The following is a 57,288-nucleotide window of genomic DNA, read 5'->3' on the forward strand; positions in this document are numbered from 1 at the left end:
ACTACCGCCACCAGCTCCACCTCGTAATCCAGTTGCCTGGTCAGCGGCGAATACCTGATCGGGTCATTGGCCCCGACCAAGGCCGACTCGGGCTTGAGGTAGGCCAGTGGGTGTGCCGGGGCCTGACTGCCCAGGCGTTCGAGGTGGCTCAGGTAGTTCAGGCCCACGCCGAACACGCGGCTGCCCGGTTCCAATGGCGGCAGCAAACGTGCCCGGGCCAACGGCAGGCGTTCGCCAGCCAGGTCCAGAGCGTCCAGGTGCAGCCCCGCGCCCAGCCGCGCCCAGCACGCGAACGGCGCCCGAACCCGCCTGCAGTGCTCGCTGCTGGCGTCTACCAATGCCCAGAACGCCTGCCCGCCCAGCTCGATCCGCGCCAGGCGCATGTCACTGCCGGGCCAGGTAGGTAGGCAGATACTCGGCGTCATGGACCTCTTCGGGAGTCTTGACACTCGGTCCCAGGATGGGCCCCACCATCTCGTGGCCCCACAGGCTCAGTTTTTCGGGGTTCAGCTCGTAGGGGTCGCCTTGCCACGGCTCGATTTCAGCAATGGTTTCGAAGGCAAAACCCGAGGGGTTGTAGTGATAGAAGGACAGGTGCGGGTCTTGCGCATGCTGGCCGAGCGTCATCATCATCGGCAGTTCGCGCTGGCGCACGATATCGTAGGTCTCGCCCACATCACGCACGTTGCGAACGAACAGCCCGACGTGCTGGACGCCCATTCGCCCGGGCCCATGGCCATAGGCGATGTCGTGGCTGGTGTGATGGTTGAGCCGGGAGCGGAAGAAGCCGGTACGCCCCTTGCCCGCTCCCGCGCCATACCAGCTGAAGCCCATGACATTGAGCAGGAAGTCTTCAAGTTCCGGGGTGTACTCCGGAGTGATCAGCACTACGTGCCCTGCACCGCGCTCGTCGGCCAGAAAGCCGCTGTGGGGGCGCCCTGGCTGAAATGAACGCGGCAGCCATTTCTGTCCGTAAAACAACTCATGTTGGTAGCCGACCGGGTCACGAAAACGCACCACCTCACGCACGCCGCGGGTCTCGCACAGCTGCGCGTCACCACGGGTGTAGGCCACGTTGGCGGCCTCGAGCTTCCTGATCCCATCCTCGAACGCCATGCGCCCGATGGCTTCCCAGCCGATATACGCGATGCGGTCCACCTTACCCGGATGGAATGCGAAGCGGTGACGGCGATCATCGATTCTGAAATACAGCGACGCCGGGTCGCCGGGCGGATTTTTGCCGATACCAAAGCCCATCACCTGCGGGCCATACTCGCGCCAGGCGTCAAGATCAGGGGTTTCGAAGCCCATATAACCGATACCAATGATGTCCAATTTGTTCACCTTGTTCTTGTTCGAGATGAAACGATGCCAACTATCGCTCGCGCTGTCGCAGCAGGGCTAGACCGCCAGCAGCCCGCCGTCTATGACAAAGTCCGAACCGGTAATGAAGGAGGCCTCTTCGGAAGCCACGAACACCGCCAGCGCCACCACCTCTTCAGGTTCGCCGGGGCGATCCATCAGCACACCGTCGAGCAGCATGGCGCGGGCCTTGGGGTTTTCCAGAAACGCTTGAGTGCCAGGCGTGGCGACGAAGCCAGGACTCAGGCTGATGGCACGAATACCGACGGCTGCTCCCTCCACGGCCAATTGCCGGGTAAACGACACTACCGCGCCTTTGGCTGCCGCGTGGGCACTGATACCGGCCACCTTCGAACCGCCCCACGCCGCAGTGGAAGAAACGTTGATAATCACTCCGCGCTGCTCGGCCAGGTATGCCCAGGCGTACTTGGTGGTATAGAACAGCAGGTCGATTTCATTACGCAGGGTGTACTGCCAGTCTTCGATCGACAGCTCACTCACCAGGCCGAAGCGCGCTGCTGAAGCGTTGTTGTAGAGAACATCAATGCGCCCGTGCTCGGCGACGGCCGCCTCGATCCACGCCCTGGCCTGCTCGTGATCGCCCAGGTCCACGGGGGCAGTGCCATACAAGGTAAACCCCTCGTCGCTCATCAGGGCACGGGTCTGTTCGTGGCCCTCGGCATTGAAGTCGCACCCGACCACGATCGCCCCTTCACGGGCAAAGCGCAGCGCTGCCGCACGGCCTTGGCCGCCTCCGGTGCCGGTAATCAGGGCCACCTTGTTGTGTAAACGTCCCATCAGCACCTCCTCAACTCGTTGGTAATGACACCCTCTCAAGTGAGTGTGTACTCAAGCGGGGCAGTCTTGGGCGTCGATGGGCTCCAGCCATACTGCTTCGGCCGGGCAAGCAGCAGCGCCCTCGCGGGCATCTTCTTCAAGTTCGGGGGGCACCCGAGCGTCATCGAAGTACACCAGGCCGTCGGCATCGAGCTTGTACACACTGGGGCAAATGGTGGCGCACAGGCCGTAACCACAGCAGCGGCTACGGTCGGCAACAGCTTTGAACTGCGCTTTTTCTGAACTCATTTTTTTCTCCTTATCAGGTTCAGTCTCAGCAAATTATGAACACTTATTTATTTTATGTGCAATTTATTTTTAGCGAGGATATGCTCGGCCTCAGTTGCAGCAGTGAACCACGGTTGCGCCCTGGCAAACGCTCTGCGGTCAGCGCGATGTTGAACATGGCGTGACCGAGGGTGATTCAACTGGGTGCGCAGCGCAGCACATTCGTTTGTCTGTGAGTCATACGGCTGTGCTGGACAAACCGGAAATCACGGTTTTCACACAAAAAATGCAGTGTTTGGCTCAACAAAACCTACAAGGAAGCCAACTCATGAACCCTTCGAAAAACCAGGCGGCCATCGACCTGCACGAGTTCCGGCACAGCTGGAGAATCCTGCTTCTGTCAGTTGCCGGCGTGGCCATCAGCATCAATGCCGCGCTTCTGTACGGTTTTGGCACGCTAGTGGTACCGCTGGGCGATGCCTTTGGCTGGGGCAAAAGCGAATTGCAGGCGTGCATCACCTTCCTGTTTGGCGGCGCGGTGGTGTCGCTGCAACTAGTGGGCTGGTTCAACCTGCGCTTTGGCATGAGGCGCGTCACCGTGGTGTCCCTGTTGCTGCTGTCGGTCGGCTACCTGGCCACCACCCAGGTCAGCTCTTCGATCTGGTCGATGTACCTGGCCTTTGCGCTGCTGCCGATCGTGGGCATGGGCGCACTGGCCGTGACCTGGACCCAACTGATCAGCCTTTGGTACGACCGAAATCGCGGCCTGGCGCTGGCCATTGGCCTGTCAGGTACCGGCGTCACCGCCGCCACCGTTCCCCGGCTGATGACGTGGGGCATAGAGCAGTGGGACTGGCGTGCGGCCTTCGTGATCCTTGCGCTGCTCAACCTGCTGGTGCTGCTGCCGCTGATCCTGCTGTGGTTCAAGCTGCCCAAGGCCGCCGATACCACCCGGCAGGACGCCCTGGAGCAATTGCCGGGCATGAGCTTTCGCGAAGGCATGGGCTCGCTGAAATTCTGGACCTGCAACCTGGCGCTGGGCCTGGTAATTTCGTCGATTGTCGGCATGGTCACCAGCACGGTGCCGATGCTCCAAGCCAAGGGGCTATCGGCGGCAGATGCGGCCACCATTTTCAGCGGCTTCGGTATTTCGCTGATCCTGGGGCGTATGGTCATCGGCTATCTGCTCGACCGCCTGTGGCCGCCGGTGGTCTCAGCGTGCAGCCTGCTGCTGCCCGCTGTCGGCTGCCTGGTATACCTGAGTGGCACCACCGAGTTCATGCCCCTGATGCTGGCAGCCGTGCTGGTCGGGTTCGGCGCCGGGGCAGAGTTTGATATCGCCGCGTTCCTGATTGCGCGCTACTTCGGCCTGCGTGAATACGGCCGGTTATTCGGTGTGCACCAGGGCCTCAATACCGTGGCATCGGCCTTGGCGCCGCTGCTGTTCGCCTTCCTACTCGCACGTACCGGCTCATACACCGCCATGCTGGTGTACAGCGCCGCATGTTGCGTGGTCGGCCCGCTGTTGCTACTGACCCTTGGACGAGTGCCGCGCTTCGACGCGCGGCCCTTGCCCAGCCACTCCTGAGCCCACAAGAAACGGAGCAGAACATGCCCACACTGACCTTTATCGAACATAACGGCACCCACCATCAGGTCAACGGCGAAGTCGGCCAGTCGGTCATGCAGGCCGCCACGTTCGCTAGCGTGCCGGGCCTGCCCGCCGATTGCGGCGGCGCCTGCAGCTGCGCCACATGCCACACCTACGTAGACGAAGCGTGGCTGCACAAGGTGCAGGCACCGGAAAGCATGGAGAGTGACATGCTCGAGTACGCCTTCGAGCGTCGTGACAACAGCCGCCTGAGCTGCCAACTGATTATCAGTGAAGACATGGAAGGCATGGTACTGCACCTGCCCTCTTCGCAATTCTGAATGCGTTGCAAGGAGTACTCATGACCCTCGCCTCAGTCGTTATCGTCGGTGCCGGCCAAGCCGGATTCCAAGTGGCCGCATCGCTGCGCCAGGAAGGCTATGAAGGCCGTATCACCCTGATCGGCAATGAACCCGGCCTGCCCTACCAACGCCCACCACTGTCCAAGGCCTACCTGCTCGGCAAGATCCAGGAAAACAACCTGCTATTCCGCCCGGCCGAGTTCTACGCCACCCAGCGCATCGAGCTGCTGCACGACCCGGCCGCCGCCATCGACCGGCTCAACCGCCGCGTGGTGCTGGCTTCCGGCACCGCCCTGAGCTATGACCACCTGATACTGGCGACCGGCGCGCACAACCGCCCGCTGCCAGTGCCTGGCGCGGAGCTGCCTCAGGTGTTCGGCATCAAGACCAAGGCCGATGCCGACGCCCTGGCGCCGCTGGCCAGGCAGGCGCGAAACGTGGTGGTGGTCGGCGCAGGCTTTATCGGCCTCGAGTTTGCCGCGGTAGCCGCCGCCCAGGGTGCGCAGGTGCATGTGCTGGAGCTGGGCGAGCGCCCCATGGCGCGTGCGGTGTCGCGGGAAATGTCCGAGTTGTTTCGCCAGGCGCATGAGCAGTGGGGCGTGCACTTCGATTTCCGCCAAGGCCTTGCCCGCATTCTCGACGACAACGGCAAGGTGTGCGGCGTGCAAACCGCAGATGGCCGCACCCTGCCGGCTGACCTGGTGGTATTCGGCATCGGCGTTATCCCCAATACGCAACTGGCCACCGAGGCCGGCCTGGACATCGAGAACGGCATCAAGGTGGACGCCCACCTACTCACCTCTGACCCACAGATTTCCGCACTCGGTGATGTGGCCAGCTTTCCATGTGTACAGAACGAAGAGCAGCACACCCGACTCGAGTCGGTGCAGAACGCCATCGACCAGGCGCGTACCGTGGCCGCGCGCCTGATGGGTAAGCCCTCGCCCTATGCCGCCCTACCCTGGTTCTGGACCGATCAAGGCGACCTAAAGCTGCAGATCGCCGGGCTGTCCAGCGGCTACGACAGCACGGTTGTGCTCGGTTCTGCCCATGACCGGCAACTTTCGGTGCTGTGCTTTCGCAATGAGCGCTTGGTGGCTGTGGAGTCTTGCAACCGCCTGGGCGACCACATGGCCGCGCGCAAGATTCTCGCCCGCGCGCCCAGGCTGACGGCGGCTCAAGCAGCAGCCGAAGGTTTCGACCTCAAGACTTGGGAAGCGGCTAACCGCGACTGACAGCTCTCACCCACATCTCGCCGCACTGTACCCCCAAGGGCCCAGCGCGGCGTTTGCGCAACCTGATGGAGCGATGCAATGAACAAGGTCTGGTTTGTTACCGGTGCGGGCCGCGGGTTGGGCGCCGCCATTGCCAGGGCGGCATTGGCGGACGGTGACTGCGTGGTGGTCAGTGGCCGGCGCCTGGCGCACCTGCAAGGCATGTTTGCCGAGTACGGCGACCGGGTGCTGGCGGTGCCCCTCGAAGTCAGCAATCAAGCGCAGGCATTGGCCGCCGTGGAGCAGGCAGTGGCCCGCTTCGGTCGAATCGACGTGCTGGTCAACAACGCCGGGTATGGCCAACTGGCACCCTTCGAGGACAACCTGCCGAGCGATGCCGAAAAGCAGTTCGCCACCAATGTGTTCGGTGTGTTCAACGTGTGCCGCGCCGTGCTGCCGGTGATGCGCGCACAACGTAGCGGCCACCTGTTCAATGTGTCGTCCATGGCCGGCGTGTTAGGCATGGGAGGCGCCGCACTATACTGCGCCTCCAAATTCGCGGTGGAGGGGTTCTCCGAATCCCTGGCCCAGGAGGTAGCGCAGTTCGGCATCAAGGTCACGCTGGTGGAACCCGGGGTATTTCGCACCGACTTTCTCGATGCCAGCTCCGCAATGTTCGGTGAACGCGGGCTGCAGGACTACGCCGCGTTCACGGCCAAGGTCAAGGCTGCGTCGGCTGCCGGCAATCATCAACAGGGCGGCAACCCGGCGAAGCTGGGCGAAGCCCTGGTGCGCCTGGCCAACACCGACCAGCCACCATTGCGCTACCTGGCCGGTTCCGACGCCTACGGCCAGATCAGCGTCAAGCTCACCGGAATGCTCGCTCAGATAGACGCCTGGCGCGAGCTCTCCTGTTCTACCGATGGTTCTACTGGTTGATGAAGTAACGCACGGACAACCGCCCCCCTTCGAACCGGTACAGCTCGATCGTCTCTATGCCACCGTCCTGCTCGCGAAAAGCGTTCAAGTGGTGGCACGCCACTTCATTGCCATTGATGATGCACTGGCGTACCTCGACCCGAACTTTGGGTTGCTGTTGCGCCCACATGCCCTCCAGCACCTGCCAAGCGTCATGCTGCGGCTTGCCAACATACTCGATACTCAAGCCATTGGGTGACACGCTGCGGTAGTGGGCAAAAAAGCCTTCCTTGTCGCCGCGGTTCCAGCAGTCGACCTGGCCGTGCAGAAAGTCTTCGATCACGTGTTTGTCCATTGTCATGTAAGGGTCGTCCCTAGGCAGTTTGTTGTTTGAGCTGACGCTGCAGCGCTTGAAATGCCGGTTCCATTCTCAGCCACAGCAGAATGATCGGGCCGATGATGGCGCAGAAGAAGCAGCTCACCAGTACTGCCGAATAGCTGCCGTACACATCGAACAGGTGGCCGAAAAGCATCGGCACCAGGCCGGACACGATGGTGATCAGGCACAGGTGCAGGCCAAAGATGCGCGCGTAGTCCTTCAGGCCGAAGTAGCGCGCCATCAGAAACGCCGCCAGGTCAAACTCGGCGCCGGCACTGGCACCGATGCACAGGGTCGCCAGCATCAACAGCGGTACGTGCTGCGAGCCGCCAAAAAAGAAGATTGCGCACCCCAGTGCCGGTAACGCAAGGCTCACCGCCGCCACCAGCGACGGCGAGTAGCGGTCCAGCAGGTACCCCACCAGCAGGCGCCCGCCAATGATCGAAATGCCGAACGTACTGAAGATCTGGCTGGCCTGCTGCGCGCTCAGGCCCTTGCTTTGCAGCATCGGCACAATGTTGGTGACCATGCCCACTGTCAATGACACTGATAGGATCAACGCGATATTGAAACCCCAGTACTTGCCCGAGCGCAGCGCCTGTCTGAAGCTCATGCCCGACAACGACGGTTGCGGCTGCGCCGTCAAAGGGTCGGCCGCGGCGACCTCGACCGGCATGCGCAACCACATCAACGCCAGCGGCAGCGTGAACAGCAGCGGCATCGCCCCCAGGGCAATGAAACCGGCCTGCCAGCCATAGGCACCTATCAGCCGGGACAATAACGGAGGCAGGATCATCGCCATCAGACCGGTGCCGCACAGGATCACCGCCAGGGCCAGCCCCCGGTTACGCTCGAACCACAGGTTGACCAGCTGCGTCCAGGTGATGGCGATGGTACCGGCACAGACGATCGGCATGCTGAAGAACGCCAGGTACAACCAGGCGATTGCCCCCTGGATCTGGGTGATGGCGAAGTAGCCGACGATCTGCAGCATGATCGAGACGATGGCGACCCGACGCAGGCCGTAGCGCCGATACAGCCAACCGACCATCTGGGTGGAGATGGCCACCCCGGCGAACAGAAAGGAAATCGAGGCCTGCAAGTCGCCCCGGCTCCAGCCGAAGGCCTGTTCCAGCGGAATCACCAGGGTGCCGAACGCATACAGCAAGGCGGCGGTGATGCTGGTGCAGATGCCGAACAGCCCCAACAGCACCACGCGCCAGCCGCGCCTGAATTCGGAAAAATCGTTGCCAGCGCGTTGGCGCTCACGTGTGTCTGTAGTCATGCACTTTCACTCCCGTAGCAGCGCGGCGCGTTACTGGCCCTTGAGGATTTCTTCGACCTTGGGCAACGCCACCATGGTGGCGCCCCCGTCCACCAGCAACGAGGTGCCTGTGATATACGACGCCTCGTTGGAGGTCAGGAACAGCACCGCATTGGCAATGTCGGCAGACTCGCCCAGACGCCCGACCGGAAAATGCGCCGCCAGCTTGTGGGGCAGCTCCTCGCCCAGGGTTTCGAGCATGTGATCAGTGCCAATAAGGCCGGGCTCGACCACGTTAACCAGAATGTTCATGGCGCCGAATTCCACCGCCAGCCCACGGGCGAAGGCATTCATGAAAGCTTTGCTGGAACCATAGGCGATCAGCCGCGGGGTGTATTTGCGGTTGGCTTCACCGGAGGAGATAAAGATCAGCCGGCCCTTGTCGGGGGCCTTGGACAGGTACGGCGCGCTGTCCTTGGCCAGCCAGAACAGCGACTGGATATTGCTGCGCACGATGTGATCGAACGCGTCGTCCGGCATCTCGGCGATCAACCCGTGACGGGTGTCGGCGGCACAGTGCACCACGATATCCAGGCCGCCGAACTGCGCCACGCCGCCCTCGACCATCGACCTGATGGCATCGCGGTCGGCAATGTCGCCGCCCACCAGGCATGCCTGGGCGCCCAGTGCGCGGATCTGCTCGACGGTGTCTTCACCGTAGCGCGCAGTACGTGCCGAGACCACCACCCGCGCCCCTTCGCGCGCGTAGGCCAGTGCAATCGCCCGACCCATGCCACGACCCGCACCGGTTACCAGTACTACTTTGTCGCGAAACTTCATCGCGGTTCCCCGTTGTTGTTATTGGTTGAGGGTTTTGCTTTATGCATACGCCTGCCCACCGAGGCAGGCGCACAGTGCAGCGTTACAGATCCTTGCCAGGCACATTACGCGCCGAACCGTTGCGCCGGTCAGATTCACCCCAGCCCAGCCAGTGCGACGGCTCACGGGTATCGCCTACCCGACGCCAGCGCCCTTCCTGCTGGGCAGTGATCGGGAAGCCGCCGACAAAATCGATCATCTCGCCCCGCTCGTCCGGCAGGAACTCCCATTCTTCCTTGCCTTCCAACACGATCCGCGCCGACTTCAGGAAGTAGCTACCGTCCTTGTGCTCGGTCTGGCCTTCGATGTCGGTGGTCACCCGCACTTCGCCTTTTTCATTGTTGAAGAAGGCATAGCCGAGATGGTCGTGGCCGACCATGAACGAGCCGGTATCCCAGGTGCCGTCCTTGTACACGGTGACGAACGACCACCAGATCACGTGCTTGTTGTTGTTCACCACCAGGTCTTTCTTGAAATGGATGGCGCCGCCTTCAGCCATGTAGAACTGGTCCAGCGCCAGCGCACCTTTGACCGGCCGACCCTCGCATACGCCCGCCACATCCCACAACTGCGAAACATAGAACGTACCCCACTCCACGCCCGGCAAGTACCATTGCAAACCCGGCCCGAGCAGGCGACCCTCGATAGCGAACAGGCCCTCCTCCTTCCAGGTCAGGCGTTCGCTGCTGGCAGTGATTTCCCAGGCATTGCCCGGTTCCCCCGGTTGGCTGGCCCAGCGCGCGGTATCACCGTCGAGGCTGTGCACGGGCATGGGCGTTAGCGCCTGTTTGGCCATCTTCTCGTGGTCCATGCGCAAGTTGACCTTGTCGACATGGTTGTTCAGGTAAAAGAACTTGGTCGGGTTCGGCGTGCCGTTGGGGGCCATCAGCGAGCGAACGAAGGAATAGATGTTGCCTTGCTCATCGCGCACCGATCCGAAGGGTGAGCTCTTGCTCAGGTGCAGGCCGAAAAAGCCGCGCTCGGCCGACATCGAGGCGCCGCTTACCTTGTGCGGGCCCACCAGTTGCTGGAAGCCGAAGTCGCCGCGCTCTGGAATGGTCTTGAACGTTCTCATAGTGCCCTCTGTTGTTTTTGTAAGGCCGTAAAGCTAAATGTGGTATCCGAGGTAGGCTCAGTCCCAGATCACTGGCAACCTGGATACGCCGCGCAGCTGCGCGCCGCTAATCATCGGCAGCGGTTGGCTGGGGTCCAGGCGCAGGTTGGGCAACAGGTCGAGGATGGCGTTGACCGCGCAACTGATCTCGACCTTGGCGACAAACTGGCCGATACACATGTGCGGACCGAAACCGAAGCCGAAGGAAGGCTTGGGCTTGCGGTCGATGTCGAACACGTCAGGGTTTTCGAAGGCGTCTTCGTCGCGGTTGGCCGATACCACCATGCACTGCACGAACGAACCCTTGGGGATTTTTACGCCATGGAATTCGACGTCCTTGGCCGTCTCGCGCACCTTGAAGGTGGCCACCGGCTCGAAGCGCGTGGTTTCGTCCATCAGCTTGGCAATCAGGCTGCGGTCGGCCTTGACCCGCTCCAGCAGGCCCGGCGTGGTCAGCAGCAGGGTCATGACCGAGCCGAACATGCGCGTGGTGGTTTCACCTGCCGCCGGCAGCAACGAGCGAGTAAAGGTGATGACCTCATGGTCGTTCAGCGTGCGCCCCTCGTATTCGGCGCGCAGTAGGCGGCCCACCACGTCGTCGCCCTGGCTGCCCGCCTGACGGCGTTGCACCACCACTTCGGCCAGCGCGTCGTATAGCCCTTTAACCGCGATCCCGGCCTGGCGGCGCGCCTCGACCATCTTGCTCGGGTCGATCTGGTTGCCCCCCACGATGGCCAGTGCCCAGGCCGCGTACTGCTTGTATTTGGACGGGTCGTCGGAGGGAAACCCCATCAGTGCGTACATGATGCGAATCGGCAGCTCCAGGCCGAACTTCATCAGGTCGGCCTTTTTCGCCGGCAGCATCGGATGGATATATTCCTCGCGGATCACCTGGTCGATCTGCGGACGCCACTTGTTGACCGTTTCGGGCATGAACGCCGGTTGCAACAAGGCGCGCACCTTGCGGTGCTCGTCACCGTCCATAGCCAGGATGATCAGTCCATCAAAAAACGCACCAAGGCCCTCAGCGATGAAACCGTTGGTGTAGGTGGCGCCGTCGCGCAGCACGCTCATCACGTCCTGGTACTTGAACAACGCGAAGGTCGGGCGCGTGCCCTGCTGAGTGCCCGCATTGGTCGGCACGCCGAACTGGGTGATGAAATCGCCTTCGTAGATGGGTGATTTCAATCGTTGCTCGCGGCACACCGCGTGAATGTCCAGATCGGTACCGCGGTACATTTCCGACACGGCGTTGTACGCCGTTGCCAGGTCCAGGGCTGCACTTTCGTTGCTCATCAGGATCTCCTGTGTTGTTTTTATTCTTGCCTGCGCACCGATATTTCTGCGCTTTACGTAGGATGTATCGCCTGCCAACCTATGGTATGCCCTTGTCTGTAAGGGGCGGCTCCGATTCGTTTGACTCGGGGTCAAACGAAGGCAGCCGGGTAAATGCTTCAAGGTGTGAACAACAAGGGCCAACACCGGCATGAGGAGTCCAGGGTGGTAGTCAAAGCAACAGACGGTGTCGAACAGGGCAAGCGCAGCACGATGAAACGGCTGCTCGCGGCTGCACGTGTCGAGTTCGCCAAGAAAGGCCTGGCTGGGGCACGGGTGGAAGAAATAGCTCGGGAGGCCGGCGTCACCAAACAGCTGGTCTACCACTACTACGGTTCCAAGGAAGGCCTGTTCGTAGCGGTACTGGACGAGTCGTCGAGCCACATCATGTCCGAGCTGGTGAACCTGGAGGTCGAGCAACTGCCACCGCCTGTGGCGCTGCGTGCCGTCCTCAATCACTTCTTCGACCAGTACCGGCTCGACCCCTTCCTCGGCAGCCTGGCGCTGGAGGGCATTCGCTATCACGACGCCCACGAAACACCTCGTAATCATTTCCAAGAAATGGCGCCGGCACTGATTGCCAAGCTCGACGCCATCCTACGCAGGGGCGCCGCCAGCGGGGATTTTCGCGCCGACATCAACCCACGCCTGCTACTGGCCTGTGCCTCGCTGGTGACCACGGGCTGGTTCACCAACCGCTATTCGATGTCGACCCTCGCTGGCCTGGATACCGACTCTGCCGAAGGCATGATTACCTGGCGCCAATACTCGGCCGACTTCGTCATTGCGAGCCTGTCTCTGAACGCAGAAAAGAAAAACGGCAGCCTCTGACGGCTGCCGGTTTCGTCTGTCTGCGGCCCCTGTAGACGGGGCGCTTTTCAGCGCCGCGACTTGCTCAGGTAGCGGCTGACCCGCCTGGCCGCCAGCCGGCCTGCCATGCCATTGACTCCACCCCCAGGATGGATGCCCGCACTGCCCAAGTACAACCCCGCCACCGGCAGCGTATCGCCACCCAGGCCGTGCGCCGGGCGCATGGTGCTGGAGCGCATCGAAGTGGTATCGATATGCACCACGCAACCATTCACGGTATTCAGGCGCGCGGTGAAGTCCGGGGCAGCCTCGATGCGTCGGCCGATGATTTGCCCCTCGATACCGTCGACATAGGCGTACAACTGCTCGATCACCTGATCAGCCACTCGCTCACGCAGGGCATCCCACCCTTCATTCGGGTTGACCGGCATCACCGGTGGGTAGATGTACAGCACATCCTGGCCCTCAGGCGCCTGTGACGGGTCGGCGGCGCTGGGTACGGCCATGGTGATGTAGGGCAAGGTCGGCACTTCGGCCCGCGCACAGGCGGCAAAGTTCTCCAGCACGGCCTCTTCGGTGCCGATCAGCAGACAGGTGTTGCGCAAGTCGACACCATCGCCGCGCACCGCCTCGAAGCGTGGCAGCGAAATCTGCCCGCGTAGGGCCACATCCACCTTCAACGGGCCCGAGCCCTTGGCGTTGGCCGGGGCCATGGCGATGCGGGTCAGCAGATGCTTGGGAAGCTGACCGGCAGTGACCATCTCCAGCGCCGGCCGGGGGTGGCAGCCGGCAATCACGGCGCGGGCAGAGAAGGTACGGCCATCGGCCAATTTCACGCCTTTGACCACGCCGTCACTGGCCACGATTTCACTGACGCTGGCCGACACCAGCACCTGGCCGCCCAACGCCTCCAGGCGGGCCCGCATGGCATTGCTCAACTGCTGCATGCCGCCCATCACCCGCCCCACACCGAAGCGGTGCAGGAACCCTAGCAGGGCGTAGTAGATGCCACCGCCGTCGGCTGTGATGTCGCCCGCAAGCCCGGTAAGCGCGCACATCGCCGAGCGGGTGATCGGATGCTCGAATCGTTCGCGCGCCGCCTGCAGAGCCGACCCAGTCATCAGCGCCATCAGTTCGGGCTTCAGGGCCCTATGCCTGATTGCTGTGGCGACCATCCGCAGCTTGACCCCCAGGTTGGCCTTGGCCGGATCGACCCGCATCATCGGCAGCGCGATCTCCAGGAACAGGTCGATGACCTTCATGAATTCAAGAAACGCGTCGGCGTCGCGGGTGCTGAAGCGGCGGATCTCGGCAGCGGTACGCTCGCGGTCACGCCAGAAGATCAGCGATTGGCCGTCCGGGTGCAGATACACATACCCCGGCGCCAGTTCCACCGATTTGAAGCCGTGTTGCTCCAGGCCAAGCTCCGCCGGCACGTGGGCGTGCACGCGCATCGACATCATGTCCAGCGCGCAGGGGTGAACCAAGTGCTGCGGCGCCTCAGGTATCAGGTAGCCCGAGGAGGCCATGCCACCCACCTTGTCCAGGGCTTCGAGCACCAGCACTTTCTTGCCCTCCATGCCCAGGTAGCAGCCAGCAGATAGGCCATTGGTGCCCCCGCCGACCACGATCACATCAAAATCAGGGTTTACTGCGGATTGCGTCTGGTTCATCACATGCTTCCAAGTCGAAGGTCAGCTGCGGCGACGCAGGTACGCGTCGCCGCGGGGGTCACATGCCAGTTCTGCCCATCTGCGCGAATAGCGAGCGCATGGCCACCAATGAAGGGGTGTGGGTACTGAACCCGCCATCGGCCACCAGTGTGCTGCCGGTAACGAAGGACGACTCGTCGCTCGCCAGGAACGCCACGACATCGGCGATCTGGCGCGGGGTGCCTAGTTCGGCGGTACAGTGGTTGTCGCGCAGGATGTCTAGCAACGCCGGCGGCATGGCGTGCTCGGAGGGCGCCAAACCGATCTGTACGGCATTGCCGCGAATGCCCTGCTTGCCGTACTGCGAGGCCACCATGCGCGGTAACATCATCAGGCCGGCCTTGGAGGTAGCGTATCCGGTCAGGGACATGTCACCCTGCATACCGAGCCCCGAGGTGGCGAAAATGATCGAGCCCTTGCCCAGTTCCAGCATGGCCGGTATCACGTGCTTGGTGCACAACACCGCGCCGCGCAGGTTAACGGCGATGGCGCGGTCCCAGGCCGCCATGTCGAGATTGACGAAATCGCGGTCTGCCTGGCGCTGCTCAGCATTGAGGATTGCCGCATTGTTGTGCAGTACGTCGATACGACCAAACCGCTGCCTGACCTGGGCAACCATCGCCTGGACGTCGGCCTCCGACGACACGTCGGTGCGAATCGCCAACGCCTGGTGCCCTTCGTCGAGCAACGATTGGGCAACCGTCGTGGCCCCGTCCAGGTTGATGTCGACCACGGCGATGCTCGCACCATGGGAGGCGAGCACGCGGGCGCATTCTGCCCCCAACCCGCCACCGGCGCCCGTGATGATGGCCACCCGTCCTGCCAGCTTGCCTGTACTCATGTGGATTTCCTTGTTGTAAGTGAGCCCGTCACTCGCCGGTGAAACGCGGCTCACGCCGTTCGCTAAAGGCCTGGGCAGCCTCGCGCGCGTCGTGGGTAGGTGCCAGCAGCGCGAACAAGTCGAGCTCCAGGTTCAGTCCGCTCTTGAGGTCCAACTCCAGCGCGGCACGGGCCGCCTGCTTGACGAAGGCCGATGCGGTGGGCGGCTTGGCGGCGATACGCCGGGCAAAGGTCGTGACCTCCTCCAGCAGGCCGTGGTTGTCGCTGGCCACCCGACTTACCAGCCCGATGCGCTGCGCTTGTGCTGCATTCATGCGATCACCAGAAAGCAGCATGTCCAGTGCCTGGCCCGGTGCGACCACACGCGACAGACGTTGCGTGCCGCCGCCACCGGGGATCAGCCCCAGGCCGGTTTCCGGCAGCGCAAACACCGCATTGGGCGCCGCGAAGCGAATGTCGCAGGCCAACGCCAGCTCCAGCCCGCCGCCCATGCAGTAGCCGTGGATGGCCGCGATCACCGGCTTGGCGATACCGTCCAGAGCTTCGATCCAGCGCACCTTTTCCATGCGCTGGCGAACCTGAAGGCTGGATTCAGGGCCACGGCGTTCCTTGATGTCGGCGCCGGCGCAGAAGCCGCGCTCGCCTTCACCACGAATCACGATCACGCGAATCTCGGGATCTTGCTGCAGCAGGGTCAGCGCCTGCGGTACCCCCTGACGAATCGCGTCATTGATGGCGTTGATCTGGTTGGGGCGAGTCAGTACCACCCAGCCGACCCGTGCGTCACACTCCACGCGCACCGCCTCGTTGATCACCTGCTCGCTCAGCGCTGTGCTCATGCAGGGCACTCCTCAAACTCGAACACCTGACCATTGAGCTCTTGCGGGTCGACCTTGATCAGCGCCCGGCCGTCCACCGCCTGCGATGACTCAACCCACTCAAAACGGGTGCCGCGGGCGCGCAGGTCCTCGGCCTTGGCGGCCAAGTCGTTGACGCCGATGCGGATGTAGTAAGGGCCCGGCCCCCAGTTGTTGAGGTAATGGCCGGCATCAGTGTTCCAATAAGTGGCCTCCAGTACATCGAGGGTGGCGCTGTTGGGCACGCTGAACCCCATGCGTGCACGGCGATATCCTTCACCGCCGATATGCTCTACCGGCCCGCTCGGTTCCCAGTCCAGGTTGGTGGAAATCTTGCGCAGAGTTTCATCCAGGTCTCGCACCAGGAACCCACGGGCGGTCACGCGCACCATGTCGCCGGGCTTGAGATCTCGCGGCTTGACCGGCGGCAGTTGGTAGGTTTCGGCCGGCATCTGCAATGGCTCGGTCGGCATGATCTCGATGCACAGGCCCCCATCCACGGACGGCTGGTAACAGGGCTTCTCGGGGGTCGCACCGAGCCATAGACGATCGAATGGCATTTCCGGGGTACGCTGCGCCATGCGAAAAGGCAGGCGACGGCGCATCAGCTTGTCCACCAGCGCATCGAACTTGTCACCATGCAGCGCCAGCACGATGGAGTGGGTCAGCATGGGCCGATGGCGGCCCTGGTAGTCCTTTAGACTCTCCAGGAACTCATGGAACAGCGGGTCGCCCGGATTGGGGCGATCCAGGTGCCACTGCGGCTCAATGCGCGTGGGAGACACTGCCAGAGACTTGTGCACCCGCAGAAAGTGCGCAATGTACGGGTGATTGTCGAACGCCTGGCGCCAGCGTTCATGCTTGTAGATACCGAGCTTGTCGACCAGTATTTCCGTCATGGCGTCCGGGTCCGGCACCATCATGTCGGCACTCATCAGTAATTCGAACATTTCTCTCTCCTCAAAGGGGTTGGCAAGGCCTATACCCGGCCTTTTCAGTCAGCGGGCACGCCGCGTACGGTGGGCGCGGGCAATGCATGGCGTTTGGCCACGCTTGCAGGCTTGTCGGGGCGCTGCTGCACGCGGGCCTCGTCAAGATCCAGGGTGGTCCCGGCCTTGGCGTTGCGTCTGGGGTTGAGCAGGTAATGTGACAGTGCCGGGATCAGGACCAGCGCCCCGAGCATGTTCCACAGGAACATGAAGGTCAGCAGGATGCCCATGTCGGCTTGGAACTTGATGGGTGACCAGGCCCAGGTAATCACCCCGGCCGCCATGGTCAGGCCGACCAGCGCGACCACGCGGCCGGTGAAGTCCAGCGAACGACGGTAGGCGACTGCCAGGCTGGCGCCGCGCTCTTGCACCGCCAGCTGTACGCTGAGTAGGTACAGCGCATAGTCCACGCCGACACCGACGCCCACCGCAATGACCGGCAACGTCGCGACCTTCAGGCCGATGCCCAACCACACCATCAGCGCCTTGCAGATGATCGTGGTCATCAGCAGAGGGATCAGCGCAACCACCGTCGCGCGCCAGCTGCGGAACGTCAGCAGGCACAGCAGCGCCGTTGCGCCGTACACCGCCAGGTACATGGTGATGATGCCCTTCTCGACCTCGATGTTGGTTGCGGCCTCGATGCCGGCATTGCCCGCTGCCAGCAGGAACTCCACTGGGTTATCGGCGTCCGCACTGGTGTTGTTTTCCTTGGCGAACGCTTCCGATACTTTCAGAACCCGGCTCAAGGTGTCTGCCTTGTGATCGGCCAGGTAGGCGATCATTGGGGTAACCGAACACTGCTGATTGGTGATTCCAGGGGCGGAAATCATTGCCGCATCCACCGCCGCGTTGGTAATGGCCTGGTCGCGACTGATACTGAGCCATTTCGGGCTGCCCTCGGCCATGCCCGAACTGATCATGCGCACGGTTTCGGCCAGAGACTGGGTGGTCTGCACCCCCGGAGTCCGGTTAAGCTGCCAGGCCAACTTGTCCATGCGTTGCAAAGCCTGGTAAAGCCTGCAACTGTCTTCGTCGGTTTTCATGATGACCACGAACTGGTCACTGGAGAGCCCGTAATTCTGGGTAATGAAGGCATTGTCGCGGTTGTAGCGCGAGTCCGGGCGCAGCTCGGGAGCCCCTGGATCCAGGTCGCCCACCTTCAGGTGCATCATCACCATGCTGCCCAGCAGTGTCACCACCAGCGACAAAGCAATGATCGCGGTGGCCATCGGGCGCTCCGTAAAACGGTCCAGGCCACGCCAAACACGCCCCAAAATACCTTGTCCGGCCTCCCCCGCCTGGTCCTTGGCGATTGCGATGCGCGCGGCTTTGGCACTCACGCCCAGGTACGACAACGCCACCGGAATCAACAGCAACTTGGTGAAGATGAGTACCGCCACACCGATGCTCGTGGTCAGGGCCAGATCGCGGATCACTGGGATGTCGATGATGACCAGCACTGCAAAACCGACGATATTGGTCAACAGTGCGGTGAGCCCGGTCAGGAACAGGCGACGGAACGTGTAACGCGCCGCCACGTACTTGTGTGTACCGCGGCCGATGTCCTGGAGAATGCCGTTCATTTTCTGGGTGCCATGGGAGATGCCAATGGCGAAGATCAGGAACGGCACCAGAATCGAGTAAGGGTCCAGATCGTAACCCAGCAGTTGCATCAGCCCCAGCAGCCAGACCACGCCAGCCACCGCTACGCCTACCAGCAGCAGCGTACTGCGCAGGCAACGGGTGTAGAAGTACACGAACACCCCTGCAATCACTACCGAGGCACCAAAGAACAGCATGACCGAATACAGACCATCGATCAGGTCGCCCACCAGCTTGCTGAAGCCAACGATGTGGATGCCGATCTTGTCGCTCTCTAACGCGCGAATCTTCTCTTCGAGCTGTTTGGAGAACACGCCGTAGTCCAGCGGCTCGCCGGTTTGCGGGTTGGTATCGAGCAGCGGTGCCACTAGCATGCTCGACTTGCTGTCGTTGGCCACCAGATTGCCGATGATGCCGGCGCGTGTGATGTTACGAAGCAAGGCCTGGATGGATTGTTCGCTGCCGTCGTAGTCCGATGGCATCACCGCCCCGCCATCGATGCCCTCCTCCGTGACCTCCTTCCAGCGTACGATGGGCATCCACAACGACTTCATCCATGAGCGGTCTACGCCAGGAATCAGGTACAACATGTCGTTGACCTTCTGCAGGGCCAGCAGATAGTCGGCGTCGTAGATATCGCCCGTCTTGTTCTCGACCACCACACGAACGCTGTTCCCCAGGCCCGGCAACTGGTTCTTGTAAGCCAGGTAGTTCTTGATGTACGGGCTGGAGCTTGGAATCATCTTTTCAAAGCTGGCGTTCACCTGCAGCTGTGCAGCGAAGAAGCCCAGCACCACGGTGGCGAGCAGGCAGGCAACGATGACCAACATGCGGTTACGGAAGATCACCCGCTCAAACCAGCCGCCGGAGCTTTTATCGAAGTCCTCCAGGTGGGTGATCACTGGCATCCCGCTGTTGAATTTTTGCTCGACCATGTTTTCTTTCTCGTTAGGGAATCGTGCCGACGGCGTCAGTTAGCCCGGGCGATATCGATGACCTTGGCACCGGCAAAGCGTGCCACCACTAGCCGCCCGGCCTGCTTCGTGTCGCTTGCTGCATACACCTCGCCCACGCGCGTTTGTACCAGCGGAGTGACCTTGAGACTGTGGAGATCCAGACTGACCAGTTGCCCGCCCTGGCTCACCATCACTAGCGCCGGTCCTTGCTCCACAATGCTGACCAGGCTGGTGTCGATCCCGGTTTCTATCTGCTGCCACTGCTGGCCATCATCAACACTTGCGAACAAATTGCCGCGCAGCCCGTAGGCCAGCAGCAGGTTTTCAAAGGCGGCGATGCCAAAATAGGTGCCGGTGTAGGGCGTCTCGATTTTTTCAAAGCGCTGTTGGCCAGGCTCAAGGCGCAGCAATACACCCTGTTCTCCGCTGATGTAGAACGTGCCATTGCGCTCCGCCAGTCCATACAAATGCATTCTGCGTGGGTTGTCTGCGCGCTCGAGCCAGGGTTGCCAGGTGCTGCCGGCATCCTCACTTCGAAGGATCATGCCAAAGGCACCTACGACGAAGCCGCGACCGCTGGCGTCGAATAACACGTCCAGCAAGGGCGCCGGTATCACAGCGGGTGCCGCGGACGTAGCCACCGCGCGGTTTACCTCCTGGACCAGATCGCCGGCTTCCTGGTCGCCCTGTTCGGCCCGCCGGCCATAGACACTGCCAAGCAGGCTGAACAACTTGCGCCCATCCATCTGCACGACCCATGTGGCGCCGCCGTCACTGCTGTGCAACACCACTGAGTCGTGGCCGACAATCCAGCCGTTTCGCGCATCGCTGAAGCGCACTTGAACGAAGTCACTGGACACCGGACTGGGGACTTGCTCCCAGCTGGTGCCATTGTCGTGGGAGCGTTGAATCAGGCCGTGCAGGCCGACACCGACCAGCACGTCGCCGGCGCGGGCCACGCTGATCAACGGTGCGGCCAGCGGCTGTGCGAGTGTCGGCGCCTGCATTTCAAGCGGATCAATGGTGGGCGTGCCAGCCTGGGTTGTCCCCATCATGGCCAGCCACAAAGGAATCAGAGCCGCACTCAACAAGTGCACACTCAAAGAATTAGGTCTTGCTAGGCCTTGGCTAATCATTGTTTTATCCTCACCATGCCAGAGTCGCCCTGCTACCCGACAACAAGCGCCACTCATTGCCGGGCTCAGGAACAACGTTTTCAACTGCGAACCACTTTGCACGCGCGCAGCTCACAACCAGCCCGGAGGGCTTAGCGCTGGGTCTCCCGAGCGACAATTGCCTCGGGGTTCATGTCCCGTTCGGTTCGTGGTGTATCGACGAACTTGTAGCCGCCCTTCAACCCGTCGTTGAGCAGCGCCCACATGCCTTTGTTGAAGTCATACACGACGTTTTTCACGTTGTACGGCAAGTTTTTGTCGTACAACTGCACACCACTGAGGAAGATCGCGCGATACAAGGCACCGCTTTGGTCCCAGGCGTCGTACAGCCCAATCCCAAAGGTGTCCTCGTCTAGGTAATAAGTTCGCTTGCTGTAGACGTGTCGCTTGCCCGGCTTGAGCGTGGCCTCGACAACCCATACACGGTGCAACTCCCAACGCTCGCACGCCGGATTGGCATGGTGCTTAAGGAATTGCTCGTCCTGGTTGCACTCGAAGTAGAACTTGTAGGCGTTGTAAGGAATGAACATCTCCTTTCGGCCCACCAGCTTGTAATCGAAACGGTCCTGACTGCCCGAGAACATTTGCAGCTCATCGAACAGCGTAACCCCGCCTTGGCTAGCGACTGGCGTATCGAAAGCAAACTCCGGCGCCAGCTTCACCCGCCGCTGGCCAGGCGAATAACTGAAGGCTCGACGCGCTTTGGCCGCAGGGTCCAGATAATCGTTGAGTACGGTGACTTCACCCGAACGGCGTGCCGGATAGTTGTTCAGTGAATACACACGGGCATACATCATTGGATCGCGGTCGGCCTGCGTAGGCTGATAGTAGGGCTGCTCTTCGAACGTGGCTTGCTCGGCAGCCTTGGTCCGCTGACCATTCGCATCCATCACCCAGCTATTAGAGGAGCTGGTGGTGGAGTACCCGGGGCCGATCTTGTATCGCAGTTGCTGGTTCCAGATAACCTCGTTGCCAGTCTTCGGAATCGGGAATGGCAACCCTCCACGGCAGGCCGGGTCGACTGCCAGCCCGTCTCTCTGTGTGTTACAAGTGGTGGCGTTGCGTACCGTGGCATCCAACACCTCCTTTGGATATGCCGTGGTGCGGTGGCTCGGATAGATATCGAAGTAGTACTCCGGGTATTTCTTGAGGATTTCCTTTTGTCCTTCACTGAGCTTGTCAGCGTATTGGGCCATATTCTGCGAAGTGATGCGGAACAAGGGTTTCTCATTGCGGAATGGATCGGCCCAGAACCCGCTGTCTGGTTTGAAATCTGGCGGTGCAGTACGCAACCCGCCATCGTAGGCAGGGATCGTGCCCTCTGCATTTCCCTCTTTGATCGCACCGAAAAGGGTCAGGGTTTTACCTAGCTGCGCCGCTTCCTCCGGGCTGACCGCGGCCACGCTGCAGGTAGCGATGCCGAACAGCGCCAGGGACAAGGCCAATTGTCTTTTCATTCGGGCAGTCTCCGTTTTTATTGGATTTGTTCAGAAGGAGGTTTTGAATGTGAATGCCAACCAGCCCCGGTCTGTGTTACCAACGCCGCCATTGCCGCCGACGGTGCCATTTGCCAGGTTCTTGGGTTGGGCGCGGGTATCGGCGTAACGTAGGCCGAATTCATACTGTTGCTGATAGGTGAACTTCACACCAGCCGACCAGGACATCGCACCTTCACTGCCGCCACCAGCCGAGGCAGCGTTACCATGAATGCCATAGTTGATGGTCAGAGGTACGTCCATGTCCCAAGATGGGAAGATGCTCAGGTATTGCGGCGTGTAGTTGACTGCCACCGCGTAGTAGTCGCGCGTCGAGCAACCATCGGACGCGTCGCCGGAGCCGGCGACACCGGGTGTACGGGCGTCCGTACAGGCGGCATTGCCCTTGTACTTGAACAACTCGTCATGCTCGGTCACCTTGACCAGGTGACTGTAGGCAAACTCGCCAACCAAGGTCGCGTTATTGGCAATGAAGTTGCGTGGCATGCCATACACGGCGTTAGCGATAAAGTGGATGGTGTCACCACGCGGCCCCTCGTCATCCAGCGTGCTGACTCCAGTGGCGTTCAATGCGCCGTTCTTGCGGTATGACAGCTCCGTGCCCACGGCCACCGAATCGAACACACGAGCAAAACTGATACCGGCAAGCTTGACCCCGCGGGGGTACACGACGCGGTACTCACCCAGGTTCGCCTTGACCTGCGGTGCGAGCCAAGGCTGATAGTCGTCGAACTGGCGGTAGTAGAAGCCGAAGGTCGATTCGATCGCCTCAACGTTGTATTTGGCCATCACGCCCCAGTTGGCATTACTGTCGCGACCATACTTGGAGGAGGCGCGCTTGAGTGCCCCAGCACCGGCTGGCATCTGATCCGGACCTTCGAACAGGAAGTCTGCACCGCCGAAGTAGGTCCCGCCGTAGGGAATACGGGTGTAGTCCCACTCATAGAAGTACTGGCCGGCGATGGAAAGATGATCAGTGACCTGGGCCTTGGCAGATATCTGGCCGATGGGCAGAAATACTTCTTTTGTCTCGATACCCGGGCTGGTAGCGGCTTTTACACCGTCGCTCGGGGCCTGAGAGTAGGAAACTGAGTGTGCACCGAACAGCAGGCCCTCGCCCCAGTAGTTGGTATGGCGACCGATCTTGACGTTAAGCGGTGTATCGCCTACCTGAAAGTTTTTCCACACGAACGCATCGAGGATTTCACCAGAAGGTCCTCTGACATAGCGCTTGACCTCATCGCTGTAGTGACCATTTTCGTAGCTGGTCTGGCCACCCACCTGGCTGTGGACCTTGGTGTCACGGTAGGCATTGTCGTACCAGCCAGCAGCACTCAGGCGTGCCCCCCATTCGTTCAGGTAGGAGAAATCCACTTCGCTCAACACATCGAGTCGATTTGTAACGATATCGCCTTTGTCGAATTTGCTGTCGGACTCGTCGTAGGTCGGGGTCCGCATGATGCGGTGGTCTTGGTCTTCCATGCGCACGCCCAAGTTGTAGCGGACGGTATTGTCCCAACGCAGGCGGTAGTCAGGGTTGCTCAGGTCAAACGAAACAGCGTGCGCTCCACTCATCCCGCCGAGCACTGCCAGCGCTATCGCGCTGCGGCTAAACACATGCCTTCCCTGCTTGGTCATGTCTTTCATACGGCACCTTTTATTTTTATTTTCAGTCGTTTGTATAAGGCCAAGTACTGGCTACAGCCGTGCTGACGTACTGCTACCTCACCTGCCTAAGCAGCTCGGGTGAGCTTGTCGGCAGGTTTCACCGGTGAAGCGCGCCCATGGCTTGATTTCAAATTAACCGAGAAAAACAAATAATTCCATATAAAGATTTCAATTCTGTATTTAGAATCTCAGTCGATTTTTTCGTTGCCACTGATCGCCCCCGGTGTCAGAGGCATGGAGAAAAGCATGATCAATACTGCACACAAAAATGCTAACTGTTCAATTATGTTTTGCTCAACCGGCTTTTTTCCGGTAAACAAGCCACTGAAGACACCCGCAACGTGCCTGCGTCAATCCAACAAGAATCACAAGGAGCTTGCCCCGCATGAACATCGATCTGAGCGGAAAACGCGTGATTGTCACTGGTGCTTCACGCGGTATAGGCCTTGCGATAGCCCGTGCCTTCGCACTGGAAGGTGCCCGTGTGGCCATCTGCGCACGTAGCTTGGCGGCCGTCCGCGAAGCGGAAGCACAACTGCAGGAACATGCGCAGGCGGTACTGGCCCGAGCCGTGGATGTCACGGACACTCAGGGTGTTCAACATTTCGTCGGTGAGGTGGTGCAGACCTGGGGAGGCGTGGACATTTTGGTAAATAACGCGGGCCAGGGGCGTGGGGGCAACCTAGAGACCCTCACGCCGGAAGCCATCCTTGAACACGCCAATGTGTTGCAGATGGGGCATTTTCGCTTCGTCCAGGCTGTGGTGCCGTTCATGCGGCAACAGCGCTGGGGGCGGATCATCGAGATCAATGCCCTGGCCGGCACCGTGCCGACCCCCGACGGGATCCCTTCGGTGATCAACCGTGCATCATGTGTAGCGCTTTCGCGCTCGCTGGGCATGTCGCTGGCCAAGGACAATATTCTCGTCAATAGCCTGAACATGGGCTGGATCGACACTGGCCAGTGGGACCGCCACTACAAGGAGATGGGCCCCGGGGTCAGCCGTGAGGAGTTCGATGCGATGGTTATGAAGGTGGTGCCGATCGGCCGTTATGGCAAACCGGAAGATGTTGCAGGCATGGTGTTGTTCCTTTCCAGCGAATACGCCAGTTTCATCAGCGCGGCTTCGATAGACATTGCCGGGGGCATGGGTGGCCAGATTGCCTACTTCCCGACACTCAAGCGTGATTTTGCCGCGGCACTGGCCGCTCGAAACACCGACAGCCACTAGAGCGCCCGTAATGAAGCTGCTGTTTCCAGTGCTTGCCACACTGATCTGGGCTGCCAGTACCGTGGTCAATCGCCTGTCGGTGGGGGTGATAGATCCCGCGGCCATTTCGTTCTATCGCTGGTTGACCGCATTGCTGGTGTTGTCACCAGTCATGCTGCCCAGGGTCTGGAGAATGCGCCAGAGGATACGGCCATACCTGCCCAAACTATGGCTACTGGGATTGCTCGGCATGTCGCTGTATCAGTCTCTGGCCTACTTTGCTGCACATACGGTCAGTGCCACCTCAATGGGATTGATCCTGGCGACCATGCCCTTGCTGACGGTACTGGTAGCCTTCCCGCTGCTGAACACACGCCCCCCCCTGCCGTTACTGACAGGCACGGCAGTTTCATTCGCAGGGTTGGCATGGTTGCTGACCGCGGGCCACCTGCCATCGCTCTGGCAGCGCGGGGTGGGTCTGGGTGAATGGCTGATGCTGCTGGCGTCACTGTCCTACGCCCTGTATTGCGTGCTGGTGAAGCGCTGGCAAATCCCCCTGCCCACCTGGGAAAGCCTTTATGTACAGATACTCTGCGGCACGTTAATGCTGGTACCGCCATTTTTGCTTACATCATCGATGGCCCTGAGCGCTCAGAGCCTGCCGCTGGTTCTGTTTGCTGGTCTATTCGCTTCGGCGTTGGCACCGGGCCTGTGGATGCAAGGCCTGCAACGCCTGGGCCCGGAAAAAACCGCGGCACTGATGAATCTGGTCCCTCTCTTCACCGCAGCCTTGGCGATTGGGCTGCTCGGTGAGCCATTGCACCTGTATCACGCGGTAGGCGGCGGACTGATTCTGCTGGGAATTGCATTGGCCCAATGGCAACCCGTACGGGTCACCGCAAGTACCCTGTCCTAAGCCACTAGGAGTCGATTACGGAGCGCGTCCAAGCCGTAACGATCTATACCGCTCAAGCGCGCCAGGTAGTACTCCAGTCCGCCATACTCAGCCTCGCTTACCTCCATGCACGTGCGTTTTGACCATGTTCAATCCTTCAAGAGGTGTGCATAGGCTGGCGTCAGCGGACGAGCGCCCTCGCCCAGCACCGGAGTACGCCGTGGCTTGCGTCCTCGTGTCAGCAGGCGAAGCGTGTCGAAGTCTTCGGCGGCGGTAAAAAATCGCTCCACCATCGGCAATCCTGACTGCCCCCAGTCATCCATGTTCGACATCCATGTCTGCATGCCCCACACCGGCCAACGCCGCAGTTGCTCCCAGGCGGCGTGCTGGTCGAGTACACCAGCCGCTCCCAGACTGATCAACTTTTCGCGGTACACCTGCAGAAGCCGTTGCCCCTCGGCGCGGCGTTCTTCTATCGTCAACGCGCCGAGCATGAAGTACGCCACATCGCGCCATGGCCGCCCGCGTCTTGCCAACTGCCAGTCGAGCCAGATGCGTTCTCCATTGTCACGCTGAAAACTGTTCCCTTGGTGCGAATCGCCATGGATCAAGCAAGAGGGCGAAACCTGTGCCCGTTCGAAGGCAGCCAACTCATCGAAAGCATGGCTGAAGAGCTCTGGCGTCTCATAGATCCAACGAGGTAGACGCTGCCGGTAGTCATCCTTGCCCAGGTTGACCTTGATGTAGTTGTACATACGCAGCAGGCCGTCGTTGTCTACCGGGTTGGCCATCGACACCGGAAGCCAGACCTGACGGTGCAGCCGTGGGTGGGCCCAGGTCACGGCATGCAACGCGGCTAAAGACTCCAGCCCCTGCGCGACTCCATCCACGCCCAGGTGATCAGTGCTGTGGCCGAACTTCCCGGCTGCCAGCCCAAGATCCTCCATTACCACTACGCCGCGCCCACCACCATCGGCGTCCCAATCAGTGAAATACGTGGCAGGCAATGGCGCGCCGGACCACGCGCGGGTCAGATGATAGAAACGCGACTCCAATTCGCAGATATCGCCGCTCTCGAAGCCTTCTGACCAGTTCGATTTCAGGCAGACATGGGACGGTATCCCTGCGCGCTGACCGACCTCGTTCAGCTCGAGCCTGGCGCGCAGCTTGGTAGTGTGCCCATTGCGGACCTCCACCACCGCCAACGCCTGCACTTCGATGCCGGGGTAACGCGGCTGCAGCAGCTCCGTCAGCCAAGCGGCGCTGAGGTCGCCGAGTTGTCGCGGCAGCCGCCCGACACGTTGAGGATACGGCCGCCCAGCACTCATCGCCAGCAAACTGCCCGTCACGGCGTCACAGCACGCGCAGCGTGAGCTGGCACTTTCAGTTTGAGCAGTTCAATTGCGTTACCACTGCGGATCCGCTCACGATCCGCAACCGATAGTCCTAGCCCGGCCGTCAGGTCACCGTGGTCATAGGCACCACCGAAGTTTGTACCGTACAGCAAGCGTTCAGAACCCACCACTTCAGCGACACCACGACGCAAACCAGGTGCGTGTACGTCAAGATCGAAGTAGAAGTTCTGCAGATAGTCCAGCAGCGGCCGCTGGTTGCGCGTATCGGGCGCCATAGCTTGGTTGAGTTCGCTGAGTCGGCCCAGTTGGAAGATCGCCATGCCCCCCGCATGGGTGATGTAGGTTTTCAGGGTTGGAAAGACATCCAGGGCACCTCCACAGATTAGGTACCAGAAAAACAGGGTCTCATCGACGCAATCGCCCACAATGGACGTGGTTTCGAACTTGTCGTCGGTATGTTTTTCGCCCCAGTAGATCGACTGATTGAAGCCATGCACCATGATTGGTACATCCAGCTGTGTGAGCTTCTCCCACACTGGGAACAACTGCTCGTCATGAGCTTGCAATCCGTTGAAGTTGGCACCGCCTACGCATACACCCTTGGCCCCCAATTGGGTTACCGCTCGCTCGATTTCCTTGGCTGCGTTGCGCGGATCGGCCAGATTGGCATGGCACCAGAAGTCGAAATGGTCCGGGTCGGCGCGACAGAACTCTGACATCTCGTCGTTGCAAATACGCGCGTATTCGTTGGCAAAATCACCAGCCCAATACATGAAGCAATGCGAAGGCGTGGAGACCACCAGCTTGTCGACACCCCGCTCGGCCATCAACTTGCGACGACTGGCGTGGGTCATGCGTGCCAATAGGTTGACTTGCGCCTCAGCGTCGCTAGTGGCTTTGGCCGGCTGCTTGGTGCCTAGGGAAAAATGGCCGACAGTCAACCCCTGCACCTTCATGAACGGGCCCCAAAATTCGTGGCGGTTCAGCATACCCTCTGTCAGCAGGTGGGCGTGTACATCGATCAGCATGGCGTTCTCCTTGTTGTAATCGGCCAGCAGGCCGAACGGTCACCGTTCGGCAATTTCGGAACCAATTAAAATATAGACATTTATTTTATTTTTGTTCATTTTTATCTGTGTTGCGCATAGCACCCTGAGGAACAACGCAAGGCCAGCAAGGTTTCACGACGTACACGCCATGATCAGGAACTGTCGAAACGCTTGGGCCGATATCGATAACTGCTTGTCGGGTCGCCAAATCAGTCCCAATTCCATGGGCGGAATGACATCCGTCAATGGCCGAGCCTCGATCCTCTTACCCTCCAGGGACCAAGGTCGGTAAAGCATGTCGGAAAGAATGGCGACGCCAAAGCCATGGCCGACCATGCCGCGCAGCGCCTCCATGGAAGAAGTACGAAAAGCCACGTTGGGAGCCAACCCACGAGACGCCCAGTAGCGAAACGTCGAGCTGTCACCTTCATCCACGGTGGCAAGGATGTAGGCGTGCTGCGCCACGTCTTCGAGGTTGATTGAGGAGGCAGTCATTAAGGGGTGCTGGATGGCCAACCAGAGTTGCCGGCGGGACCGAATCAACACCTGATGGGAGAACACATTCAGGCTGGGGGTGTTGGACACTATCACCAAGCCTAGGTCGAGATCGCCATTGTTAACGGCCTGCTCGATGCTGTGGCGATCTATGTCGACGAGTTCGATCTCCACCTGCGGATAGTTGCGCTTGAATCGTGCAAGCAGCGCTGGCAGGAAGTAGCCCAGCAGCGTGTAGGAAGCCCCCACACGCACGCTTCCCCGTGTCGAGTGGCTGAGGAACAGCGGCTCGCTCAGGGCGTCCTGCAACGTTTCGAGGATATGCCGCGCATGCTGGGCAAACTTATTGCCTTCGGCTGTCAGTGTCACGCCATAGGGCAAACGGTCGAAAAGGCTAACACCCATAGTCTCTTCCAGGTGCTGCACCGCGGCGGTGATGGCCGACTGCGACACGTGCACCTTCAGAGCCGCCTGGGAGAACTGACCCGCATCAGCCGCCGCCACGAAGTACCGAAGCTGGCGCATGGAAACGTCTTTGCCCTTGATCATCTGCTATGCCGAGCCCGCCGCCAGAACCAATGAAACCGCTTGCCGCTGCGGCCTTCAGCGGCGGATCGTGGCCGTGATCTTGGCGTGCGGTCCATCTATCTGAGCAGCCCAAGCCTCTGCGGCCTGGTCAAGGGTGAAATCCAAGTAGTCCACGTGTATCTGCTGTTCCCTGGCGATCTTCAACAGTCGCAGCCAGATCTGTTCACGGTCCGCAGGGGGACGCTGGCCGGTCCCGATGCACGACAAGCTGCGAAACAGCAGGTCGGCGATATCCAGATTGAGCTGGCGGCCAGCACCAGTGCCAATGGTCATAATGCGTGCCCCCCAATTGGTGGCCTTCAGAGACGTCAGCAAGGGTTGTCCGCACACCAGGTCGAGTACCACATCGAAGCCACCGGCCGCTGCCTCCTTAAGTGCGTCAACATCATCGCTGCCACCCAGGGTAACGACCTCGTCGGCGATTCCGCGCGACTTCAGACGGCCAAGCGCTTCCTGTGAACGCGCAGCACCAACGACCTTGCCAGCACCCATGCCACGCGCAAGCTGCAAGGCAATCTGTCCCAGGGTGCCGGTGGCGCCGAGGACCAAGACCTTTTCGCCCTTCTGAATCTCAGCCTTTTCCAGCGGCACGATGGCCCCGGTAGCGGCAATACCCATGCTGATCGCGGTTTTGTCGTCCACATCATCCGGCACATTCCACACTTCGGCTTGCGGCACCAAAGTGCGCTCGGCCCAGGCACCGTAGGGCAGCACCGAACGCTCACCGAAATATACCCGCCGCCCATCCGGCGCTCGTCCCACGCCCTCACCACGGATGACGCAAGGGTATTCGACACCCAGACGGTAGGCCCCGAGCACATCCCACCCCCCAAGGCCGGCCGTGTCCACGTCGATCAGCACCGCACCGTCTTGCGCTTGCGGCTCATTGAACTCACGTACCTGTGGCAACGCATTGCGTTCGGAAATGATGGCTGCACGCATGGCTTTCTCCCTTGTCTGTTTTGTTCTCAAGCGTCTTCAAGACCAATAATTGAACATTTTTTGATTATTTGTCCATATTTAATTAGCATCTAGGCCCGACAGTCCCGGTTTGAGCTGCAACACCGCCAATGCCGACGCATGCAGGTATTTGAAACACCAATACCTCACGGCTGTTTTTGTGATTTTACGATCGCGCCCCTGCTTTCTAGAGTCGGCCTCTACAAGGCATCGCCCTTACCGGTGCAGCCATACAAGAACAACGCCTGGAGGATGAACATGAGTACCCCGGTTTCCCTGGAAGATAAGTACGTACAACACAGTGGACATGTACTGCTCACGGGGATTCAGGCGCTAGTGCGCCTGCCCCTGATGCAACGGCTACGCGATCAGGCCAACGGTCTGAATACCGCCGGGTTCATTTCCGGATATCGCGGCTCGCCGCTAGGGGGACTCGATCAGGCCCTGTGGAAAGCACGTGACTACCTCAAAGCACACCACACAGTGTTCCACCCTGGTATGAACGAAGACCTTGCCGCAACCTCGATCTGGGGTACGCAGCAGGTCAATTTGTTCGAAGGTGCCATGTATGATGGCGTATTCGGCATGTGGTACGGCAAGGGCCCCGGCGTAGACCGTTGCGGTGATGTTTTCCGCCACGCGAACGCAGCTGGCACATCAAAATTTGGGGGTGTATTGGCCATTGCAGGCGATGACCATGGCGCCCGCTCCTCTTCCCTTCCCCACCAGACCGAGCACATTTTCAAGGCAGTGATGATGCCGGTGTTGGCGCCCTCCGGCGTACAGGAGTACCTCGACTATGGCATGCATGGTTGGGCCATGTCGCGCTACTCAGGCTGCTGGGTCGCCCTCAAGGCTGTGGCGGACACTGTTGAAAGCGCGGCCGTCGTCGATATCGACATTCATCGCGTACAGCCTGTAATCCCGACCATTGCGTTGCCTGAAGGGGGTCTGAACATCCGCTGGCCCGACCCACCACTGGCCCAGGAACAGCGCCTGCTGGAGCATAAGCTGTATGCCGCCCTGGCGTATGCCCGAGCCAACCGCCTCGATCGCATTGTCATGGATTCGCCGAATGCACGAATTGGCATTGTCACTTCGGGAAAGTCCTATCTCGACGTATGCCAGGCCCTGCGTATCCTTGGGATCGACGAAACACAAGCGCAAAAAATCGGTCTGCGCCTTTACAAGGTCGGCATGGTCTGGCCGCTGGAAGCTGAAGGTGTGCGACAGTTCGCCGAAGGTCTGGAAGAGATTGTGGTGGTGGAAGAAAAGCGCCACATGATCGAGTACCAACTCAAGGAAGAGCTCTACAACTGGCGTGAGGACGTACGTCCGCGTATCGTTGGCAAGTTCGACGACAAGGGTGAATGGAGCCTGCCGCACACCGATTGGCTGCTGCCGGCTATAAATGACCTGACGCCGGCGATGATCGCACGAGCCCTGGCCAAGCGAATCCTGCGCCTGCACCCAGGCGGTTCGCTTCAAATGCGCCTAGCCCTTTTGGAAGCGCAGCTGGCGTGCAAAGGCCAGTTCAGCAACCTGATGGAACGCGTGCCGCACTACTGCTCTGGCTGTCCGCACAACACCTCGACCAAGGTGCCGCAAGGTAGCCGCGCGCTGGCCGGTATCGGCTGCCATTACATGGCCGCCTGGATCTACCCGCAAACCCAAACTTTCAGCCAAATGGGTGGCGAAGGTGTGGCCTGGATCGGCCAAGCGCCGTTTACCACCACCCAACACGTCTTCGCCAACTTGGGTGACGGTACTTACTTCCACTCCGGTATTCTCGCTATTCGTGCCGCCATCGCGGCAAAGGCGCAAATTACCTACAAGATTCTCTACAACGATGCCGTTGCCATGACAGGCGGGCAGCCAGTGGACGGCAGCCTCAGCGTGGCACAAATCAGCCGCCAACTGGCTGCAGAGGGCGTTCAGCGCTTAGTGGTGGTCAGTGACGATGTTGAGAAGTACAAGGGCACTGATGATCTGGCCCAAAGTGTCCCGGTAGTACGCCGCGACAAGATGGACGAGGTCCAGGAGCAATTGCGCCAGTTCCAGGGAGTGTCGGCAATCATCTATGACCAGACCTGCGCAGCGGAGAAGCGCAGGCGTCGAAAGCGCGGCAAGTTCCCCGACCCGGCACGTCGAGTGGTGATCAACGAAGCGGTATGTGAAGGCTGTGGCGACTGCAGCAGCAAGTCCAACTGCATGTCGGTGGTGGCGGTGGACACAGAGTACGGCCGCAAGCGCGAGATCGACCAATCTTCGTGCAACAAGGACTTCACTTGCCTGAACGGCTTTTGCCCAAGCTTTGTCACCGTCGAAGGCGGAACGCTGCGCAAGCCACAGGCCCTGGCAGCCAAGGCCGACGATGACTGGGACTTGCCCGCTCCGTCGGTCGTCGCCCTCGAAGAGCCATACAGCATTCTGGTGACCGGTGTGGGCGGCACTGGTGTAGTAACCATAGGTGCCTTACTGGGCATGGCGGCATTTATCGAAGGTAAGGGAACGCTTAACCTCGACATGGCTGGCATGGCACAAAAAGGCGGCGCCGTCTGGTCCCACATTCGCATCGCTGCCCGCCAGGATCAGTTGTTCGCCCCGCGGATCGCCGAAGGTGAAGCAGCCTTGTTGTTGGGTTGCGATCTGGTTGTCAGTGCCAACACCGAAACGTTATCCAAGTTGCGCCAAGGTGTGACGCACGCTCTGGTCAACAGCGAGCAAAGCATTACCAGTGCGTTCGTGCGTACCTTTGCTCTGCAGGCGCAAAGCGGTGATCTGGCCAGCCACCCTGACCCGCAATTCCATACGCAAGGCATGTCAGCGCAAATAGCCGAAACCGTTGGCGCAGCGCGGGCGGACTTTGTCGACGCAAGCAAAATTGCCACGACTCTGATGGGCGATTCAATCGCTACAAATACCTTCATGCTGGGCTATGCCTATCAGAAAGGCTGGTTGCCGGTCGGCGAAGAGGCGCTGGAACAGGCCATCGAGTTGAATGGCACCGCGGTAGCCTTCAACCTGGCAGCCTTCGCCTGGGGCCGACGCAGTGCCCACGATTTGCCACGGGTACTTAGCATTGTGGAAGCCGGCAAAAAGCAAAGCGCCGACCGCATACTTTCGCAAAACCTGGAAGAAATGGTTAAGCGGCGTATGAGCGTCCTGACGCAATATCAGAATAAAGCCTATGCCCAGCGTTACCGGCAACGCGTAGAGCAGTTTATGGAGGCCGAAACTCGGCTGCTGGGCCAGCCGGACGAGCTGTCCAAAAGCGTTGCCCGCCACTACTTCAAGGTCCTGGCAATCAAAGATGAATACGAAGTAGCCCGACTGTTCAGCAACGGCGACTTTCTGACAAAGATCCAGTCAACGTTCGAAGGCAACTACCGCCTGCGTTTCCACCTGGCACCGCCGCTGCTCAACGATAACAGCATTAGCAAAGAACCCAAAAAACGCTGCTACGGGCCTTGGATGCTGCAAGGCTTCAAGCTGCTGGCCAAACTCAAGATACTGCGCAACAGCTGGCTCGATCCGTTCGGCCATACCCATGAGCGCAGGGTCGAGCGTAACTGGTTGCGTAACTATGAAAGCATTCTGGATGAAGTGTTCGCAGGCCTGCGCAGCGACAACCTGCAACTAGCCCGCGAGCTGCTGGAGCTGCCAAACAGCGTGCGCGGTTACGGGCCAGTGAAAGAGCGCTTTCTACATCATGCCCACCAGCGTCAAGCGCTGTTACTGGAGCAATGGCGTAATGGCTCGACTGCACAGTTTCACGACGCCAGCCAAGCCACCGACAAAATTTCTATAATTCAACTCTAAACAGGGACAACAATGAACGAGGAACTGACCCGAAACTATCGCGAAATTCTGCAGGGCATTGGCGAAAACCCGCAGCGCGAGGGCTTGTTGGACACTCCAAGACGCGCCGCTAAAGCCATGCAGTACCTGTGCCATGGCTATCAGCAAAGCCTTGAGCAGATCGTCAACGGCGCACTGTTCGACTCGGACAACGACGAGATGGTCATCGTCCGTGATATCGAATTGTATTCGCTGTGCGAGCACCACCTGTTGCCGTTCATTGGCAAGGCGCACGTTGCCTATATCCCCACAGGCAAAGTGCTGGGGCTGTCGAAAGTGGCGCGTATAGTCGATATGTTTGCTCGCAGACTGCAGATTCAGGAAAACCTGACCCGCCAGGTTGCCGAAGCGATTGCCCAAGTTACCCATGCCGCCGGTGTGGCGGTAGTGATCGAGGCGAAACATATGTGCATGATGATGCGCGGTGTGGAAAAGCAAAACTCGGTAATGAGCACCTCGGTCATGCTCGGATGCATGCGCGACTCGTATAACACTCGCCAAGAGTTCCTACAACTGATTCGTAACCGTTAGCTCTCACTGATTTTGTGGGGAGCGGCGCATGCGCCGCTCCCCACAAAAACAGATTTAGAAGCGGAAGCGACTCACCGCCAGGCTCAGTTCCTCCGAAAACTCACGCAGTGATACCACCGCTCCAGAAACTTGACGTGTAATCGCATCTCCTTCCCCAGCCATACGGGCAATGTGCTCGATGTGCTCCGCGATCCCTCGCCCGCCCTCGCTTTGCACACTCACCGCATCAGCGATCTGGTCTACACCTTTAGTCGAGTTCCCAACTAGGTCCGCAGCTTGCTGCAAAGTGCTCTCCAGTTCGCTCAATAGCCTGCCACTGTCATCCAGTGCCACAGTGCCTGCATGCAGAGCGTCGCCAACCGCCTCGGACTGGCCTTCAAGGTTAACTGTCAAATCATTGATTGAATTGGCCGCTTGGGCCGAGCGTTGCGCTAACTGACGCACTTCATCTGCTACCACACTGAAGCCGCGCCCACTTTCACCTGCCCGCGCCGCCTCGATCGCCGCATTGAGCGCCAGCAAGTTGGTTTGTGCAGAGAGATCCTTGACCTGGGTGATACTGGCGGTAATCGCCGAGGTGCTTTCGACAAAAGCACCTACCGAGCCGCGAATCGCTAAGAATGCCAGCCGTACGCTGTCGATGTTTTCGAGTAGACGCGACAGCGCCAAGTGTCCGTCCTGCGTGCCTCGCAAGCTAGCCTCGGCCGAACCTCGCAGGCTCTGGGCATGGTTGGAGATGGCGGCAATACTGGCGCTCATCTGCTCGATGGTCATCGATACTACCCCAACCGCACCGGTCTGTGCTGAGGAGCTCTCGGCCACCTGCGCCGAGGCGCCTACCAGCGTCTCAGCCGATGCACTGACCGAGGCGGCTACCACGGCAACCTGACGCATCGCCTGCTGGAAACTGTCAATTAGTTCATTGAACGCCTGCGCAGTGTGAGCGATCTCGTCGCCACCGATCAAGCGCACTCGGTACGTCAGATCACCGTCTCGCAACCTGATCGATGCCTGCTCGATTTCCCGGATGGGGCGCAAGATCTGCCCTCGTAACAAAAGACTGACCAGCAATGCCAGAACACTGGCGGCCAGTGACACCACTATTAGCATCTTTGACACCTGACGCTGCGAAGCATCGGCCGCGGCAAACGCATTAGAAGTCAGTTGCGCTTGCATCGCTAATAGGCGGTTGAACTTCGCTTGCAAGCCGTCGCTGTCGGCGCGTATCCGTCCTAACAACGAAGTAGCCTGAGTCTGATCTTTTAAGGCTGTACGCTGAAATTCATCCAGACCCTGGGTAACAACAGCAGCCTGTTCCTGCACCGCTTGATAGAGTGCTTTTTCGTCGTCACCCAAGCGTGTCTCACGAGCCCCATTGGCAAGGCCGGCACGCATATCGTCGACACTAGATCGTATGTCCTCGAAGTAGGACTCCAGTTCCTCCTGTGCCGTACTCCCACCTGATTCAAGTATGCGTGAGCCCGTGGCATAGGCACCTACAATCGCCGCCTGCAAGGCAGTCGTAGTGTCCAAAACCTGTCGATATTGCTGAAAGCGCAACTGTTGAATTTCTTTGATCACTGCCTGCTGCCTAGCCAGCCCGTAATAGGCCATAGTGGAGACAAACAGTAAGCCAAGCACGAACAAGATGGGCAACACTAGAAGCTTAGCGCCTATGGAGCATTTCTGTGCAAAGAGCATGAGCAATGACCGTTCTTCTTGTAATGATGAGGCCTATAGCTTGGCAATTTATAGGAAAAAATTCTATATCGAATACCAGATTCTCCATTTAGAATTACAATGACCATCGTCTCTGTACAGGTGGTTGCCTGGCTCTTCACCAGCTCAGCAGCATCCATATAGACTCCACTAGCCTCGGACCAAAGGTACAGGCTGTGATCCGACTTTTCTTGCAAGACTGAACTGAACCGGTTTCTTTAGACATTCGCCAAGTTCAATCATCACTTGCTGAATTGGCTTGCGGTCCCATTCGACCAGTGGCGTGTTTAACATCTGTGCTTTGAGGTTTCGCGATCGACATAACCTTAGTCCTACCTCCTGCTGGCGCCAAACCCTCGCTGACGCCCTCCGTAGGACTTCGTAGCCATCTTGCACAGGTAGCTAGCTCTATAGAACAGCCCTGGCAATTCATCGACCTTGCCACGACGGATTTCTCGGTCGACTCGATATTCAGCATTCTCGGGGATGTGCACCCGCCCTCTCACCTGCTCGATCGATACCCCCAAAGCACCAGCCCAAGACTCTTCCATACGGCTGATCATGTTCACCCTCTCGGAACCCAGACGCCCTACCGTGTAATAAGCATCACGGTTCAACAAAATCAGCACGTGGTAATGGGGCCTACCGCGTTGTGGAACCTCTCTACACCAGACGTATCGCACTTTGCAGTCGCGAACGTAGCCACGCTCACCCACCTTCCTCTGGTGATAGTGGATCTTCTTCGTGAAGGACTCGAAAAACCGACTGATCACCTGATTCGTATAGGCGTAGTCAGGTAGATCAATGCCCTGAGGTAACCGGAGATCCACTCTGAATGCCAACAGCCTCGGATATTCAGCCAAGGCTAGCTCGATGGTGCGTTTGAGGTCCGACAGATATTCCCGGATGAAAGGCCCCTTGTCGACCATCAGGGGTAGGCCTTCGAAGGTCTCGTCGTAATGCAGACGGAGGTTGGAATTGTCGGGATGGCGGAGTGGGTAACGCTGGGCGGTATGGTTATAGGTGCGGTTATCATCGAACATGGTTATGAGCTCTCAGGATTGGAGTGTCATAACCACTGCCTAGTGTGTGATTTTTTAACCGTTATATCGCCTGGCCTGGACACTCTCAACTGGACGCTCGGTCACGTAGCGTATCCGTGATGGTAGGAACCTGGCCTGTCGTGGCGAACTGATTTAGTTGAACGGCTGGTTGAGGAGCCGTCACAGATAATCGCTCCCCATCCGTATGCTGGGTCTCAGTGATGCCCATCCACTAAGGGGTTAGGCGAAAGCCTTCGGGTAGTGATAGCTAGTAAAAGCATACTACCCGCACCGCAGCTGAAAGCTCCGACTGGCTCGGGAAAATCCAACCAGCTCTCCAAGCCACAGCGACGTTTTCTCCAAAAATGTATTCCGGACAAAAACCAGAGCCAGTGCCATGGTGGCCAGTGCCTAACCAGCGCCTGCCGGAACGATGGGAGCAACATCGCTCCGGCTTTCTGAAGATCGTCGACCCGCCCAGAATCAGACTGCTGGCATAAGCGCCATGACCAGCCGTAGCCAGTCATGGCGCAGATGATCATTTCTAGCTAGCCACACTCAGATGGCCGGTGGCACGCAATCGTGCTCCCTCAGCCAGGTCACGATCCTCGATCCGTGCCAAGATCCAGTCGTGCACCTCGCTTTCGACCCAGCCAACACAGCGGTCGCCCAGCGAGACCGGCTTCGGGAAGGTGCCTTCCGAAATGTACTTGTAGATGGTCGACCGGGCCAGGCCAGTCGAGTCGATTACTTCTTTCAGGCGGATGATCCTCATGAACGGGCTCCTCGTATTCGTTCAGAGGATTGGCGGGGGTAGTAAAATTTGAACTACTTCATCAGCAACCGCTTGGCCGGGTAAGATGCAAGCCCGTAGTGAATCCGCGTAACCAAGTCCATATCAGCCTCTCCACTGTACGACTCGGGGTTAACGACACCGGGCCTTTCCTCCAGCAACACCGTGCACTCGGATAGCCACTCCGGAGGTGGCCGCAATAGCACCGTAATGATCGAATATCCTGTGCCGTGTAAAACCGGCAGTATGCTCAAGCCTCCCGAATCGAACTCAATCCAATCTGCCTGCCCGAATCTTGACCTGTAATCCCGAGCAATCTTGAGCACTTCGCCGTGAAAATAGCTGATGACAGCTTTCCACTCCTTGTCGACATCGTCCTGGCCACCTTCGGGCATGGATGACTTTCGCAAGGCTCCCTCGATCCTTTCTCGAACCCAGCCACCGTCGACAAAACCTGTAGCTCCGAGCTCACGCCAGTGACGAGCAAGCAATTCGGATGCATATTGCAGGAGCATGAATTGAAGAAGCCTGAACACCACTCCCCTCTGTCCAACAAGAAAGCGGATCACAGCCGAGGGTGTTTCAGTTCGAACTTCGCTGCCATGTTTGCTTACGCGAAGAACATCTCTCCATAGGCTTTCCTCATGTGAGACACGCCTCTCATCTTCCCAGCCCAGTCGGTGCACCACGACCGCACAGTTTCGCTTCAATCCAAAAGCTGGATGGTTCAGGTTGAGAAAATAGGAACTCGAGATCTTCCCAGCCCTGAAAACCGAGCTTGATGCTCCCGGCACGTAGGTACGAATCAGCCCCACTGCCAGCAACCGCTTGAGCCGATGTTTCAAACTCTCGGCATCGAGCCCCGTGAGTCGGATTAACTCCAGATTGCTTACCCCGGTCACCTGCCCGAAGCTATCAGCACGCACCAATAACGTTCCCAGCAGCAATCGGTTGGATGCACTCAAGCGACCGCGGGCGCCTGGGGGCGCCGGCCTTCCAACCTTGCTCAGCGCTGCACTATTCGATTCAGTCTTGGACACTGCCCCCAGCATCTCTACTGTCAGATCGTCTCCAGAGAACAGTCGCTCAAGGAGTTTGGCGTGTGCCCCATATGAGCTTTTCTTTTCCGCCAGCAGCGCAACCTCTGCGGCAGCGATCCGGTAAGTGACTGCTGGTCGCCCCCGGCCCACCCCTCTCGACAGTCGGCATATCGCACCGCAAGAAACGAGCTCGACGAGGGCGCCGCTCACCATCCGCTCCGAGACATGGAGCCATTTGGCCATTGCCTTAGCATTGCCGGGAATCGTGTCAGCACCATCGCGCAAAGCACGGCAAGCCATTGCTTCCAGCAGAAACCTTGCCTCTACCCCACAACCCGTCAGACTCACGCTCATGCAGTCGATAATCAGCAAAGCTTAAATCCTTCGACAAATAAAGAACAGTTTATACACCCTGTAAAAAATTACATAAATAAATATACGACAAACGCATAACGTTACCGTAACGCGACAAAAACCATTGCAGGATGCCCATGACAGGATTACAAAGAAGACATCCAGACAGAGGGTGGAATGGTGACTGAGGACAACACGAATTGGCTGCGCCAAAACGAGTGGGAGTGGGCGGAAGCCTATTTGCGCAAGCGCGCCCCCAGAGACATCTTCCTGGGTCGATTCGACAACCCGGGCTACGCCAGGACGACACAGATCATCAAGGATATCGAACAGACCACGGAAGGAATAAAACTGATCGAGCGCTTGAAGAACGCTCTACGACAGCGTAGATACCGCTCGCCGATCAACGGCAGGAAGGCATGCACCTTCTCCCTCCCGACCAAGACCGTGACGAGGCTCCGCCACCTGGCCAACAAGCACGATCAACCGGAAACCTCGATAGTCGCTGCCCTCATCGATGGCCTGTACGCCATGACCAAGACGCAGCAGGCGCGGGAAGAGCAGTTGAAGAAAACTGCCCAAATCGAGCGACAAATAGCCAACCAAGCGAAGTCCCTCCTCAAGGCCCAGCTGGAAGAGGCTATGAAGCACCTGGAACGCCAAGTCGAGCTTGTCGTCATGTGGGAACTGTCTTTGGAGGCAGCTCAACCTCCTTTCGAAGGTGATGAAACGCAAGCGCGACTCGAGGTAGAGAAAAGGATGAAGGGCGTTCAAAGAGAACTTCGCATCATTGCAACCAAGCACGCGCTTACTAGTGAAAGGCTGATCTGACCTTTTGCACCGCCCACCCGATCACAAATGGGTAGATATAGCCTATTAAGCTGTGCTGAACCCAGCGATGGCTTTTATAGATGACCGCCTGCTTGCAGCTAATGAGAGAGGCTTTCAACCAACCATCCAGGAATGTCCCTCACCCCATGTAAAACACGCCATTCATCGACATGGTCGACGCGCTCAACGTAGAACATCAGATAGGGATAGCGCCTCCGCGGCCAGTAGAGCAACCTTGATAAATTCAGCTCATTAACGTACAGAGGCATGCCCGAGGCCGGGTGGCGGCTGATGTGGATATAGGCATTTTCCAGGGCATCGATAAAACCGAGTGCAACCTGCTCCGCCTGCTCACCAAGGTAATAGCTGATAACGTCTTCTACGTCTTGGTTGGCAAGAGCCCAAAGAAATGACGGGCTTGGCCCTCACCCTTGAGTCTTAACAACCTTGGCGCGTAGAGATTCGAAATAGTCACCATCCGCAGGAGCAATTGGGCCTGATTCAGCGCCAGCCAGTAGCAAGCCTCGCAGATGCTGCCGATCCTGGTCCTTGCGAATCAGCTCTCGCAAATATTCACTACCGGTGCTGTAGCCTCGCTGACTGATCTGATCATCGAAAAAGGGCTTGAGAGCATCTGGCAGAGTCCGTGCTTGACAAAATTTGCCAAATCATAACCCTCCAGCCGTGCCTCGCCAGGCACTCGACTCGATAAATTATACAAAACCGCCATCACAGGCATTTTCTTCAAGTGGGTACAAACATGGGTAGAAAAATCATCACACACAAAAAAGCCCCGTTTTCAGGGGCTTTAATGAGAAATTTGGCGGAAGCGTAGAGATTCGAACTCTAGGATAGTTGCCCATCGACGGTTTTCAAGACCGTTGCCTTAAACCACTCGGCCACGCTTCCAGGATCAATTTTGCGGCCGCAATCATACCGTAATGAAACAAGCTGTCAAACTCTCTGTGTCGCGGCTTGCAGCTGCTCTGGTATCCTCATTGCAACCATTCGTTTCGAAACCACAGATTCACACCACAGGAGTGTCGCCATGCGCGAACAGGATTATGCCGTCCACCACGGCCAGCAGGCCGAGCAGCAGGAAGTCAGCCGCGTCCTGCGCAACACATACAGTCTGCTGGCGCTCACCCTCGCCTTCAGCGGCGTCATGGCATTCGTGGCCCAACAGATGCGAGTCGGTTACCCGAACGTGTTCGTGGTACTGATCGGTTTCTACGGTCTGTTCTTCCTCACCGCCAAGCTGCGTGATTCGGTCTGGGGTCTGGTCTCCACCTTCGCACTCACCGGCTTCATGGGTTTCATCCTCGGCCCGATCCTCAACCGTTATCTGGGCATGAGTGGCGGCGCCGAAGTGGTGAGCTCGGCCTTCGCGATGACCGCCCTCGTATTCGGTGGTCTGTCGGCCTACGTGCTGGTCACCCGTAAGGACATGAGCTTCCTCAGCGGCTTCATCACCGCTGGCTTCTTCGTGCTGCTGGGCGCTGTCGTGGCCAGCTTCTTCTTCCAGATCAGCGGTCTGCAACTGGCGATCAGCGCGGGCTTCGTGCTGTTCTCGTCGGTCTGCATCCTGTTCCAGACGAGTGCGATCATCCACGGTGGTGAGCGCAACTACATCATGGCGACCATCAGCCTGTATGTATCGATCTACAACCTGTTCGTCAGCCTGTTGCAGCTGTTCGGCATCATGGGCCGTGACGACTGATAGCCCTGCTACTAGAAAGAGCCCGCTTCGGCGGGCTTTTTCATGGGTGACTTTCGAGTTCCTGCACACCCCACCGCGGGGCCAGCCAGCCTAGTGCCCTGCGAATACATGGACAACGCGTTATCCTGCTAAAACCTGTCAGGCCTCAGGTACGGCCGCCTTCACGCATTTCCCCCTACCCCAATCCAGTCTTGCCCCGTAGAATGCGCTCCTTTTTTCATCCTGGGCAGCTTCCCATGAGTTCCATCGAACACGGGCCGGGCGCGACGGCGCCTGCCAATGAACTGGTCCTCGGTCTAGAGGACAAGCCAAGGCCGTTGATCGGCCTGCTGGCTGCACTTCAGCACCTGCTGGCGATCATCGTCCCGATCGTCACTCCTGGCCTGCTGATCTGCCAGGCTTTGGGGGTTTCCCCGCGTGATACCAACCTGATCGTCTCCATGTCGCTGGTGATTTCCGGTATCGCGACCTTCGTCCAGTGCAAGCGCTTCGGGCCGTTCGGCGCTGGGCTGTTGATCGTGCAGGGCACCAGCTTCAACTTCGTCGGACCGCTGATCGCAGGCGGTGCGCTGATGGTCAAGCAGGGCACCCCGGTAGAGAGCGTGATGGCTGCAATTTTCGGTGTGGTGATCGCCGGCTCTTTCGTGGAGATGGGCGTGTCACGCATCCTCCCGTTCGTCAAACGCCTGATCACCCCTCTGGTGACCGGCATCGTGGTGCTGATGATCGGTCTTACGCTGATCAAGGTGGGCCTGATCAGCATGGGAGGCGGCTTCACCGCCATGGGTAACGGCACTTTCGCCAACGGCGAGAACCTGCTGCTGTCGGGCGTTGTGCTGGCGATCATCGTGATCCTCAACCGCATTCCGGTGGTGTGGATGCGCAGCTGCGCCATCGTCATCGCCCTCGCCGTGGGCTATGCCCTGGCCGGCTACCTCGGCCGCCTGGACTTCACCGGCATGCATGAAGCCGCGCTGTTTCAAGTGCCGATGCCGCTGCACTTTGGCCTGAGCTTCTCGTGGGCCCTGTTCATACCGATGCTGGTGATCTATCTGGTGACTTCGCTGGAAGCCATCGGTGACGTCACGGCCACCAGCAAAGTCTCGCGCCAGCCGGTCGAAGGCCCGCTGTGGATGCAGCGCATCAAGGGTGGCGTGCTGGTCAACGGTGCCAACTCGCTGTTAGCTGGCGTGTTCAATACCTTCCCCAGCTCAATCTTTGCGCAGAACAACGGCGTCATTCAGCTGACCGGCATCGCCAGTCGCCATATCGGTGTGTGGATTGCCCTTATGCTGGTGCTGCTGGGCCTGTTCCCCAGCGTTGCCGGTGTGATCCAGGCAGTGCCTGAACCAGTGCTCGGTGGCGCAGCCATGGTGATGTTCGGCGCAGTAGCAGCGTCGGGTATCAACATCCTGGCCAGCACCCGCCTGGACCGTCGGGCACTGCTCATCATCTCGGTATCCCTGGCCCTAGGCCTGGGCGTGGCACAAGTGCCGGAGTTCCTCGCGCACATGCCGGCGGCGCTGCGTAACGTGCTGGAGTCGGGCGTGGCCACCGGCGGCATCTGCGCCCTGGTGCTGAATTGGTTCCTGCCAGAGAGCAAGGGCCAGGCCTGACGCATGCTTGCGTTGACCCAAAAAGCCCGCGCCGACAGGTGCGGGCTTTTTGCTTTATCATGGCCCCATCCCCTTGCACGAGCTTTCCATGAAATTCGCCATCGCGGTTTTTTCCCCGGCCCATGCGCCCTCCTCGCGTCGCGCCCTGCGTTTCGCCGAGGCAGCGCTGGCCGCTGGGCACGAGATTGCCCGGCTGTTCTTCTACCAGGACGGGGTACACAGCGCCTCGGCCAATATCGTTGCCCCCCAAGATGAACTGGACGTTACCGCCCAATGGCGCGACTTCATCGATAGCCATCGGCTGGATGCCGTGGTCTGCATCGCCGCAGCCCTGCGTCGAGGCGTGCTGGATGAGAGCGAAGCCAACCGCTACCAGCGCCCGGCCGTGAACCTGCCGGCCCCTTGGGAGCTGTCGGGCCTCGGCCAGTTGCATGAGGCAGCACAAGTGGCCGACCGCCTGGTCTGCTTCGGAGGTGATTGAGATGGCCAAATCCCTGTTGATCATCAGCCGCCAGGCGCCCTGGAACGGCCCCAGCGCCCGTGAGGCCCTGGATATCGCCCTGGCCGGCGGCGCCTTCGATTTGCCCCTGGGCATGCTCTTTCTCGATGATGGCGTATTCCAACTCGCTCCCGGCCAGCAGCCTGGCGCACTGCAACAGAAAAATCTCGCTGCCAATCTCCAGGCGCTGCCGATGTTCGGTGTCGAGGAACTGTTCGCCTGCGGCCACAGCCTGGCCGAGCGCGGCCTGGCGGGTGACGCGCTGGAGCTGGCGGTCGAGGTGCTGGATGATGCAGGCCTGACCGCCCTGATTGCCCGTTTCGACCAGGTGGTGACACTCTGATGACGACCTTGCATGTAATCAGCCATTCGCCCTTCGGCGACAATCGTCTGGACAGCTGCCTACGCCTGCTGGGCACGGATGATGCTCTGCTGCTGTGCGGCGACGCTGTCTATGCTCTGCGCGCCGGCAGTGAGCCATGGCGCAAGCTCGAAGCCGCCGCCTTAGGTAACCGCCTTTACGCCCTCGCCGAGGATCTGCAGGCCCGCGCCATCGAAAGCGCATTAGCCGAGCCTGTGGACTATCCGGCCTTCGTCGAACTGTCACTGCATTACCACAAGGTCAACAGCTGGCTATGAGCAACCTCACTGTCGGCGATCAGCAGGTCGCCCTGGACAAGGACGGCTTTCTGGCCGACTTGCAAGCGTGGTCCCCTGAAGTCGCCCAAGCGCTGGCCGCACGCGAGAATATTGCGCTGACGCCTGAGCACTGGGAGGTACTGGAAGTGCTGCGCCAGTTCTACGACGAGTTCCAGCTGTCACCGGCCACCCGCCCGCTGATCAAGTACACCGCCCTCAAGCTAGGCCCGGAAAAAGGCAACAGTCCGCACCTCAATCGTCTGTTCAATGGCACTCCCGCCAAACTCGCTGCCAAGCTGGCGGGCCTGCCCAAGCCAACCAACTGCATATGACCATCGCTCGTCCACTCACTTTGCAACCCCCCGCCGAACATCCCTTCGCTGAATTCGTGCGCATTCTCGGCAAAGGCAAGCGCGGCGCCCGTGGCCTGACCCGTGAGGAGGCCCGCACGGCCATGACTCTGCTGCTCGAGGGCAAGGTCGAAGACACCCAACTGGGCGCCTTCCTCATGCTGCTGCGGCACAAGGAGGAAAGCGCCGAGGAGCTCGCCGGCTTCACCGAGGCCTTACGCGCTCACCTGCAGCCCCCTACCATCAACGTGGACCTGGACTGGCCCACGTACGCCGGCAAGAAGCGCCATCTGCCTTGGTACCTGCTTGCGGTCAAATGCCTGGCGGGTAACGGTGTGCGCATTATCCTGCATGGCGGCGGTGCGCACACCGCCGGGCGCCTGTATACCGAGCAATTGCTGGACTTGCTGGACATCCCCCTGTGCCGCGACTGGCCCGCTGTAGCCCAGGCCCTGGAAGAGCGCTGCCTGGCCTTCGCACCGCTGCAGGACTGGGCCCCGCAACTGCAGCGCATGATCGATCTGCGCAACACCTTGGGGCTGCGCTCGCCGATTCACTCGCTGGCCCGGGTGCTCAATCCGCTGGGCGCACGCTGCGGCCTGCAAAGCATCTTCCATCCCGGCTACCAGGCTGTGCATCGCGAGGCGAGCCGTCTACTGGGCGACCATGCCGTGGTGATCAAGGGCGACGGCGGGGAGATCGAGGTCAACCCCGATGTGATCAGCCATCTCCATGGCACCACCGCCGGCGCAGCCTGGGACGAAGAATGGCCGGCGCTGAGTGCCCAGCGCCACGTCAAACCAGCCACCCTGCAACCTGAGCACCTGTTGAAGGTATGGCGCGGCGAAGCCGAGGACAGCTATGGCGAACTGGCAGTGCTGGCGACCATGGCGATGGCCCTGCGTGGGCTTGGGCAAAGCCGTGAGCAGGCCTTCGAAACCGCACGCAACTACTGGACGCAACGTAAAAACATCGAATAAATCGATCCGATCGCCGCAGTCTTTGCGCTATTTATTCGAACAGAGTTGCCTAGACTGAGCTCCAACGACAAACGACTATGTTCCGAGGAGCTCACCATGGGCCTTTTAATCGACGGCCGCTGGCATGACCAGTGGTACCAGAACAGCAAGGACGGCGCATTCCAGCGCGAGAACGCCCAACGCCGTAATCAACTACCTGCCGCCGAAGCCGGGCGCTACCACTTGTACGTCTCCCTGGCCTGTCCCTGGGCTCACCGCACCTTGATCTTCCGTGCCCTCAAGGGCCTGGAACCGCTGATCGATGTCTCTGTAGTGGGTTGGCTGATGGGCGAGCATGGCTGGACCTTCGATCGTCAGCACGGCTCCACCGGCGACCACCTGGACGACCTGCAGTACCTTCACCAGCGCTATACCCAGGATGACCCACACTACACCGGCCGCGTGACGGTACCGGTGCTGTGGGACAAACAGCAAAAGCGCATCGTCAACAACGAGTCGGCAGAGATCATCCGCATTTTCAACAGCGCCTTCGATGAGCTGACAGGCAACCGGCTGGACCTCTACCCCGAGCCGCTTCGCCCGACCATCGATGCACTCAACGAACGCATCTACCCGGCGGTGAACAACGGCGTGTACCGTGCAGGCTTCGCCACCACCCAAGAGGCCTACGAGGCGGCGTTCGATCAGGTGTTCGCTGAACTGGATCACCTCGAGACCCTGTTGGGCCGTCAACGCTACCTGGCGGGGGAATATCTCACCGAGGCCGACGTACGTCTGTTCACTACCCTGGTGCGCTTCGACGCCGTGTACCACGGCCACTTCAAGTGCAACCTGCGTCGCCTGGCCGACTACCCGAACCTGTCCAACTGGCTGCGCGAGCTGTACCAGTGGCCGGGCGTGGCCGGGACCGTGAACATGGAGCACATCCAGAAGCACTATTACATGAGCCACAAGACCATCAACCCGAATGGCATCGTGCCCAAAGGACCGCTGCAGGATTTCAACCAGCCGCATGACCGCGAGCGGCTGGCGGGCAAAGGCATCTGGCAGGCTTGAAACAGCTGGGGCCGCTTAGCGGCCCCAATCATGTCACCCTTGTTGTGATCCTTCGAACCACGCCAGCTTCTCGCGTAGCCGCACCACCTCCCCGACAATCACCAGAGTCGGCGCATGCACTTCATGACGCGCCACCAGCGCCGGAAGATCCGCCAGGGTCCCAGTGAACACCCGCTGGTTACGTGTGGTCCCCTGTTGCACCAACGCCGCCGGGGTACTGGCCGCGCGGCCATGGCGAATCAGTTCGGCGCAGATGGTCGGCAGGCCGACCAGACCCATGTAGAACACCAGGGTCTGGGCAGGCGCCACCAGATCATCCCAAGGCAAGTTGCTGGTGCCATCCTTCAGATGCCCGGTGACGAAGCGCACCGACTGGGCATAATCCCGATGGGTCAGCGGAATTCCGCCATAAGCTGAGCAACCACTGGCCGCGGTGATGCCCGGTACCACCTGAAACGGGATACCCTCCTCGGCCAGCTCTTCGATCTCCTCACCACCACGACCGAAGATGAACGGGTCGCCGCCCTTCAGGCGCAACACTCGCTTGCCCTGGCGCGCCAGGTCCACCAGCAGGCGATTGATCTGCTCCTGCGGCACCGCATGATCGGCGCGGCGCTTGCCAACGTAGATCCGCTCGGCATCACGTCGGCACATCTCGATGATCGCCGGCGCCACCAATCGGTCATACAGCACCACATCGGCCTGCTGCATCAGGCGCAAGGCACGGAAGGTCAGCAGGTCCGGGTCACCCGGGCCGGCACCGACCAGATACACCTCGCCCCCTTGCTGCACCGGCGCACCATCGACCTTCGCCTGCAACAGGCGCTCGGCCTCGCTGCCCTGCCCGGCCAACTGGCGTTCGGCGATCGGCCCCTGAAAGACATCCTCCCAGAAACCGCGACGCTGGTTGACGTCCGGATACAACGCCTTGACCTTGTCGCGAAAACGCGCGGCCAAACCGGCCAACTCGCCATAGGCGGCTGGAATCCAGGCCTCCAGGCGCGCGCGGATCAGCCGCGCCAGCACTGGCGCGTCGCCGCCACTGGACACGGCCACCACCAAAGGCGAACGATCGACGATCGCGGGGAAAATCACCGTGCACAGGGCCGGCGCATCCACTACGTTGACCGGCAGGCTACGCGCCTGGGCATCGGCAGAGACCTGGGCATTGAGCACGGAGTCGTCGGTGGCGGCGATCACCAACCGGCAACCGTCAAGGTCGCCTGGCTGGTAACCGCGCACCAAGACCTCACCGCCACCCTCGCGGGCCAGCGCGGCCAGCTGGCCGTCGACCTCCGGTGCCACTACCCGCAGCGCGGCGCCGGCGTCGGCCAGCAGACGCGCCTTGCGCAGGGCGATCTCACCGCCACCGACGACCAGTACCCGACCACCCTGCAGCTTGTGGAACAGCGGCAGGTAATCCATTTAGCGGATGACCTCGACACCACCCATGTAGGGCTTGAGCACTTCCGGCACGCGAATCGAGCCATCGGCCTGCTGATAGTTCTCCAGCACCGCCACCAGGGTGCGGCCGACCGCCAGGCCTGAGCCGTTGAGGGTATGCACCAGCTCAGGCTTGCCGGTCTCCGGATTGCGCCAGCGGGCCTGCATGCGGCGGGCCTGGAAGTCGCCGCAGTTCGAGCAGGAGCTGATCTCGCGGTACTTGCCCTGGCTCGGCACCCAGACTTCCAGATCGTAGGTCTTCACGGCGCTAAAGCCCATGTCGCCGGTGCACAGGGCCAGGACACGGTAGGGCAGCTCCAAGGCCTGCAGCACGCGCTCGGCGTTGGCGGTCAGGCCTTCGAGCGCTTCCATCGACTTGGACGGCTCGACGATCTGCACCATCTCGACCTTGTCGAACTGGTGCTGGCGGATCATGCCGCGGGTATCGCGACCCGAAGCACCGGCTTCGCTGCGGAAGCACGGAGTGTGGGCGACGAACTTGATCGGCAGTTGCTTGGCATCGATGATCTCGCCGGCGACGATGTTGGTCAGCGACACTTCGGCGGTCGGAATCAGGTAGAAGTCCGCCTCGCCTTCACGGGCGATCTTGAACAGGTCTTCCTCGAACTTCGGCAACTGGCCGGTGCCCTGCAGGGCCGGCGCTTGCACCAGATACGGGGTATAGGCCTCCTCGTAGCCGTGCTCGCTGGTGTGCAGATTGATCATGAACTGGGCCAGGGCGCGGTGCATGCGGGCGATCGGGCCACGCAGCAGGGCAAAGCGTGCGCCGGAGAGCTTGGCCGCGGTCTCGAAGTCCAGGCCGCCGCTGATCTCGCCCAGTGCCACGTGGTCCTTGATCTCGAAATCGAAGTCACGCGGCGTTCCCCAACGGCGCACCTCGACGTTGGCCTCCTCGTCCGGGCCGACTGGAACGCTGGCGTCCGGCAGGTTGGGGATGGTCAGCACGATAGCGTCAAGTTCGGCCTGGATGGCATCCAGCTCTGCCTTGCCCTCGGCCAGCTCGCCAGCCATGCGCTCGACATCCGCCATCAGCGGCGCGATGTCTTCACCCTTGGCCTTGGCCTGGCCGATCGACTTGGAACGGGCGTTACGCTCGGCCTGCAGTTGCTCGGTGCGGGTCTGCACGGCCTTACGGCGCTCTTCCAGGGATTCGATGCGCGCGACATCCAGGCTGAAGCCACGGGAGGCCAGGCGATCCGCCACTTCCTGAAGTTGGCCGCGTAACAGTTTGGAATCGAGCATATCGTTCTCTCGTTATGTGAGTGTTGGTTCAGAATTTGGTCAGCGACAGGCCGGCCCAAGTGGCAAGCAGCCCGCCGATTACGCTAATACCGGTATAGCCCAAGGCCAGCGGAACTTGCCCACTTTCCATCAGGCGCACGGTATCGAGCGAGAAAGAAGAAAAAGTCGTCAGGCCACCCAGAAAGCCGACGATCAGCCCGGCGCGCAGCTCGACCGGCGCCAGCGGCTTGTGCAGGAACAAGCCATAGAGCAGGCCGATCAGCAGGCAGCCGATCAGGTTGACCGCCAGCGTACCGAGATAGAAGTGGCGTGGCCAGTGTGCCGCCACCCAATTGCTCGTGGCAAAGCGCAACAGGGTTCCGGCGATACCGCCCGCGCTGACCGCGGCGATGAGGCCGATCATGGCTTTCTCCGTTGCCGGGGGCTGGTGCGGTCCAACTCGGCCAGGTGGCGCAGTTTCTCACCTATCTTGAGCTCCAGGCCCCGGGGTACCGGCTGGTAGTACTGGCGTGGCTCGAGCTGTTCGGGGAAGTAGTCTTCACCTGCGGCGTACGCATCAGGCTCGTCGTGGGCGTAGCGGTATTCCTCGCCATACCCCAGCTGCTTCATCAGCTTGGTCGGAGCGTTGCGCAAGTGCAACGGCACCTCCAGGGAACCGTGCTCGGCGGCTTCGCGCATGGCGGCCTTGAAGCCCATGTACACGGCATTGCTCTTCGGCGCGCAGGCGATGTAGGTAATGGCCTGAGCCACCGCCAGCTCCCCCTCGGGGCTGCCCAGACGCTCCTGCACATCCCAGGCAGCCAGGCACAGGCTCAAGGCGCGAGGATCGGCGTTGCCGATGTCCTCGCTGGCCATGCGCACCACTCGACGAGCGATGTACAGCGGATCGCAGCCGCCGTCGAGCATACGCGCATACCAGTACAACGCCGCATCGGGATTGGAGCCCCGCACAGACTTGTGCAACGCCGAGATCTGGTCGTAGAAGGCCTCGCCCCCCTTGTCGAAGCGACGCCGGCTGTCGCCGAGCAAGCTCTGCAACAGATCGACGCCGATCTCGCCGCCGTCCTCAGCGAGATCCGAAGCGTTCTCCAGCAAGTTGAGCATCCGCCGGCCATCGCCGTCAGCTGCCGCCATTAGCATTTTGAAAGCGTCGTCACCGACACTCAGCTGGCGTGCACCAAGGCCGCGTTCCTCGGTCAGGGCGCGGTTGACCAACTTGCGCAAGGCCGCTTCGTCCAGGCTCTTGAGCACATACACCCGAGCCCGAGACAGCAAGGCGTTGTTCAATTCGAACGAGGGGTTCTCGGTGGTGGCACCGATGAAGATCAGCGTGCCGTCTTCCACATAAGGCAGAAAGGCATCCTGCTGGGACTTGTTGAAGCGGTGCACCTCATCGACGAACAGGATGGTCCGGCGACCATACTGGCCCGCCTGCTGCTTGGCCACCTCTACCGCCTGGCGGATCTCCTTGACCCCGGCCAGCACCGCCGACACCGTCTCGAAGTGAGCGTCGCAGAACTGCGCCAACAACCGCGCCAGGGTGGTCTTGCCCACTCCAGGCGGCCCCCAGAAGATCATCGAGTGCAGCGCGCCCTGTTCCAGCGCCTCACGCAGCGGCTTGCCACGCGCCAGCAGGTGCTCCTGGCCGACGTACTCGTCCAGGTTGGACGGACGCAGCCGGGCGGCCAGGGGCTGGGCGACAGGTTCGCTTCGAAACAGGTCCATGATGCGCTCTCATTACTCCTGGATGACGTCGGCGCCTTCCGGGATCTTGAACTGGAACTTGCTCGCCGGGATCGCCTCGTTGGCCTTGACCCCGTTGAACAGGATATTGGTGCGCTGACCCACGCTGTCGACCAGTTGCATGTCGTTGATCAGACCGCGGCGGAACGACACACGCAGAGAGTCGAACAAGGTGTCCTTGGTCTTGGGTTTCAAGGTGAAGTCCATGACTTCGCCCTGTTCCTTGGAGGTGATATCGAAGCTCTGGCTGATCTTGGACACATCACCGGACAGCAACAGCGCCGGGGTCTGGTTCAGTCGCACGTCGAGCTTCTTGATGGTGGCCTGCTCCAGGTCCGGGTCCCACAGGGTGACCTTCTGCCCGTCGGACACCACCACCTGCTCCTGAGGCGCATCAGTGTGCCAGTAGAACAGGCCTGGGCGCTTGACGGACATCTCGCCACTGGTTTCCTGCAAGCTCGTGCCGCTGGCATCGAGGGTAAGTTGTGAGAAACGAGCCGAGATGGTCTGCGACTTCTCCAGCAACTGGGTCAGGCGTGCAACGTCCTTCTCATCGGCCTGGGCCGACACAGCGCCCAGGGCCAGGGCAGAAACCAACAGCATGCGAATCGCGCGCATGGGAATCCTCGTTGAACAGTGAATGGGCCGGGCGCCGCCTTCGACGTCCGGCAAGGTGATCATCAATCGCGTGGGCCGCCCGGGGCAATCACTTCCCGCGAGCCGTTGCTGTTCATGGGGGTGACCACACCGGCCATCTCCATCGCCTCGATCATCCGAGCGGCGCGGTTATAGCCGATCTTCAACTTGCGCTGCACCGCGGAAATGGACGCCCGACGACTTTCCAGTACGAACTGCACGGCTTCGTCGTACAACGCATCGGCTTCCGGATCGTCGCCATCGCCGCCGCCACCACCGCCGCCCTCGAAGCCGCTACCGGCTTCCTCGACGCCGTTGAGGATGTCGTCGTTGTAGTCCGGCGCGCCGCGCAGCTTCCAGGCTTCGACGACCCGGTGCACCTCGTCGTCGGAGACGAACGCACCATGCACACGGATCGGCAGGCTGGTGCCCGGCGGCATGTAGAGCATGTCACCGTGACCGAGCAACTGCTCGGCGCCACCCTGGTCGATGATGGTCCGAGAGTCGATCTTGCTGGACACCTGGAACGCCATGCGGGTCGGAATGTTGGCCTTGATCAGGCCGGTGATCACATCCACCGACGGACGCTGGGTGGCAAGAATCAGGTGAATACCGGCGGCCCGTGCCTTCTGGGCGATACGGGCAATCAGCTCTTCGACCTTCTTGCCGACGATCATCATCATGTCGGCGAACTCGTCGACGATCACCACGATGGTCGGCAGCGTCTTCAGCGCAGGCGGCTCGTCGTCCATGCTCTCGCGGCGGTACAGCGGGTCGTGGATGACCTCGCCGGCCTCCTGGGCATCCTTGATCTTGCGGTTGAAGCCCGCCAGGTTCCGCACGCCCATGGCGGCCATCAGCTTGTAGCGCCGCTCCATCTCGGCCACGCTCCAGCGCAGTGCATTGGCGGCGTCCTTCATGTCAGTGACCACCGGGCAGAGCAGATGCGGAATACCCTCGTAGATCGACAGCTCGAGCATCTTCGGGTCGATCATGATCAACCGCGCATCTTCAGGACTGGATTTGAACAGGATCGACAGGATCATGGCGTTGACACCCACCGACTTACCGGAACCGGTGGTACCGGCCACCAGCAGGTGCGGCATCTTGGCAAGGTCAGTGATCACCGGCTTGCCGCCGATGTCATGGCCCAGGGCCAGGGTGACCGGCGACTTTTGCTCGTCGTACTGCGGCGTGGACAGCACCTCGGAGAAGCGCACCATCTGCCGGTTTTCATTGGGAATCTCGATACCCACGGTGGTCTTGCCCGGGATGACTTCAACCACGCGCACGCTGGTCACTGCCAGCGAACGCGCCAGGTCCTTGGCCAGGTTGGCGATGCGGCTGACCTTCACGCCGGCGGCCGGCTGGATCTCGTAACGCGTGATCACCGGACCCGGATGGATCGAGTCCACCGCAACTTCGACGCCGAACTCCTTGAGCTTGATTTCCAGCAATTGGCCTACACCGGCCAGGGATTCTGGCGAGTACTCGATCTTCTTCTGCTCGGCCGGGTCGAGAATGGAGATTGACGGCAAGGTACCTTCCACGGCGCTATCGACGAACAGCGGTGCCTGCTTCTCCTTCATCACCCGCTTGCTCGGTTCAGGCGCCTTGACCGGGGTTGGCGGCATGATCACCGGCGCGACCGGTTGCTCGCGTGGCACCACAGGTTCGCGTGGTAGCACAGGCCGGGCGGGCGCTTCGTCACGTTCGCTGATGCGTTCGCGCGGCTGAGGCTTGATCGGCTCGCGCTTCTCGGCGGCCATCGGCGCCACATCGAGGATCGGCTCATCCACCTCGCGCAGTTGCGCCACCAGGCGCTTGCGCTCGTTGCGCGCTTCCCACCAACGGTTGGCCGCGCTCTGCACCAGTTCGAACAGATCGAGCGTGATCTTGCCGGTGATGTCCATCACCTTGAACCAGGACAGGTCGGTGAAGACCGTCAGGCCGAACAGGAACAGGGCGATGAACATCAAGGTGCTGCCCTGCACGTTCAACAGGTTGCGCGCCAGATCGCCCAGGCTTTCGCCCAAGGCACCACCGGCAGAGAACGGCATGCTCGCCGGTGGATGGAAATGGATATGCGCCAGCGCCGCGCCCGACAGCACCAGGAATACCAACCCGATCAACCGCCAGGAAAACAGCCAGCCGCTCCACTGCCAGGGCTGGTGACGCTCGCGGAAGATCTGCCAGGTCTTGATCGCCAGCAGCAACGGGAAGATATAGGCGAAGTAGCCCAGCACCATGAACAGGATATCGGCAAAGTAGGCACCGGCGCGGCCAGCGGCGTTCTGCACCTGTTCGGCATTGCTGGTGTGACTGAAGCCTGGGTCCGACGTGTCGTAGGTCAGCAGTGCCATCCACAGGTACAGGCACAGGGCGCCGACAGCGATCAGCGCACCTTCCTTGAGGCGGTAATGCAGCTGCTGTCGCCACAGGGGCACGGGCAAAGGGGGCGGGGTTGCGGTGGATTTCTTCAAAACGCGTCTATTCCTGCGCTTGCTGCGCGTCCAGTAGTGATCGACCCGGTGTCCGGTCAATGAACCACTACTTTTAACATTACTGCCCGCCAGCCGCCATGGCGGCACGCCAGGTGAGGCTGGAGCGGCGCGGATTTCCTATGGGTGCAATTTGAGCACGCATTTTCTTTCGTGACAAAGGCTTATGCTGTGTTTTTGCACAGGTATGACAGCAAATGTGCCGGATGGTGCCGATGGACGCCTGAATGGGCAGGAAATTACCTCGCAAAGTGCCAGCCTGCGCCCAGACGCGCCAACGGCTGACACCACAAGGCCACACATTGACCTCACACCACCAGCGCGCCATGCTGGTTGACCTCCCCTCCCCCACCGCCGAAAGACCATGCTCACCTGGCTGACCCGCGACTCGCTGAACTTCCCGCCCCTGGAAAAAGCCCTGCACGACCCCAACGGCCTGCTGGCCGCAGGCGGCGACCTGACGCCGGAGCGCTTGGTGCAGGCTTATCGCCATGGCTGCTTCCCGTGGTACCAGGATGGCCAACCGATCCTGTGGTGGTCACCGGATCCTCGCACCGTGCTTTTCCCGGACGAGCTGCACGTATCGCGCTCATTGGCCAAGTTCATCCGCCAAGGCCATTACCAGGTCAGCTTCGACACCGACTTCCCCGCCGTCATCGCCGCCTGCGCCGCGCCACGCGATTATGCCGACGGCACCTGGATCACCGACAACATGCAGGCGGCCTACTGCGAACTGCACCGACGTGGCATCGCCCACTCGGTCGAGGTACGCCGCGACGGTCAACTGGTGGGCGGGCTATATGGCCTGGCCATGGGCCGACTGTTTTTCGGCGAGTCTATGTTCAGCCGCGCCGACAATGCGTCCAAGGTCGGCTTCGTAGCCCTGGTCGAGCACCTCAAAGCCGCCGGATTCGTGCTGATCGACTGCCAGATGCCGACCAACCATCTGCACAGCCTCGGCGCCCGCGCCATCAGCCGGGCCTGCTTTGCAGAGCACCTGGCACGCTATCTCGATACCCCAAACACGGCGACCTGGGCTCGCTAGGCGAGTTCTGCCAGCTGGCTTACACTTAAGTCAAAGTCTTACCGAGGGGTTGATCATGACAGAGCTGGCGCGGTTGAAGTTCTATGCCACTCAACCCCACTCCTGCAGCTATTTGCCAGAGGAGCAGGCCACTACGCTGTTCCTGGACCCCAGCCAACCGATGGACGTGCATGTGTATGCCGACCTGTCGGAAATGGGCTTTCGCCGCAGCGGCGATCACCTGTACCGCCCTCATTGCCAGAACTGCAACGCCTGCGTGCCCGCGCGCATTCCGGCTGCGCGCTTCATCCCCAACCGCCAGCAACGGCGCATCCTCAAACGCAACGCCGATCTGACCGTCACCGCCGCGCGCCCGGCGTTTCGCGAAGAATATTTCGACCTGTACCGCCGCTACATCGAGCAACGCCATGCCGATGGCGACATGTACCCCCCCAGCCGTGACCAGTTCTCCACTTTCCTGGTGCGCGACCTGCCGTTCTGCTGGTTCTATGAGTTCCGCCTGGAAGGCAAACTCATGGCGGTGGCCGTGAGCGATCTGCTGCCCAACGGCCTATCTGCGGTCTACACCTTCTATGAGCCCGAGCAGGAGCGCCGCAGCCTTGGGCGCTATGCCATCCTCTGGCAGATCACCGAAGCCCTGCGGCAAAACCTCGATGCGGTCTACCTCGGCTACTGGATCAAGAACTGCAAGAAAATGAACTACAAGACCCAGTACCGGCCCATTGAACTGCTGATCAACCAGCGCTGGGTTACCCTCAATTGAAAGCATTGGCTTGAAACACAGTTTTCGGGCATAATCCACGCCACTTTTTTGCCCGGTGCAGTTGCGTATCGGGCCATTCACTGGATACCGAGGGCTTTACTGCATGTCGAAAGAAGACAGCTTCGAAATGGAAGGTACTGTCGTCGACACCCTGCCCAACACCATGTTCCGCGTGGAGTTGGAAAACGGGCACGTCGTAACCGCGCACATCTCCGGAAAGATGCGCAAGAACTACATCCGCATTCTCACTGGCGACAAGGTCCGCGTCGAACTGACGCCATATGACCTGAGCAAGGGCCGCATCACCTATCGCGCCCGCTGAGTCTCAGCCAATAAAAAGCCCGGCCAATGTGCCGGGCTTTTTTGTGCTCGCTCGAATGCAGAAGGTCGCTTTCTGCTGTTTTGGCGACAGAAGGCCACTCCCACAGGAGAAGCCTTAATGTCGCGAAAGGGGGCTGCAAGCAGCCCAGACCTCATGCAACCTCAGCCGTGGTCTCGAAGTCGAACACCAGCTCGCCATCACGCAGGTCGACATGCACCACGCCGCCATGCTCGGAGAGCTCGCCGAACAGGATCTCTTCGGCCAGCGGCCGCTTGATCTTGTCCTGGATGAGCCGCGCCATCGGCCGCGCCCCCATCTGCACGTCATAACCAGAAGCCGCCAGCCAACCGCGGGCGTCATCACTGACTTCCAGCAGCACGCGCTTGTCTTCCAGCTG

Annotated in this window: 55 protein-coding genes and 1 tRNA gene (2 of these 56 cut by a window edge); 21 read left to right on the plus strand and 35 right to left on the minus strand. The window is 60.3% G+C overall.

Annotated features, from left to right (window positions below; genetic code table 11):
• The 4 genes from R6G97_RS12160 to R6G97_RS12175 form a co-directional block, all read right to left on the minus strand.
• Positions 1-383 carry the beginning of a fumarylacetoacetate hydrolase family protein gene (locus R6G97_RS12160; protein ID WP_054573045.1) on the minus strand. It extends 502 nt beyond the left edge of the window, so 383 of the gene's 885 nt are visible here — the first part of the coding sequence; its start codon is at positions 381-383; the stop codon falls past the left edge of the window.
• 1 nt (position 384) lies between these two features.
• Positions 385-1,335, minus strand: coding sequence for a VOC family protein (locus R6G97_RS12165; RefSeq protein WP_046786388.1), 951 nt, complete (start codon positions 1,333-1,335; stop codon positions 385-387).
• A gap of 66 nt (positions 1,336-1,401) precedes the next feature.
• Positions 1,402-2,160, minus strand: coding sequence for an SDR family NAD(P)-dependent oxidoreductase (locus R6G97_RS12170; RefSeq protein WP_046785910.1), 759 nt, complete (start codon positions 2,158-2,160; stop codon positions 1,402-1,404).
• 51 nt (positions 2,161-2,211) lie between these two features.
• The gene (locus tag R6G97_RS12175) at positions 2,212-2,448 is read right to left on the minus strand and encodes a ferredoxin (RefSeq protein WP_046785909.1); all 237 of its coding nucleotides are present in this window, start codon (positions 2,446-2,448) and stop codon (positions 2,212-2,214) included.
• A gap of 307 nt (positions 2,449-2,755) precedes the next feature.
• Here R6G97_RS12175 and R6G97_RS12180 point away from each other — a divergent pair, with 307 nt between their 5' ends.
• The 4 genes from R6G97_RS12180 to R6G97_RS12195 all read left to right on the plus strand — a co-directional run bounded on the left by R6G97_RS12180 (position 2,756) and on the right by R6G97_RS12195 (position 6,533).
• The gene (locus R6G97_RS12180; protein WP_191086777.1) at positions 2,756-4,015 is read left to right on the plus strand and encodes an MFS transporter; all 1,260 of its coding nucleotides are present in this window, start codon (positions 2,756-2,758) and stop codon (positions 4,013-4,015) included.
• 23 nt (positions 4,016-4,038) lie between these two features.
• Positions 4,039-4,359, plus strand: coding sequence for a 2Fe-2S iron-sulfur cluster-binding protein (locus R6G97_RS12185; RefSeq protein ID WP_046785907.1), 321 nt, complete (start codon positions 4,039-4,041; stop codon positions 4,357-4,359).
• A gap of 20 nt (positions 4,360-4,379) precedes the next feature.
• Positions 4,380-5,615, plus strand: a complete 1,236-nt coding sequence (locus R6G97_RS12190; protein WP_060493170.1) for an NAD(P)/FAD-dependent oxidoreductase — start codon at positions 4,380-4,382, stop codon at positions 5,613-5,615.
• 78 nt (positions 5,616-5,693) lie between these two features.
• Positions 5,694-6,533, plus strand: coding sequence for an oxidoreductase (locus R6G97_RS12195; protein WP_060493171.1), 840 nt, complete (start codon positions 5,694-5,696; stop codon positions 6,531-6,533).
• On the opposite strand, the gene R6G97_RS12200 is transcribed toward R6G97_RS12195, so the two are convergent.
• The 5 genes from R6G97_RS12200 to R6G97_RS12220 all read right to left on the minus strand — a co-directional run bounded on the left by R6G97_RS12200 (position 6,523) and on the right by R6G97_RS12220 (position 11,444).
• Positions 6,523-6,873, minus strand: a complete 351-nt coding sequence (locus R6G97_RS12200) for a nuclear transport factor 2 family protein (protein ID WP_046785904.1) — start codon at positions 6,871-6,873, stop codon at positions 6,523-6,525. The genes R6G97_RS12195 and R6G97_RS12200 overlap by 11 nt on opposite strands.
• 13 nt (positions 6,874-6,886) lie before the next feature.
• Positions 6,887-8,176, minus strand: a complete 1,290-nt coding sequence (locus R6G97_RS12205) for an MFS transporter (RefSeq protein WP_046785903.1) — start codon at positions 8,174-8,176, stop codon at positions 6,887-6,889.
• A 30-nt stretch (positions 8,177-8,206) separates the two neighbouring features.
• Positions 8,207-8,995 carry an SDR family NAD(P)-dependent oxidoreductase gene (locus tag R6G97_RS12210; protein WP_054573042.1) on the minus strand — a complete coding sequence of 263 codons (789 nt, stop codon included), beginning with the start codon at positions 8,993-8,995 and terminating at the stop codon, positions 8,207-8,209.
• A gap of 82 nt (positions 8,996-9,077) precedes the next feature.
• Entirely contained in the window at positions 9,078-10,109 is a 1,032-nt protein-coding gene (locus tag R6G97_RS12215; protein WP_041505808.1) for a hypothetical protein, read from the minus strand.
• Positions 10,110-10,166: 57 nt separating this feature from the next.
• Entirely contained in the window at positions 10,167-11,444 is a 1,278-nt protein-coding gene (locus R6G97_RS12220; RefSeq protein WP_169774697.1) for a cytochrome P450, read from the minus strand.
• A gap of 204 nt (positions 11,445-11,648) precedes the next feature.
• Between R6G97_RS12220 and R6G97_RS12225 the strand changes: the two genes are divergently transcribed.
• Positions 11,649-12,314 carry a TetR/AcrR family transcriptional regulator gene (locus tag R6G97_RS12225; protein WP_054573070.1) on the plus strand — a complete coding sequence of 222 codons (666 nt, stop codon included), beginning with the start codon at positions 11,649-11,651 and terminating at the stop codon, positions 12,312-12,314.
• Between the two features lie 47 nt (positions 12,315-12,361).
• Here R6G97_RS12225 and R6G97_RS12230 read toward each other — a convergent pair whose 3' ends face one another.
• The 8 genes from R6G97_RS12230 to R6G97_RS12265 form a co-directional block, all read right to left on the minus strand.
• On the minus strand, positions 12,362-13,966 hold the full coding sequence (locus R6G97_RS12230) for a phytoene desaturase family protein (protein WP_046785901.1): 1,605 nt from the start codon (positions 13,964-13,966) through the stop codon (positions 12,362-12,364).
• Between the two features lie 58 nt (positions 13,967-14,024).
• Complete coding sequence (locus R6G97_RS12235) at positions 14,025-14,846, minus strand: SDR family NAD(P)-dependent oxidoreductase (RefSeq protein WP_046785900.1); 822 nt, start codon at positions 14,844-14,846, stop codon at positions 14,025-14,027.
• A 28-nt stretch (positions 14,847-14,874) separates the two neighbouring features.
• A complete protein-coding gene (locus R6G97_RS12240; protein ID WP_046785899.1) occupies positions 14,875-15,684 on the minus strand; it encodes an enoyl-CoA hydratase/isomerase family protein in 810 nt (269 codons plus the stop codon).
• Complete coding sequence (locus R6G97_RS12245) at positions 15,681-16,652, minus strand: hypothetical protein (protein WP_060493173.1); 972 nt, start codon at positions 16,650-16,652, stop codon at positions 15,681-15,683. Before R6G97_RS12245 ends, R6G97_RS12240 begins: the two co-directional genes overlap by 4 nt.
• Before the next feature lie 44 nt (positions 16,653-16,696).
• Positions 16,697-19,231: an efflux RND transporter permease subunit gene (locus tag R6G97_RS12250; RefSeq protein ID WP_060493174.1), complete on the minus strand. Its 2,535-nt coding sequence runs from the start codon at positions 19,229-19,231 to the stop codon at positions 16,697-16,699.
• A gap of 35 nt (positions 19,232-19,266) precedes the next feature.
• The gene (locus R6G97_RS12255) at positions 19,267-20,307 is read right to left on the minus strand and encodes a WD40/YVTN/BNR-like repeat-containing protein (RefSeq protein WP_317848143.1); all 1,041 of its coding nucleotides are present in this window, start codon (positions 20,305-20,307) and stop codon (positions 19,267-19,269) included.
• 212 nt (positions 20,308-20,519) lie between these two features.
• Complete coding sequence (locus R6G97_RS12260) at positions 20,520-21,884, minus strand: DUF1329 domain-containing protein (RefSeq protein WP_046785895.1); 1,365 nt, start codon at positions 21,882-21,884, stop codon at positions 20,520-20,522.
• A gap of 30 nt (positions 21,885-21,914) precedes the next feature.
• Positions 21,915-23,570 carry a DUF1302 domain-containing protein gene (locus R6G97_RS12265; RefSeq protein ID WP_046785894.1) on the minus strand — a complete coding sequence of 552 codons (1,656 nt, stop codon included), beginning with the start codon at positions 23,568-23,570 and terminating at the stop codon, positions 21,915-21,917.
• Positions 23,571-23,976: 406 nt separating this feature from the next.
• Between R6G97_RS12265 and R6G97_RS12270 the strand changes: the two genes are divergently transcribed.
• Together R6G97_RS12270 and R6G97_RS12275 are read left to right on the plus strand one after the other, a co-directional pair.
• A complete protein-coding gene (locus R6G97_RS12270; RefSeq protein WP_046785893.1) occupies positions 23,977-24,822 on the plus strand; it encodes an SDR family oxidoreductase in 846 nt (281 codons plus the stop codon).
• Between the two features lie 10 nt (positions 24,823-24,832).
• Positions 24,833-25,717 (plus strand): DMT family transporter, encoded by an 885-nt coding sequence (locus tag R6G97_RS12275; protein WP_060493175.1) that lies wholly within the window; start codon positions 24,833-24,835, stop codon positions 25,715-25,717.
• Between the two features lie 128 nt (positions 25,718-25,845).
• Here the strand turns inward: R6G97_RS12275 and R6G97_RS12280 are convergent, their stop codons facing one another.
• From R6G97_RS12280 to R6G97_RS12295, 4 genes are all read right to left on the minus strand, one after another.
• Positions 25,846-27,045: a phosphotransferase gene (locus R6G97_RS12280; protein ID WP_060493176.1), complete on the minus strand. Its 1,200-nt coding sequence runs from the start codon at positions 27,043-27,045 to the stop codon at positions 25,846-25,848.
• A complete protein-coding gene (locus tag R6G97_RS12285) occupies positions 27,042-28,079 on the minus strand; it encodes an amidohydrolase family protein (RefSeq protein ID WP_046785891.1) in 1,038 nt (345 codons plus the stop codon). Before R6G97_RS12285 ends, R6G97_RS12280 begins: the two co-directional genes overlap by 4 nt.
• Positions 28,080-28,232: 153 nt before the next feature.
• The gene (locus tag R6G97_RS12290) at positions 28,233-29,144 is read right to left on the minus strand and encodes a LysR family transcriptional regulator (RefSeq protein ID WP_046785890.1); all 912 of its coding nucleotides are present in this window, start codon (positions 29,142-29,144) and stop codon (positions 28,233-28,235) included.
• Positions 29,145-29,198: 54 nt separating this feature from the next.
• Positions 29,199-30,125 (minus strand): quinone oxidoreductase family protein, encoded by a 927-nt coding sequence (locus R6G97_RS12295; protein ID WP_054573037.1) that lies wholly within the window; start codon positions 30,123-30,125, stop codon positions 29,199-29,201.
• Between the two features lie 276 nt (positions 30,126-30,401).
• Between R6G97_RS12295 and R6G97_RS12300 the strand changes: the two genes are divergently transcribed.
• Both R6G97_RS12300 and folE read left to right on the plus strand, forming a co-directional pair.
• A complete protein-coding gene (locus tag R6G97_RS12300) occupies positions 30,402-33,965 on the plus strand; it encodes an indolepyruvate ferredoxin oxidoreductase family protein (protein WP_060493177.1) in 3,564 nt (1,187 codons plus the stop codon).
• Between the two features lie 12 nt (positions 33,966-33,977).
• Positions 33,978-34,535 (plus strand): GTP cyclohydrolase I FolE, encoded by a 558-nt coding sequence (gene folE / locus R6G97_RS12305; protein ID WP_046785888.1) that lies wholly within the window; start codon positions 33,978-33,980, stop codon positions 34,533-34,535.
• Between the two features lie 54 nt (positions 34,536-34,589).
• Here folE and R6G97_RS12310 read toward each other — a convergent pair whose 3' ends face one another.
• The 4 genes from R6G97_RS12310 to R6G97_RS12325 all read right to left on the minus strand — a co-directional run bounded on the left by R6G97_RS12310 (position 34,590) and on the right by R6G97_RS12325 (position 39,502).
• On the minus strand, positions 34,590-36,236 hold the full coding sequence (locus tag R6G97_RS12310; RefSeq protein WP_060493190.1) for a methyl-accepting chemotaxis protein: 1,647 nt from the start codon (positions 36,234-36,236) through the stop codon (positions 34,590-34,592).
• A 350-nt stretch (positions 36,237-36,586) separates the two neighbouring features.
• A complete protein-coding gene (locus R6G97_RS12315) occupies positions 36,587-37,297 on the minus strand; it encodes an inovirus Gp2 family protein (RefSeq protein ID WP_060493178.1) in 711 nt (236 codons plus the stop codon).
• Between the two features lie 544 nt (positions 37,298-37,841).
• Positions 37,842-38,072 carry a helix-turn-helix transcriptional regulator gene (locus R6G97_RS12320; protein WP_060493179.1) on the minus strand — a complete coding sequence of 77 codons (231 nt, stop codon included), beginning with the start codon at positions 38,070-38,072 and terminating at the stop codon, positions 37,842-37,844.
• 53 nt (positions 38,073-38,125) lie between these two features.
• On the minus strand, positions 38,126-39,502 hold the full coding sequence (locus R6G97_RS12325; protein ID WP_060493180.1) for a hypothetical protein: 1,377 nt from the start codon (positions 39,500-39,502) through the stop codon (positions 38,126-38,128).
• A gap of 159 nt (positions 39,503-39,661) precedes the next feature.
• Here R6G97_RS12325 and R6G97_RS12330 point away from each other — a divergent pair, with 159 nt between their 5' ends.
• Complete coding sequence (locus tag R6G97_RS12330; RefSeq protein WP_060493181.1) at positions 39,662-40,315, plus strand: hypothetical protein; 654 nt, start codon at positions 39,662-39,664, stop codon at positions 40,313-40,315.
• Positions 40,316-40,413: 98 nt separating this feature from the next.
• Here R6G97_RS12330 and R6G97_RS12335 read toward each other — a convergent pair whose 3' ends face one another.
• From R6G97_RS12335 to R6G97_RS12345, 3 genes are all read right to left on the minus strand, one after another.
• The gene (locus R6G97_RS12335) at positions 40,414-40,686 is read right to left on the minus strand and encodes a type II toxin-antitoxin system RelE/ParE family toxin (RefSeq protein WP_082421385.1); all 273 of its coding nucleotides are present in this window, start codon (positions 40,684-40,686) and stop codon (positions 40,414-40,416) included.
• 54 nt (positions 40,687-40,740) lie between these two features.
• Positions 40,741-40,956 carry a ribbon-helix-helix domain-containing protein gene (locus R6G97_RS12340; RefSeq protein ID WP_082421386.1) on the minus strand — a complete coding sequence of 72 codons (216 nt, stop codon included), beginning with the start codon at positions 40,954-40,956 and terminating at the stop codon, positions 40,741-40,743.
• A gap of 180 nt (positions 40,957-41,136) precedes the next feature.
• A tRNA-Ser gene (locus tag R6G97_RS12345) sits at positions 41,137-41,224 on the minus strand.
• A gap of 139 nt (positions 41,225-41,363) precedes the next feature.
• Between R6G97_RS12345 and R6G97_RS12350 the strand changes: the two genes are divergently transcribed.
• From R6G97_RS12350 to R6G97_RS12385, 8 genes are all read left to right on the plus strand, one after another.
• Positions 41,364-42,035 carry a Bax inhibitor-1/YccA family protein gene (locus R6G97_RS12350; protein WP_043212266.1) on the plus strand — a complete coding sequence of 224 codons (672 nt, stop codon included), beginning with the start codon at positions 41,364-41,366 and terminating at the stop codon, positions 42,033-42,035.
• Positions 42,036-42,271: 236 nt separating this feature from the next.
• Positions 42,272-43,651, plus strand: coding sequence for a nucleobase:cation symporter-2 family protein (locus tag R6G97_RS12355; RefSeq protein ID WP_043212265.1), 1,380 nt, complete (start codon positions 42,272-42,274; stop codon positions 43,649-43,651).
• An 88-nt stretch (positions 43,652-43,739) separates the two neighbouring features.
• Positions 43,740-44,132, plus strand: coding sequence for a sulfurtransferase complex subunit TusD (gene tusD / locus R6G97_RS12360; RefSeq protein WP_317847039.1), 393 nt, complete (start codon positions 43,740-43,742; stop codon positions 44,130-44,132).
• Between the two features lies 1 nt (position 44,133).
• Entirely contained in the window at positions 44,134-44,493 is a 360-nt protein-coding gene (gene tusC, locus R6G97_RS12365) for a sulfurtransferase complex subunit TusC (RefSeq protein ID WP_043212262.1), read from the plus strand.
• Positions 44,493-44,789, plus strand: a complete 297-nt coding sequence (tusB, locus tag R6G97_RS12370; RefSeq protein ID WP_317847040.1) for a sulfurtransferase complex subunit TusB — start codon at positions 44,493-44,495, stop codon at positions 44,787-44,789. Before tusC ends, tusB begins: the two co-directional genes overlap by 1 nt.
• Positions 44,786-45,121 (plus strand): TusE/DsrC/DsvC family sulfur relay protein, encoded by a 336-nt coding sequence (locus tag R6G97_RS12375; RefSeq protein ID WP_317847041.1) that lies wholly within the window; start codon positions 44,786-44,788, stop codon positions 45,119-45,121. Before tusB ends, R6G97_RS12375 begins: the two co-directional genes overlap by 4 nt.
• Positions 45,118-46,119 (plus strand): glycosyl transferase family protein, encoded by a 1,002-nt coding sequence (locus R6G97_RS12380; protein WP_317847042.1) that lies wholly within the window; start codon positions 45,118-45,120, stop codon positions 46,117-46,119. The genes R6G97_RS12375 and R6G97_RS12380 overlap by 4 nt, the downstream gene beginning before the upstream one ends.
• Before the next feature lie 96 nt (positions 46,120-46,215).
• Positions 46,216-47,175 (plus strand): glutathione S-transferase family protein, encoded by a 960-nt coding sequence (locus R6G97_RS12385; protein WP_317847043.1) that lies wholly within the window; start codon positions 46,216-46,218, stop codon positions 47,173-47,175.
• 33 nt (positions 47,176-47,208) lie between these two features.
• Here R6G97_RS12385 and cysG read toward each other — a convergent pair whose 3' ends face one another.
• From cysG to R6G97_RS12415, 6 genes are all read right to left on the minus strand, one after another.
• Positions 47,209-48,600, minus strand: coding sequence for a siroheme synthase CysG (gene cysG, locus R6G97_RS12390; protein ID WP_043212251.1), 1,392 nt, complete (start codon positions 48,598-48,600; stop codon positions 47,209-47,211).
• Complete coding sequence (gene serS / locus R6G97_RS12395; protein WP_043212249.1) at positions 48,601-49,881, minus strand: serine--tRNA ligase; 1,281 nt, start codon at positions 49,879-49,881, stop codon at positions 48,601-48,603.
• 28 nt (positions 49,882-49,909) lie between these two features.
• Positions 49,910-50,284, minus strand: coding sequence for a fluoride efflux transporter CrcB (crcB, locus tag R6G97_RS12400; protein WP_043212246.1), 375 nt, complete (start codon positions 50,282-50,284; stop codon positions 49,910-49,912).
• Positions 50,281-51,606, minus strand: coding sequence for a replication-associated recombination protein A (locus tag R6G97_RS12405; RefSeq protein WP_043212243.1), 1,326 nt, complete (start codon positions 51,604-51,606; stop codon positions 50,281-50,283). The genes crcB and R6G97_RS12405 overlap by 4 nt, the downstream gene beginning before the upstream one ends.
• Before the next feature lie 12 nt (positions 51,607-51,618).
• Positions 51,619-52,242: an outer membrane lipoprotein chaperone LolA gene (gene lolA / locus R6G97_RS12410; RefSeq protein WP_043212241.1), complete on the minus strand. Its 624-nt coding sequence runs from the start codon at positions 52,240-52,242 to the stop codon at positions 51,619-51,621.
• A 62-nt stretch (positions 52,243-52,304) separates the two neighbouring features.
• Positions 52,305-54,803: a DNA translocase FtsK gene (locus tag R6G97_RS12415; protein ID WP_377735719.1), complete on the minus strand. Its 2,499-nt coding sequence runs from the start codon at positions 54,801-54,803 to the stop codon at positions 52,305-52,307.
• Between the two features lie 322 nt (positions 54,804-55,125).
• On the opposite strand from R6G97_RS12415, the gene aat reads away from it, so the two are divergent.
• The 3 genes from aat to infA all read left to right on the plus strand — a co-directional run bounded on the left by aat (position 55,126) and on the right by infA (position 56,891).
• Positions 55,126-55,806: a leucyl/phenylalanyl-tRNA--protein transferase gene (gene aat, locus R6G97_RS12420; RefSeq protein WP_043212240.1), complete on the plus strand. Its 681-nt coding sequence runs from the start codon at positions 55,126-55,128 to the stop codon at positions 55,804-55,806.
• Between the two features lie 55 nt (positions 55,807-55,861).
• Positions 55,862-56,569: an arginyltransferase gene (locus tag R6G97_RS12425; protein WP_043212238.1), complete on the plus strand. Its 708-nt coding sequence runs from the start codon at positions 55,862-55,864 to the stop codon at positions 56,567-56,569.
• Positions 56,570-56,672: 103 nt separating this feature from the next.
• Complete coding sequence (infA, locus tag R6G97_RS12430; protein WP_002553999.1) at positions 56,673-56,891, plus strand: translation initiation factor IF-1; 219 nt, start codon at positions 56,673-56,675, stop codon at positions 56,889-56,891.
• 151 nt (positions 56,892-57,042) lie between these two features.
• On the opposite strand, the gene clpA is transcribed toward infA, so the two are convergent.
• A protein-coding gene (clpA, locus tag R6G97_RS12435; protein ID WP_043212236.1) for an ATP-dependent Clp protease ATP-binding subunit ClpA crosses the window boundary here: on the minus strand, positions 57,043-57,288 show its 3' end. The gene runs 2,025 nt beyond the window's last position; only the last 246 of its 2,271 coding nucleotides appear in the window; its start codon lies off the right edge, out of view; it ends in the stop codon at positions 57,043-57,045.

Source organism: Pseudomonas sp. HTZ2 (genome assembly GCF_033173945.1).
Taxonomy (GTDB): domain Bacteria; phylum Pseudomonadota; class Gammaproteobacteria; order Pseudomonadales; family Pseudomonadaceae; genus Aquipseudomonas; species Aquipseudomonas guariconensis.

Coding starts and splice junctions, on each gene's coding strand:
- R6G97_RS12290 (WP_046785890.1), bottom strand. CDS start 29,144: ATGATCAAGGGCAAAGACGTTTCCATGCGCCAGCTTCGGTACTTCGTG.
- R6G97_RS12180 (WP_191086777.1), top strand. CDS start 2,756: ATGAACCCTTCGAAAAACCAGGCGGCCATCGACCTGCACGAGTTCCGG.
- R6G97_RS12320 (WP_060493179.1), bottom strand. CDS start 38,072: ATGAGGATCATCCGCCTGAAAGAAGTAATCGACTCGACTGGCCTGGCC.
- R6G97_RS12215 (WP_041505808.1), bottom strand. CDS start 10,109: ATGAGAACGTTCAAGACCATTCCAGAGCGCGGCGACTTCGGCTTCCAG.
- lolA (WP_043212241.1), bottom strand. CDS start 52,242: ATGCGCGCGATTCGCATGCTGTTGGTTTCTGCCCTGGCCCTGGGCGCT.
- R6G97_RS12300 (WP_060493177.1), top strand. CDS start 30,402: ATGAGTACCCCGGTTTCCCTGGAAGATAAGTACGTACAACACAGTGGA.
- R6G97_RS12170 (WP_046785910.1), bottom strand. CDS start 2,160: ATGGGACGTTTACACAACAAGGTGGCCCTGATTACCGGCACCGGAGGC.
- R6G97_RS12385 (WP_317847043.1), top strand. CDS start 46,216: ATGGGCCTTTTAATCGACGGCCGCTGGCATGACCAGTGGTACCAGAAC.
- crcB (WP_043212246.1), bottom strand. CDS start 50,284: ATGATCGGCCTCATCGCCGCGGTCAGCGCGGGCGGTATCGCCGGAACC.
- aat (WP_043212240.1), top strand. CDS start 55,126: ATGCTCACCTGGCTGACCCGCGACTCGCTGAACTTCCCGCCCCTGGAA.
- tusB (WP_317847040.1), top strand. CDS start 44,493: ATGACGACCTTGCATGTAATCAGCCATTCGCCCTTCGGCGACAATCGT.
- R6G97_RS12230 (WP_046785901.1), bottom strand. CDS start 13,966: ATGAACCAGACGCAATCCGCAGTAAACCCTGATTTTGATGTGATCGTG.
- R6G97_RS12295 (WP_054573037.1), bottom strand. CDS start 30,125: ATGCGTGCAGCCATCATTTCCGAACGCAATGCGTTGCCACAGGTACGT.
- tusC (WP_043212262.1), top strand. CDS start 44,134: ATGGCCAAATCCCTGTTGATCATCAGCCGCCAGGCGCCCTGGAACGGC.
- R6G97_RS12375 (WP_317847041.1), top strand. CDS start 44,786: ATGAGCAACCTCACTGTCGGCGATCAGCAGGTCGCCCTGGACAAGGAC.
- R6G97_RS12205 (WP_046785903.1), bottom strand. CDS start 8,176: ATGACTACAGACACACGTGAGCGCCAACGCGCTGGCAACGATTTTTCC.
- R6G97_RS12425 (WP_043212238.1), top strand. CDS start 55,862: ATGACAGAGCTGGCGCGGTTGAAGTTCTATGCCACTCAACCCCACTCC.
- R6G97_RS12250 (WP_060493174.1), bottom strand. CDS start 19,231: ATGGTCGAGCAAAAATTCAACAGCGGGATGCCAGTGATCACCCACCTG.
- R6G97_RS12275 (WP_060493175.1), top strand. CDS start 24,833: ATGAAGCTGCTGTTTCCAGTGCTTGCCACACTGATCTGGGCTGCCAGT.
- R6G97_RS12330 (WP_060493181.1), top strand. CDS start 39,662: ATGGTGACTGAGGACAACACGAATTGGCTGCGCCAAAACGAGTGGGAG.
- R6G97_RS12245 (WP_060493173.1), bottom strand. CDS start 16,652: ATGTTCGAATTACTGATGAGTGCCGACATGATGGTGCCGGACCCGGAC.
- R6G97_RS12260 (WP_046785895.1), bottom strand. CDS start 21,884: ATGAAAAGACAATTGGCCTTGTCCCTGGCGCTGTTCGGCATCGCTACC.
- R6G97_RS12355 (WP_043212265.1), top strand. CDS start 42,272: ATGAGTTCCATCGAACACGGGCCGGGCGCGACGGCGCCTGCCAATGAA.
- R6G97_RS12175 (WP_046785909.1), bottom strand. CDS start 2,448: ATGAGTTCAGAAAAAGCGCAGTTCAAAGCTGTTGCCGACCGTAGCCGC.
- R6G97_RS12210 (WP_054573042.1), bottom strand. CDS start 8,995: ATGAAGTTTCGCGACAAAGTAGTACTGGTAACCGGTGCGGGTCGTGGC.
- R6G97_RS12195 (WP_060493171.1), top strand. CDS start 5,694: ATGAACAAGGTCTGGTTTGTTACCGGTGCGGGCCGCGGGTTGGGCGCC.
- cysG (WP_043212251.1), bottom strand. CDS start 48,600: ATGGATTACCTGCCGCTGTTCCACAAGCTGCAGGGTGGTCGGGTACTG.
- R6G97_RS12240 (WP_046785899.1), bottom strand. CDS start 15,684: ATGAGCACAGCGCTGAGCGAGCAGGTGATCAACGAGGCGGTGCGCGTG.
- R6G97_RS12405 (WP_043212243.1), bottom strand. CDS start 51,606: ATGGACCTGTTTCGAAGCGAACCTGTCGCCCAGCCCCTGGCCGCCCGG.
- R6G97_RS12200 (WP_046785904.1), bottom strand. CDS start 6,873: ATGACAATGGACAAACACGTGATCGAAGACTTTCTGCACGGCCAGGTC.
- R6G97_RS12315 (WP_060493178.1), bottom strand. CDS start 37,297: ATGTTCGATGATAACCGCACCTATAACCATACCGCCCAGCGTTACCCA.
- R6G97_RS12185 (WP_046785907.1), top strand. CDS start 4,039: ATGCCCACACTGACCTTTATCGAACATAACGGCACCCACCATCAGGTC.
- R6G97_RS12285 (WP_046785891.1), bottom strand. CDS start 28,079: ATGCTGATCGATGTACACGCCCACCTGCTGACAGAGGGTATGCTGAAC.
- R6G97_RS12265 (WP_046785894.1), bottom strand. CDS start 23,570: ATGAAAGACATGACCAAGCAGGGAAGGCATGTGTTTAGCCGCAGCGCG.
- R6G97_RS12270 (WP_046785893.1), top strand. CDS start 23,977: ATGAACATCGATCTGAGCGGAAAACGCGTGATTGTCACTGGTGCTTCA.
- infA (WP_002553999.1), top strand. CDS start 56,673: ATGTCGAAAGAAGACAGCTTCGAAATGGAAGGTACTGTCGTCGACACC.
- tusD (WP_317847039.1), top strand. CDS start 43,740: ATGAAATTCGCCATCGCGGTTTTTTCCCCGGCCCATGCGCCCTCCTCG.
- R6G97_RS12235 (WP_046785900.1), bottom strand. CDS start 14,846: ATGAGTACAGGCAAGCTGGCAGGACGGGTGGCCATCATCACGGGCGCC.
- serS (WP_043212249.1), bottom strand. CDS start 49,881: ATGCTCGATTCCAAACTGTTACGCGGCCAACTTCAGGAAGTGGCGGAT.
- folE (WP_046785888.1), top strand. CDS start 33,978: ATGAACGAGGAACTGACCCGAAACTATCGCGAAATTCTGCAGGGCATT.
- R6G97_RS12255 (WP_317848143.1), bottom strand. CDS start 20,307: ATGATGGGGACAACCCAGGCTGGCACGCCCACCATTGATCCGCTTGAA.
- R6G97_RS12220 (WP_169774697.1), bottom strand. CDS start 11,444: ATGAGCAACGAAAGTGCAGCCCTGGACCTGGCAACGGCGTACAACGCC.
- R6G97_RS12350 (WP_043212266.1), top strand. CDS start 41,364: ATGCGCGAACAGGATTATGCCGTCCACCACGGCCAGCAGGCCGAGCAG.
- R6G97_RS12380 (WP_317847042.1), top strand. CDS start 45,118: ATGACCATCGCTCGTCCACTCACTTTGCAACCCCCCGCCGAACATCCC.
- R6G97_RS12310 (WP_060493190.1), bottom strand. CDS start 36,236: ATGCTCTTTGCACAGAAATGCTCCATAGGCGCTAAGCTTCTAGTGTTG.
- R6G97_RS12190 (WP_060493170.1), top strand. CDS start 4,380: ATGACCCTCGCCTCAGTCGTTATCGTCGGTGCCGGCCAAGCCGGATTC.